Source organism: Variovorax sp. RO1 (assembly GCF_002849325.1).
Lineage (GTDB): Bacteria > Pseudomonadota > Gammaproteobacteria > Burkholderiales > Burkholderiaceae_C > Variovorax.
Genome location: NZ_PKMT01000005.1, coordinates 1 through 57,671, shown reverse-complemented (window position 1 = coordinate 57,671; position 57,671 = coordinate 1). Strand labels below are relative to the sequence as shown.

Annotated in this window: 48 protein-coding genes and 3 pseudogenes (1 of these 51 running past the window's edge); 26 read left to right on the top strand and 25 right to left on the bottom strand. The window is 65.3% G+C overall.

What is annotated here, in order from left to right; all coding sequences use genetic code 11:
• Window positions 1-1,778: the 3' portion of a SulP family inorganic anion transporter gene (locus tag CY658_RS23325; protein WP_101492464.1), read on the top strand. The gene continues 13 nt to the left of window position 1, outside the view; only the last 1,778 of its 1,791 coding nucleotides appear in the window; the start codon falls outside the window, past its left edge; it ends in the stop codon at window positions 1,776-1,778.
• Window positions 1,779-2,471: 693 nt separating this feature from the next.
• Here CY658_RS23325 and CY658_RS23320 read toward each other — a convergent pair.
• Together CY658_RS23320 and CY658_RS23315 are read right to left on the bottom strand one after the other, a co-directional pair.
• Window positions 2,472-3,338 carry a MurR/RpiR family transcriptional regulator gene (locus CY658_RS23320; protein WP_101492463.1) on the bottom strand — a complete coding sequence of 289 codons (867 nt, stop codon included), beginning with the start codon at window positions 3,336-3,338 and terminating at the stop codon, window positions 2,472-2,474.
• Complete coding sequence (locus tag CY658_RS23315) at window positions 3,335-4,414, bottom strand: DmpA family aminopeptidase (protein WP_257884975.1); 1,080 nt, start codon at window positions 4,412-4,414, stop codon at window positions 3,335-3,337. Before CY658_RS23315 ends, CY658_RS23320 begins: the two co-directional genes overlap by 4 nt.
• A 279-nt stretch (window positions 4,415-4,693) precedes the next feature.
• Here CY658_RS23315 and CY658_RS23310 point away from each other — a divergent pair, with 279 nt between their 5' ends.
• The 9 genes from CY658_RS23310 to CY658_RS23270 all read left to right on the top strand — a co-directional run bounded on the left by CY658_RS23310 (window position 4,694) and on the right by CY658_RS23270 (window position 14,385).
• Window positions 4,694-6,139 (top strand): ABC transporter substrate-binding protein, encoded by a 1,446-nt coding sequence (locus CY658_RS23310; protein ID WP_257884974.1) that lies wholly within the window; start codon window positions 4,694-4,696, stop codon window positions 6,137-6,139.
• A gap of 16 nt (window positions 6,140-6,155) precedes the next feature.
• Window positions 6,156-7,112, top strand: coding sequence for an ABC transporter permease (locus CY658_RS23305; protein ID WP_101492461.1), 957 nt, complete (start codon window positions 6,156-6,158; stop codon window positions 7,110-7,112).
• A gap of 20 nt (window positions 7,113-7,132) precedes the next feature.
• Window positions 7,133-7,969 (top strand): ABC transporter permease, encoded by an 837-nt coding sequence (locus tag CY658_RS23300; protein ID WP_225616980.1) that lies wholly within the window; start codon window positions 7,133-7,135, stop codon window positions 7,967-7,969.
• Window positions 7,969-8,946, top strand: a complete 978-nt coding sequence (locus tag CY658_RS23295) for an ABC transporter ATP-binding protein (protein WP_101492460.1) — start codon at window positions 7,969-7,971, stop codon at window positions 8,944-8,946. Before CY658_RS23300 ends, CY658_RS23295 begins: the two co-directional genes overlap by 1 nt.
• Window positions 8,943-9,716 (top strand): ATP-binding cassette domain-containing protein, encoded by a 774-nt coding sequence (locus CY658_RS23290; RefSeq protein ID WP_101492459.1) that lies wholly within the window; start codon window positions 8,943-8,945, stop codon window positions 9,714-9,716. Before CY658_RS23295 ends, CY658_RS23290 begins: the two co-directional genes overlap by 4 nt.
• A 19-nt stretch (window positions 9,717-9,735) precedes the next feature.
• Window positions 9,736-10,725, top strand: a complete 990-nt coding sequence (locus CY658_RS23285; RefSeq protein ID WP_101492458.1) for a P1 family peptidase — start codon at window positions 9,736-9,738, stop codon at window positions 10,723-10,725.
• Between the two features lie 66 nt (window positions 10,726-10,791).
• Window positions 10,792-12,288, top strand: a complete 1,497-nt coding sequence (locus CY658_RS23280; RefSeq protein WP_101492457.1) for a M81 family metallopeptidase — start codon at window positions 10,792-10,794, stop codon at window positions 12,286-12,288.
• A gap of 132 nt (window positions 12,289-12,420) precedes the next feature.
• The gene (locus CY658_RS23275; protein ID WP_101492456.1) at window positions 12,421-14,049 is read left to right on the top strand and encodes a tannase/feruloyl esterase family alpha/beta hydrolase; all 1,629 of its coding nucleotides are present in this window, start codon (window positions 12,421-12,423) and stop codon (window positions 14,047-14,049) included.
• A gap of 105 nt (window positions 14,050-14,154) precedes the next feature.
• Complete coding sequence (locus CY658_RS23270) at window positions 14,155-14,385, top strand: hypothetical protein (protein WP_101492455.1); 231 nt, start codon at window positions 14,155-14,157, stop codon at window positions 14,383-14,385.
• Between the two features lie 87 nt (window positions 14,386-14,472).
• Here the strand turns inward: CY658_RS23270 and CY658_RS23265 are convergent, their stop codons facing one another.
• From CY658_RS23265 to CY658_RS23255, 3 genes are all read right to left on the bottom strand, one after another.
• Window positions 14,473-15,813, bottom strand: coding sequence for a metal-dependent hydrolase family protein (locus CY658_RS23265; RefSeq protein WP_101492454.1), 1,341 nt, complete (start codon window positions 15,811-15,813; stop codon window positions 14,473-14,475).
• A 75-nt stretch (window positions 15,814-15,888) separates the two neighbouring features.
• On the bottom strand, window positions 15,889-16,677 hold the full coding sequence (locus tag CY658_RS23260) for an alpha/beta fold hydrolase (protein ID WP_101492453.1): 789 nt from the start codon (window positions 16,675-16,677) through the stop codon (window positions 15,889-15,891).
• Between the two features lie 10 nt (window positions 16,678-16,687).
• Entirely contained in the window at window positions 16,688-17,557 is an 870-nt protein-coding gene (locus CY658_RS23255) for a fumarylacetoacetate hydrolase family protein (protein WP_101492452.1), read from the bottom strand.
• Here CY658_RS23255 and CY658_RS23250 point away from each other — a divergent pair.
• Window positions 17,525-18,619, top strand: a complete 1,095-nt coding sequence (locus CY658_RS23250; protein WP_257884973.1) for a helix-turn-helix domain-containing protein — start codon at window positions 17,525-17,527, stop codon at window positions 18,617-18,619. The genes CY658_RS23255 and CY658_RS23250 overlap by 33 nt on opposite strands.
• A 221-nt stretch (window positions 18,620-18,840) precedes the next feature.
• Here CY658_RS23250 and CY658_RS33070 read toward each other — a convergent pair.
• A pseudogene (locus CY658_RS33070) lies at window positions 18,841-19,005 on the bottom strand (integrase); the annotation flags it as partial.
• A 309-nt stretch (window positions 19,006-19,314) separates the two neighbouring features.
• On the opposite strand from CY658_RS33070, the gene CY658_RS23240 reads away from it, so the two are divergent.
• The 3 genes from CY658_RS23240 to CY658_RS23230 all read left to right on the top strand — a co-directional run bounded on the left by CY658_RS23240 (window position 19,315) and on the right by CY658_RS23230 (window position 23,670).
• Window positions 19,315-21,009, top strand: coding sequence for a serine hydrolase domain-containing protein (locus tag CY658_RS23240; RefSeq protein ID WP_180839035.1), 1,695 nt, complete (start codon window positions 19,315-19,317; stop codon window positions 21,007-21,009).
• 797 nt (window positions 21,010-21,806) lie between these two features.
• The gene (locus CY658_RS23235) at window positions 21,807-22,160 is read left to right on the top strand and encodes a DUF4148 domain-containing protein (protein WP_257884972.1); all 354 of its coding nucleotides are present in this window, start codon (window positions 21,807-21,809) and stop codon (window positions 22,158-22,160) included.
• A gap of 157 nt (window positions 22,161-22,317) precedes the next feature.
• On the top strand, window positions 22,318-23,670 hold the full coding sequence (locus CY658_RS23230) for an MATE family efflux transporter (protein ID WP_180839034.1): 1,353 nt from the start codon (window positions 22,318-22,320) through the stop codon (window positions 23,668-23,670).
• Between the two features lie 120 nt (window positions 23,671-23,790).
• Here the strand turns inward: CY658_RS23230 and CY658_RS23225 are convergent, their stop codons facing one another.
• Window positions 23,791-25,254 carry an efflux transporter outer membrane subunit gene (locus CY658_RS23225; protein WP_101492448.1) on the bottom strand — a complete coding sequence of 488 codons (1,464 nt, stop codon included), beginning with the start codon at window positions 25,252-25,254 and terminating at the stop codon, window positions 23,791-23,793.
• Window positions 25,255-25,349: 95 nt separating this feature from the next.
• On the opposite strand from CY658_RS23225, the gene CY658_RS23220 reads away from it, so the two are divergent.
• From CY658_RS23220 to CY658_RS23200, 5 genes are all read left to right on the top strand, one after another.
• Window positions 25,350-25,967 (top strand): TetR/AcrR family transcriptional regulator, encoded by a 618-nt coding sequence (locus CY658_RS23220; protein WP_101492447.1) that lies wholly within the window; start codon window positions 25,350-25,352, stop codon window positions 25,965-25,967.
• Between the two features lie 84 nt (window positions 25,968-26,051).
• On the top strand, window positions 26,052-27,167 hold the full coding sequence (locus tag CY658_RS23215) for an efflux RND transporter periplasmic adaptor subunit (protein WP_101492446.1): 1,116 nt from the start codon (window positions 26,052-26,054) through the stop codon (window positions 27,165-27,167).
• A complete protein-coding gene (locus tag CY658_RS23210; RefSeq protein ID WP_101492445.1) occupies window positions 27,164-30,241 on the top strand; it encodes an efflux RND transporter permease subunit in 3,078 nt (1,025 codons plus the stop codon). Before CY658_RS23215 ends, CY658_RS23210 begins: the two co-directional genes overlap by 4 nt.
• A 39-nt stretch (window positions 30,242-30,280) precedes the next feature.
• Entirely contained in the window at window positions 30,281-31,087 is an 807-nt protein-coding gene (locus CY658_RS23205) for an oxidoreductase (RefSeq protein ID WP_101492444.1), read from the top strand.
• 59 nt (window positions 31,088-31,146) lie between these two features.
• Window positions 31,147-32,061, top strand: a complete 915-nt coding sequence (locus CY658_RS23200; RefSeq protein WP_101492443.1) for a LysR family transcriptional regulator — start codon at window positions 31,147-31,149, stop codon at window positions 32,059-32,061.
• A 559-nt stretch (window positions 32,062-32,620) separates the two neighbouring features.
• Here the strand turns inward: CY658_RS23200 and CY658_RS23195 are convergent.
• The 9 genes and pseudogenes from CY658_RS23195 to CY658_RS23155 all read right to left on the bottom strand — a co-directional run.
• A pseudogene (locus CY658_RS23195) lies at window positions 32,621-32,881 on the bottom strand (tripartite tricarboxylate transporter substrate-binding protein); the annotation flags it as partial.
• A gap of 238 nt (window positions 32,882-33,119) precedes the next feature.
• The gene (locus CY658_RS23190) at window positions 33,120-33,980 is read right to left on the bottom strand and encodes a DMT family transporter (protein ID WP_180839033.1); all 861 of its coding nucleotides are present in this window, start codon (window positions 33,978-33,980) and stop codon (window positions 33,120-33,122) included.
• 7 nt (window positions 33,981-33,987) lie between these two features.
• The gene (locus CY658_RS23185; protein ID WP_101492441.1) at window positions 33,988-34,287 is read right to left on the bottom strand and encodes a hypothetical protein; all 300 of its coding nucleotides are present in this window, start codon (window positions 34,285-34,287) and stop codon (window positions 33,988-33,990) included.
• A gap of 17 nt (window positions 34,288-34,304) precedes the next feature.
• Window positions 34,305-34,955, bottom strand: coding sequence for a GntR family transcriptional regulator (locus CY658_RS23180; protein ID WP_101492440.1), 651 nt, complete (start codon window positions 34,953-34,955; stop codon window positions 34,305-34,307).
• Between the two features lie 20 nt (window positions 34,956-34,975).
• Complete coding sequence (locus CY658_RS23175) at window positions 34,976-35,416, bottom strand: VOC family protein (RefSeq protein ID WP_101492439.1); 441 nt, start codon at window positions 35,414-35,416, stop codon at window positions 34,976-34,978.
• Window positions 35,413-36,231, bottom strand: coding sequence for an amino acid ABC transporter ATP-binding protein (locus tag CY658_RS23170; protein WP_101492438.1), 819 nt, complete (start codon window positions 36,229-36,231; stop codon window positions 35,413-35,415). The genes CY658_RS23175 and CY658_RS23170 overlap by 4 nt, the downstream gene beginning before the upstream one ends.
• Window positions 36,228-37,088 carry an amino acid ABC transporter permease gene (locus CY658_RS23165; protein ID WP_257884970.1) on the bottom strand — a complete coding sequence of 287 codons (861 nt, stop codon included), beginning with the start codon at window positions 37,086-37,088 and terminating at the stop codon, window positions 36,228-36,230. The genes CY658_RS23170 and CY658_RS23165 overlap by 4 nt, the downstream gene beginning before the upstream one ends.
• Window positions 37,085-37,960: an ABC transporter substrate-binding protein gene (locus tag CY658_RS23160; RefSeq protein ID WP_101492762.1), complete on the bottom strand. Its 876-nt coding sequence runs from the start codon at window positions 37,958-37,960 to the stop codon at window positions 37,085-37,087. The genes CY658_RS23165 and CY658_RS23160 overlap by 4 nt, the downstream gene beginning before the upstream one ends.
• A gap of 67 nt (window positions 37,961-38,027) precedes the next feature.
• A complete protein-coding gene (locus tag CY658_RS23155; RefSeq protein ID WP_101492437.1) occupies window positions 38,028-38,522 on the bottom strand; it encodes a gamma-glutamylcyclotransferase family protein in 495 nt (164 codons plus the stop codon).
• Between the two features lie 388 nt (window positions 38,523-38,910).
• Between CY658_RS23155 and proC the strand changes: the two genes are divergently transcribed.
• The 6 genes from proC (at window position 38,911) to CY658_RS23125 (ending at window position 44,902) form a co-directional block, all read left to right on the top strand.
• Window positions 38,911-39,747 carry a pyrroline-5-carboxylate reductase gene (gene proC, locus CY658_RS23150; protein ID WP_101492436.1) on the top strand — a complete coding sequence of 279 codons (837 nt, stop codon included), beginning with the start codon at window positions 38,911-38,913 and terminating at the stop codon, window positions 39,745-39,747.
• Window positions 39,748-39,804: 57 nt separating this feature from the next.
• Window positions 39,805-40,692: a transcriptional regulator GcvA gene (gcvA, locus tag CY658_RS23145; RefSeq protein WP_101492435.1), complete on the top strand. Its 888-nt coding sequence runs from the start codon at window positions 39,805-39,807 to the stop codon at window positions 40,690-40,692.
• Window positions 40,693-40,800: 108 nt separating this feature from the next.
• Complete coding sequence (locus CY658_RS23140) at window positions 40,801-41,499, top strand: RraA family protein (protein WP_101492434.1); 699 nt, start codon at window positions 40,801-40,803, stop codon at window positions 41,497-41,499.
• Between the two features lie 23 nt (window positions 41,500-41,522).
• Window positions 41,523-42,884, top strand: coding sequence for an MmgE/PrpD family protein (locus tag CY658_RS23135; RefSeq protein ID WP_101492433.1), 1,362 nt, complete (start codon window positions 41,523-41,525; stop codon window positions 42,882-42,884).
• Between the two features lie 69 nt (window positions 42,885-42,953).
• Entirely contained in the window at window positions 42,954-43,934 is a 981-nt protein-coding gene (locus CY658_RS23130) for a Bug family tripartite tricarboxylate transporter substrate binding protein (RefSeq protein WP_101492432.1), read from the top strand.
• A 128-nt stretch (window positions 43,935-44,062) separates the two neighbouring features.
• Complete coding sequence (locus CY658_RS23125; RefSeq protein ID WP_101492431.1) at window positions 44,063-44,902, top strand: IclR family transcriptional regulator; 840 nt, start codon at window positions 44,063-44,065, stop codon at window positions 44,900-44,902.
• 48 nt (window positions 44,903-44,950) lie between these two features.
• On the opposite strand, the gene CY658_RS23120 is transcribed toward CY658_RS23125, so the two are convergent.
• From CY658_RS23120 to CY658_RS23095, 6 genes are all read right to left on the bottom strand, one after another.
• Entirely contained in the window at window positions 44,951-46,117 is a 1,167-nt protein-coding gene (locus CY658_RS23120) for an alpha-hydroxy acid oxidase (protein WP_101492430.1), read from the bottom strand.
• A gap of 12 nt (window positions 46,118-46,129) precedes the next feature.
• Entirely contained in the window at window positions 46,130-47,032 is a 903-nt protein-coding gene (gene dapA / locus CY658_RS23115) for a 4-hydroxy-tetrahydrodipicolinate synthase (RefSeq protein ID WP_101492429.1), read from the bottom strand.
• Between the two features lie 42 nt (window positions 47,033-47,074).
• Window positions 47,075-48,853: an ABC transporter permease subunit gene (locus tag CY658_RS23110; protein ID WP_101492428.1), complete on the bottom strand. Its 1,779-nt coding sequence runs from the start codon at window positions 48,851-48,853 to the stop codon at window positions 47,075-47,077.
• A gap of 4 nt (window positions 48,854-48,857) precedes the next feature.
• Window positions 48,858-49,943, bottom strand: a complete 1,086-nt coding sequence (locus CY658_RS23105) for an ABC transporter ATP-binding protein (RefSeq protein WP_101492427.1) — start codon at window positions 49,941-49,943, stop codon at window positions 48,858-48,860.
• Between the two features lie 42 nt (window positions 49,944-49,985).
• Window positions 49,986-51,065 (bottom strand): ABC transporter substrate-binding protein, encoded by a 1,080-nt coding sequence (locus CY658_RS23100; RefSeq protein WP_101492426.1) that lies wholly within the window; start codon window positions 51,063-51,065, stop codon window positions 49,986-49,988.
• 73 nt (window positions 51,066-51,138) lie between these two features.
• Entirely contained in the window at window positions 51,139-52,560 is a 1,422-nt protein-coding gene (locus tag CY658_RS23095) for an FAD-binding oxidoreductase (protein ID WP_101492425.1), read from the bottom strand.
• 807 nt (window positions 52,561-53,367) lie between these two features.
• Between CY658_RS23095 and CY658_RS23090 the strand changes: the two genes are divergently transcribed.
• Window positions 53,368-55,287: a putative Ig domain-containing protein gene (locus CY658_RS23090; protein ID WP_180839032.1), complete on the top strand. Its 1,920-nt coding sequence runs from the start codon at window positions 53,368-53,370 to the stop codon at window positions 55,285-55,287.
• A gap of 97 nt (window positions 55,288-55,384) precedes the next feature.
• Here CY658_RS23090 and CY658_RS23085 read toward each other — a convergent pair whose 3' ends face one another.
• The 3 genes and pseudogenes from CY658_RS23085 to CY658_RS23070 form a co-directional block, all read right to left on the bottom strand.
• Complete coding sequence (locus tag CY658_RS23085; RefSeq protein ID WP_101492424.1) at window positions 55,385-55,702, bottom strand: toxin-antitoxin system YwqK family antitoxin; 318 nt, start codon at window positions 55,700-55,702, stop codon at window positions 55,385-55,387.
• Window positions 55,703-56,024: 322 nt separating this feature from the next.
• A complete protein-coding gene (locus CY658_RS23080) occupies window positions 56,025-56,906 on the bottom strand; it encodes a plasmid partitioning protein RepB C-terminal domain-containing protein (RefSeq protein ID WP_101492423.1) in 882 nt (293 codons plus the stop codon).
• A gap of 475 nt (window positions 56,907-57,381) precedes the next feature.
• Window positions 57,382-57,639: pseudogene (locus CY658_RS23070) on the bottom strand (helix-turn-helix domain-containing protein); the annotation flags it as partial.
• Window positions 57,640-57,671: the final 32 nt, after the last annotated feature.

Below are 57,671 nucleotides of genomic sequence, written 5' to 3'. Positions count from 1 at the left end.
ATCCTTCGTCCCCTCTCCCGGAACCGGGCCGTATTGCGCGGCGGGCGAATGCCGCCGATCAGGCCGGGTGGCGCCGCTGGCTGCCGGGACTGCGCACGCTGCGCAGGTACCAGTTGGCCTGGTTGCGACACGACATCGTTGCCGGACTGGTGCTGACCACAATGCTGGTGCCCGTCGGCATCGCCTACGCGCAGGCGTCGGGCGTGCCCGGCATCTATGGCCTCTACGCGACCATCGTTCCGTTGCTCGCGTACGCCGTGTTCGGACCCAGCCGGATTCTGGTGCTGGGCCCGGATTCCTCGTTGGCTGCACTCATCCTGGCCGTCGTCCTTCCGCTGTCTGGCGGCGACCCGCATCGCGCGGTCGCCCTGGCGGGCATGATGGCGATCGTGTCGGGAACAGTGTGCATCCTGGCCGGCGTCGTGCGCCTGGGCTTCGTCACCGAGCTGCTCTCCAAGCCGATTCGCTACGGCTACATGAACGGCATCGCGCTGACGGTATTGATCAGCCAACTGCCCAAGCTGTTCGGTTTTTCGATCGAGAGCGACGGACCGTTGGGAAACCTGAGGGCCATCGCGACTGCGGTGATGGATGGCAAGACCCACTGGACCACGTTCATGGTCGGCGCAGGCACCCTGGCGGTCATCCTGCTGCTCAAGGGTAGCAAGCGCTTGCCGGGCATCCTGATCGCCGTGGTGGGAGCGACCGTCGTCGTTGGCGTGCTGGACCTTGGGACACACGCCGGGGTGTCGGTCCTCGGCGCCCTCCCACAAGGCCTGCCCGCGTTCGCCATCCCGTGGATCACGACCGCCGACATCGTCCCCGTCCTGATCGGCGGGTGTGCCGTCGCGCTCGTCTCGTTCGCCGACACCAGCGTGCTCTCTCGTGTCTATGCGGCGCGGACTCGCACCCACGTCGACCCGAACCAGGAGATGGTGGCGCTCGGCGTCGCCAACCTGGCGGCCGGACTTTTTCAGGGCTTTGCTGTCAGCAGCAGTTCGTCGCGCACCCCCGTGGCCGAGGCCGCAGGCGCCAAGACCCAACTGACCGGCGTCGTCGGCGCGCTGGCGGTTGCCCTGCTGCTGGTCGCTGTGCCTGACCTGCTGAAGAACCTGCCCACCAGCGCACTGGCCGCGGTCGTGATTGCATCCGCCATCGGCTTGATCGAGGTTGCCGACCTGCGTCGGATCTATCGCATCCAGCGCTGGGAGTTCTGGTTGTCGATCGCCTGTACCGTCGGCGTAGTCGTGCTGGGCGCGATCGAGGGCATCGGCCTGGCCATCGTGATTGCGGTCATCGAATTCCTGTGGGATGCCTGGCGCCCCTATTCCGCCGTCCTGGGGCGCGCCGACGGCGTCAAGGGATACCACGACATCACGCGGTATCCCGACGCGCGGCTCATCCCTGGGCTGGTGCTGTTTCGCTGGGATGCCCCGCTGTTCTTCGCCAATGCCGAGCTGTTCCACGACCGGGTGGCCGACGCCATGGCTGCGTCGCCCACACCGGTGCGCTGGCTGGTCGTTGCGGCGGAACCCGTCACCAGCGTGGACGTGACCGCCGCCGATATGCTGGCCGAGTTGATCGAAGCCTTGCGGGCAGCCGGCATTCAGTTGTGCTTTGCCGAGATGAAGGACCCGGTCAAGGACAAGCTCAAGCGATTCGGGCTTTTCGAGCGGCTCGGGGACGCCGCGTTCTTTCCGACCATCGGTGCCGCCGTCAGCCGATATCTTCAGACCCATCCGGTGGATTGGGTTGACTGGGAGGACAAAGGGCGCTGAGTTCGTATGGCGAGCCATCGAACACGGCTTCCCGTGCCAGGTCGTGTCTTTCGTTGCGGAAGCAGCCGATTGGGCTCGGCTCCGCGTCTTAACAAGGGCACAATCCAATCCAGCTTCTGGACCAACTGGGGGGCAATGCGCCGATCGCTATGCCTTGCTGGCCAAAACCTTCAGGTCCGCGAAACCGGCTTCCAAGGCGAGATCAAACTCCGCGAAACCCTCGTCAGACTGGGCCACGCAGTCGTCGACGATGCAAGCCTCTTCACGAAAACTGTCCCTTGCTGGTCTCTTCGACGATCACACGCAACTGGCTCAGCGGAATCATGATTCCTCGCTCAGCCGAGAGTATTCGGTGTCTTTAGTGTGCCGACTGGATGTCTACCCGGTAGGACACATCCAAGAGCTTTCCTTTTCGCGCGTAGTAGCGGTTGAGGCGCCACTCATTCAAGATATCCATCGCAAGACCGAAGCTCTTGAGGTCCGTCTTCTGAACGGTTGAAGTTAAATGTCCGCTTCAGGACCGGTTGCTGCCGCTCGGCGTTGATCGACTAGCAACTTCGTCGGGTCTTTCAATCGACGCTCACACTACCGAAAGTGACTGTCCCTTGCGAATTTATTGGTCGCGGCGAAGAACCGAGGGCACGCACCCGCACGTGCTGCCAGGCAGGCCGGGGCGGTGCCCGATGACGAATGTCAATCGAGGAATGCGCCGAAACGGTCTTGCAGCTTCTCGAGACGGCTGACACGTTCACCCACCTTCTTCCCGAGTTGCTCGATCACGCCGTTCATCAGGAGGTTGATGAAGCTCACGATCGCAACGGTGGAGTCCCAGAAAAATCCGACATCCGTCTGCACATGAAAAACATGCGGGGTGTAGGTTCGAGCCCAGTGGCAGTAGGCATCGGTGATGACAAAGACCGGAATGCCGGCTTCCGTGGCCGCCGAAGCCAACGCTTCGGCTTGCTTCGCATAGCGACGGATGTCGACAAGAACAAGGCAGCGTGTCTGGCTCTTCAGGGCGCCTAGAAGTTCGGCGTAGGTGCCGTCTGCACCATCGAGAAACTTCACGCCCTCGCGCACATATTCGAGGCGCGCCGCAAAGTCGGAGGCAACACCGCGTACGGTTTGGTAGCCCGCGACGAAAACACGTTGAGATGTCGCAACCTGCCGCACCATGGCGTTCCAGTGCTCTCCGGTCGCCAGGTCGTGCGCGGCCACCAACGCGTCGATCTGCTGCGTGAGTTGCGCACTGCGCACGTCGGACACGGGTCCTTGGCTGCGACTGAATTGCTCGAAGCGGCCGGCGATGCGAAGCTCCGCAGGTGCGCTCAAGCGACTGGCTTCGCGGCGAACCTCGTCGAAGCTGTCATAACCGAGCGTGCGCAGAAAGCGTCCGACGGTCATCGGGCTCACGCCGGATTTTCGCGCCACGGACGCCGCGTTCTCCAGCGTCAGCTCGCGCGCGTTGGCGGTCAGGTAGGCCGCCAGAAGCCGCTCCGAGCGCGTCATCTCGGAGGATGCCGCTTCGATGCGTTCAAAAAGGGACAGGGAAGATTTCATCGGGTGTCGGCGATGCGGCCATGGCGGCGCATCAGGTCGATCAGCATACTGTGATCCAGCGCCTCCACGCGCGTGTTGTTCCGGCCCACCATGGTCTGGGCGGCAATCAGCGCGTTCAGGATGCTTTCCTCCACGGCTTGCACCACGCCGAGGAAGAGCGGGTCGAGGGTGTGCTGAGCCAGATACTCGGTCCGGCAGACGCCCAGCGCCCCGGGCGCCTGGTCGGCGTGGGTGGTGAATGCCAGCATGATGTCGCCGGAGCCGTCTCCTCCCGGCGTGCCGGTTCTGCCCACGCCAAGTGCGGCGCGCCTTGCAAGCCGCTTGAGCTGACTGGACAGAAGCGGGGCATCTGTTCCCACGATCACGATGATCGAGCCTTGCTCGCGCGCAGCCGGCTCGCCTTGGCGGCTGCTTGAACTGGGCATGAGTTCACCGACGGGCACGCCCAGCACGTTCAACCAGGGGCGGATGCCCATGTTCGCCTGGACCAGCACGCCGACGCGGTAGTCCTGGCCCGCGACGTTCACGACGCGCGACGCCGTGCCGGTTCCGCCCTTGAAGCCGTAGCAGACCATGCCGGTGCCTCCGCCGACGTTGCCTTCCGCGACGGCGCCGGGCGCGGCTGCGGCGATGGCTTCGAAAACATGAGACTCCTCGACGTGCAGCCCGTCCATGTCGTTGAGCACGGCATCGCAGGTTTCCGCGACCACCGGCATCAGCCATGGATAGGCACCGCGATCACCGTCGACGCGGGAGAGCCACCGCACCAGCGCGTGATGGACCACGCCGACGCTGTGCGTGTTCGTCACGCCGATCGGGCCGCGAAAGATCCCGGCCTCTTCGATCCAATGCGTGCCGGTCATCTCGCCATTGCCGTTGAGTGCGTGCACGCCGGCCTTGACCGGCTGCAGCACGCCCGATCTGCCTCGCGGCAGAACGATCGTCACCCCGGTGCGCACGGCAGGCGCACCAACATGTGGCGAGCCGTCCCCATGAATGAGCGTCGTCTGCCCGATTTCGACGCCGGGCACGTCGGTGATCGCGTTGGCAGGGCCTGTCTTTCCGGAAAAGCGCAATCCGAGATCTCTCGCTCTTGTCTGTGTAGTGGGGTGGGGCAAGGGATTACTCCTATGTGTTGGTATCAATATTGCATTGACCTGTGTAATGTTAGTCAAATAACATTTGTGTGTCATCAATCGGAAGGACGGATAGTTCAAATGACTGGAATCTCGTGTGCGTTCGGACGTGGCCGGGCCTGGCTGCCTGCAGTGGTAGCGGCGGCGTCTCTCCTGGTCCTGCCAGGCCTTGCCTTCGCGCAGGGCCAAAAGTCCCTCATCTGGGGCAAGCCGTCGGAGGTGCTTTCCACCGACCCGCATTCGTCGGGCGATGGCTCGTCGTGGACGGTCTTCTATCTGATCTACGACCAGCTGCTGAGCACGGATGACAAGCTCAACATCACGCCCAAGCTGGCTGAATCGTGGGAGCAGGTCTCGCCCACGTCCTATGTCTTCAAGCTGCGCAAGAACGCAGCGTTCTCCAACGGCCGGCCGCTGACCTCGGCCGATGTGGTGGGCAGCCTGAAGCGGCTGACAGATCCGCAAAAGGCGCGCGGCTGGGGCAAGCAGATCGGTGGTGTGAACGATGTGGTCGCGATCGACGCCCATACCGTGCGCATCGATCTGGCCAAGCCGAACACCTCGCTGCTGTCCATACTTTCCGTGGCGACCACCTCGATCCTGCCGATGAAGGAAATCGAGGCTGGCAACTTCGATCCTGCCAAGGGCATGCTCGGCTCAGGTCCCTACAAGGTCGCGCAACACCGCCAGGACGAGGCTTGGTTGCTCGAGCGAAATCCGCACTATTGGCAAAGCGGCAAGCCGCTCATGGACAAGATGACGATCCGCGTCATGCCCGATGACGCGGCGCGCCTGGCCGGCTTGCGTGACGGCAGCATCGACGTGGCGACATTCGAGAACCCGGACACGCCGCGCCTGCTGGCCGCCATCCCGAGCGTGCAGCCGGTGGTTCAGAAAACGCCCAACTACTTCCACTTGGACCTGAGTGGTCTGAGCGGCAACTCGGTCTTCAAGGACCGTCGTGTGCGCCAGGCGGCGGCGTTGGTCGTCGATCGACCTGCGATCGTCAACGCGGTTTTCGGCGGCGAGTCGGCCGTGGAGTACGCCGTTCCCAGTGCCTTCGGGAAGAAGCTTTGCGAAGGACTGCCGAGCTACACACTGCCACGCAAGGAGCGGGTGGCCAAGGCCAAGGCTTTGCTGAAGGAGGCGGGCAACCCCAATCCGCGCATCAATCTCATCGCCTCGTCGGTGCTGGTGACTTATCCGCTGATCGCCCAGGTGCTGCAGCCCCAACTGCAGGAAGCTGGGTTCAGCGTTCAGGTGCAGCAAGTGCCCGTGGCCGATTGGTACAAGCGCGTTCTGACGACGAACCCGAAGGACTCGAACTTCGATGCGTCGCTGACCTGGTTTGCGGGCTTCTCCGATCCCGGCATCGTCCTGAACTGGTGGACCTCCGGCTTTTCGCCGGTCTTCACCACATTCCTGGAGCCCGTGCCCGAGTACGGCGAACTGATGGCGCAGATCCGGCAGACGCCCAATGGGCCCGAGCGCGACAAGCTGATGACGCGCGCATGCGGGTTGATCGAGAGCTCGGCCAACATGATCCCGTTGGTCGGCAAGCCGGACTACATCGGCTTCCGACGCGACCAGCTCGACGCGCGCTTCGGCACGCTCGAAGGCAACTTCGACGTCTTCAAGTACGTCGCAGATTTCAAGCGCCGTTGAGTCACAGGGCCGAAAGATGCGAATCGTCTACTACCTCGCCCTGCGCCTGGGGATTGCCACGTTGACCCTTGTGGGCGTGTCGATCCTCGTTTTCGCCGGCTTGCGTTTGCTGCCCGGGGGCTTCGAGCAGATGGTGCTGGGTCCGGATGCCTCCGTGGAAGCGCGCGCCGAACTGGTCGCGAAGTTCGGGCTCGATCGGTCGGGGCCGGCGCAGTACGTGAAATGGCTGGGCACCGCAGCGACCGGCGATTTCGGGGTTTCGATGGCGACCAGCAAACCGGTGGCCGACGAAATGGTGCGCCGCGCGCCTGCGACGATCCAGGTCGCCTTGATCGCGACGGCCACGGCCCTGGCGGTCGGGTTGCCGCTGGGCTTGCTGGCTGGCCTGGGCATTGGCAGATGGCGCTCCGTCGGCCGCATGGTGGGCGCCCTGGGGGCCAGCGTGCCCGAGGTCGTCCTGGGCAGCGTGCTGGTGTACGTGTTTTCCAGGTGGAGCCTGGGTGCGACAGTGGGTGGCTATGTGCCGTTCACCGAAGACCCGGGTGTCAGCGTGCGCGCCACGCTCTTGCCGGGCATGAGCCTGGGCATCTTCGGCATCGCGCTGCTGGTTCGCACGACGCGCGATTCGGTTCAGCGCGTGCTGACCGATGGCCATGTGCTCACTGCGATCTCGCAAGGGCGAAGCCGTTGGCAGATCGTGCGCCACCACGTTCTGCGCAATGCGTCGATTCCGGTGCTGACCGTGACGGCCACCTACATCGGCTACCTGCTCGGTGGCGCACTGATCGCCGAGATCCTCTTCTCCGTGCCCGGGATCGGCCTGTACGTTTACAGCGCGCTGGGCAACCGGGACTACGCGGTCGTGCAGGCTGGCGTGTTGCTGGCGGCTGCTGTATTCATCGCCGTGAACACCCTGGCCGACCTGGGCTATGCCGTGCTCGATCCGCGCATCGATGCCAGGCGCCACGGGTGAAAGGGCGAATGATGCAAGTCATGCAAACCGCCGTGCGCTTCGCACGCCGCGACCATCTGGCCGCTGTCGGCGGACTGGTCCTTCTCACGCTGCTGTTGCTGGGCGCCCTCGGTCCCTGGCTGCCGTTGGGCGACCCGGATCAGATCGGCGCCGGTCCGCGCTTCGCTGCGCCGTCATGGGCGATGCCTTTCGGGACCGATGAGCTGGGCCGCGACCTGCTGCCACGCATCGTGCGTGGAATCCGTGCGACCTTCGTTCTGGCGCTGGCATCGGTCTGCGGGACCGCCATTCTCGGAACACTCATCGGGCTGTACGCCGCCTATGTGGGGCGCTGGGTCGACACCGTGATTGCGCGGGTCATGGACATCATGTTCGCGTTTCCGGCGCTGATGCTCGGCCTCCTGGTCGCAGCCGTGATCGGTCCGGGAAGCATTTCTGCACTCGCGGTGATCCTGTTCGCCACGCTGCCTCTGTTCGTGCGGGTGGTGCGCTCGGTCACGCTCAGCATGGTGGGGCGCGGCTTCGTGACGGCCGCCGAGGTGGCGGGGGCCTCGCGCCTGCGCGTGATGCTGGTGCACCTGCTGCCCAATGTGCTGGGCGCGGTGCTGGTGCAGTTCACCTACGCAGTGTCGATCGGCATCCTGATCGAAAGCGGGTTGAGTTTTCTGGGGCTCGGCTCCCAGCCGCCGGAGTCTTCGCTCGGCGCTTTGCTGCGTCTGGGCTCGGTGTATCTGACGATCGCGCCCTGGCTCGCACTGTCGGCAGGTGTGGTGCTGGCACTGTCGATCGTGGCCGTGAATCTTCTGGGCGACGGGCTGCGTGACGCTCTTGAACCTCTGCGTGGGAGGCGACTTTGATGAACAGAACGACAACACCGCCGTTGCTGGAAGTCACGGACCTTGTCATCGAGTTCGGCGACGCATCGGGGGCCGCACATCGCGCGCTGGACGGCGCGACGCTGTCGGTGCGTGCCGGCGAAGTACTGGGGCTGGTCGGGGAAAGCGGCTCAGGAAAAAGCACGCTGGGCCTGGCGGTGGGGCGGCTGCTGGCGGACAACGCCGGTCGACCCGGCGGCGATCTGAAAGTGAATGGCCGGTCGGTCTTCGAGCTGGACGATGCTGCCATGCGCGAACTGCGACGTCGCACGCTCGGCTTCGTTTTTCAGAACCCCATGGTCGCGCTGGACCCGACCATGCGCGTCGGCAAGCAAGTCGCGCTGGCGGCCGGCAGCAAGGCGCCGGTGCGCGATCTGCTGGCACGTGTCGGGCTGCGCGACATCGAGCGCGTCGAGCGCAGCTTCCCGCACCAGCTGTCGGGCGGCATGGCGCAGCGCGTCGTGATCGCAATGGCCATTGCGCGCGGGCCGATGTTGCTGGTGGCCGACGAGCCAACGGCCTCCCTGGACGCAACCCTGCGCGAGCAGATCTTTGCGTTGCTCGTGTCGTTGCGCGACTCAATGGAAACAGGCGTTGTGCTGCTGAGCCATGAACTGCGCGCCGTGGCCCGTCATTGCGACACGGTCGCGGTGATGTATGCCGGCCGTGTGGTCGAGTACGGACCGGCGTCCGTGGTCTTCGCGCGGCCTGCGCATCCCTACACGCAGGCGCTGCTTGCCGTGGCGCCTGGAAGGGAAAAACTGGGCGAGGTTCTGGCTTCGATTCCCGGCGCGCCGCCGGCGCTCAGCGGTCGCAGCGAACACTGCGCCTTTGCCGATCGGTGCGGGCATGCCGGCGCTGACTGTCGCGCACTGCGCCCCGAGCTGCGCGAGGTCGAGGGGCGCTCGGTCGCATGTCATCGCGCCGGCGAGTTGGTTCAATTCAAGGAGGCCGCATGACGGAGCCTGTGGTGTCGCTGGAGCGCGTGGGCGTGACGTTCGCGACCGGGCCGGTCTGGAACCGGCGCCGCGTCGACGCGGTGCGCGACGTGAGTTTGAGCATCCGCGCCGGTGAAACGCTCGGGGTCGTCGGAGAAAGCGGCTCCGGGAAAACAACAATGGGCCGGCTACTGCTGGGCTTGCAGGCGCCCACGCAAGGGGCGGTGCGCTTCCTTGGCGATGTCGTTCCCGCCTCGCGTCGAGCCCGGCAACTTCTGCTTGCGGGACGCATGTCGGTGGTGTTGCAGCAGCCGGAGTGGGCCCTCAACCCGCGGCTTCGTCTCGGAGTGTCGGTGGCAGAGCCGCTTGCGGTCACCGGTGCGGGAACGCCGCAGGAGCGCCGCGAGCGCGTCGCGCAAACGCTCGCGCTGGTGGGCCTCAACCCGGGGTTTGCCGAACGGTTCCCGCATGAGCTCTCTGGCGGGCAGCGTCAACGGGTGGCGATCGCCCGGGCGCTGATCACGCAGCCCCGGTTTCTGGTGTTCGATGAAGCGGTCAGTGCGCTCGACGTTTCCGTGCAGGTGCAGATCCTCAATCTGATCCGCGACCTGCAGCAGCGTCACGGCTTTGCGGCCCTCTTCATCTCCCACGATCTGGCCGCCACGCGCTACGTATGCAGCCGGATCGCGGTGATGCGCGCGGGCGAAGTGGTCGAGATCGGCGACGCCGCGCGTTTCTACGAGAAACCGCACCACGAGTACAGCCAGGCCCTTTGGCAGGCTGCAGCGTAAATACGAAAGAGTCAAACAAATGAAAAACGATGTGAACGCCGCGCAAGACCTGGTTCCGCGGCTGTGGCAGGGGCCGTCGGACGGCCGGGCGCTGTCCTTCGACTTTCCTCAGCTGAAGATCGGCATTGCGGAGTACGAAGAGGGGCCGACCGGTTGCACGGTCCTTCATGTCGAAGGCGGTGCCGACTGCGAGGTCGATGTGCGCGGTGGCGCACCGGGCCTTCTTGGCGGCTATCCGCGCGTGGATGCGATCAGCCTTGCGGGCGGTTCCCTGTACGGGCTGGAAGCGGCCACGGGGGTGGCATCGCACATGTTGGCCGAGCGCGATGGCGCCGTGGGGTGGGGAAAGATCGCGCTGGTGTCCGGCGCCATCATCTACGACTTCGGCGGACGCACCAATTCGATTTATCCGGACAAGGCGCTCGGCGCAGCCGCCTACAGGTCGGCGCAGGCAGGAACATTTCCGCTGGGCGCGCGTGGCGCGGGACGCTCGGCTGCGGTGGGCAAGTTCGCAGCCTATCCGGACTACGAGCGAGAAGCCGGCGGCCAGGGCGCCGCGTTCGCGATGGTCGGCGGAACGCGCGTGTTCGTGGCCACCGTAGTCAACGCGTTGGGCGTGATCGTCGACCGTCAAGGCCGGGTGGTGCGCGGCCTGCGTCACCGGCGTACGGGCGTGCGTCATCACCCGCGCGAGGTGCTGGTGCCCACCGCCTCGGCCACAGCCGAAGCGCCCGTCACACCGGGGAACACCGTCGCCACGACGGAGAACACCACGCTCACTGTCCTCGTGACCGACCAGCCCATGCCGCCGCTGTTCCTGCGGCAACTTGGCAGGCAAGTGCATTCGTCGATGGCCCGCGCCATCCAGCCGTTTCACACACCGCACGACGGCGACATCCTCTTCGCGCTCTCCACGGGAACAGGCACTGCGTCGGTCGATCCTTTCGTGCTGGCCGAAGCGGCGTCGGACTTGGCGTGGGATGCGGTCCTTCAAGCGGTGGACTTGTGATCGCTGCGAATCTCACCCGACTTCGACCTCTCCGAACCCCATTGCGCAACCGACTCCGAGGACACCATGAATCGTGAAGCTCCCCTCCGCTTGCTTCTGGCTTGCTTCAAGCACGAAACGAACACCTTCTCTCCCGCGCCAACGCCGCTGCGGCGATTCTTCCGCGACAGCGACACGCCGCTCGTTGGCGACGCCGCAGCGACAGCGCGACGAGGTACGGGGACAGGAATGGGCGGCTTCCTTGAAGTCACCGACCGCGAGGGCTGCGAGATCACCATCGCCGTGGTCGCCGAGGCGAGCCCGAGTGGGTTGGTCGAAACCGAGGCTTACGAGCGGATCGTGGGGCTGATCCTTGACGCTGCCCGCGGCAAGGTCTTCGACGGGATATTGCTCGATCTGCATGGGGCGATGGTCACGGACGAACATGAAGACGGCGAAGGGGAGCTCTTGCGCCGGCTGCGCGAACTGCAGCCGACAGTTCCGATCGGTGCGGCATTCGATATGCACGCCAATCTCTATCCCGAGATGGTCGCACGCCTGACTGTTCTCAGCGGGTATCACACCTATCCGCACATCGACATGGCTGCCGCAGGTCAACGGGCCGCAGAACTGCTGGTGCGCACAATCCGTGGAGAAATCCATCCCGTCCTCGCATGGGACAACCGGCCGATGCTGCCGCACGTCATGCGCCAGGGCACGCATGCGGAGCCCAATCGGTCGCTGCAAGCGCGTTGCATCGAACTCGAGCAGTCCGGGACCGTGCTCGCCGCCTCCGTGTTTACCGGGTTCCCCCATGCAGACATCCGCAACGCCGGCCTCTCGGCCGTGGTGTGCACGGATGCGAACGCAGAACAGGCCAGGCAAATGCGCGATGCGCTGCTGGACCAGGCATGGGAAAACCGTTCGGCCTTCCTGTACGAGGGGCAGCCGCTGGCGGAGTCGGTGGCGCGAGCGAAGTCTTCGACGGGGCGACCAGTCGTCCTTCTCGATCACTGCGACAACAGCGCATCGGGGGGCACCATGGACACCGCGGGTGTGCTTGCCGAGGTACTGCGCCAGGACCTTCAGGACGCGGTGTTCTATGCCATCCGCGATCCGCAGGCGGTGGAGCGGGCGATCGCCGCCGGCGTCGGAAACGAACTCACGCTTTCTCTCGGCGGCCTGAGCGAGCTGAAGGCCACCGGCGACGTCAATGCGCCGATCACTGTTTCAGCGCGCGTGCGCACCATCAGCGATGGCGCGTTCCGGCTGCGAGGTCCCATGATGGCTGGTGTGGCTGTCATTGCGGGAAAGACCGTCGTGCTTCAAGTCGGAGGCGTTCGAGTCGTTGTGACTTCCCTGGCGACTGAGCCACACGATCTCGCGTACTTGATGTCGCTCGGCATCGACCTTGATCGCGTCAGATACCTGATCTTGAAGAGCCGGGTGCATTGGCGGGCCGGCTTCGGCAGCCTGGCACAAGACGTCATCGAATGCGACAGCATCGGCGTGACGACGTCGGACTATTCGAAGCTGCGCTTCGAACGCGTGCGGCGTCCGATCTATCCGCTCGACGAACTCTAAGAGCCCATCGGCGCACTCCTGGCAGCCCGATGGGTCGGCCGCACCCGCAAGCTGAAACGGCCTCCGTCATCCCGATGCGCATCGCTCGATCTCGTCGCGGCGCGGGCTCGAAAACCGATCAAGGAATCAAACATGCACGTCCTCTTCTCGAAACATTCGTCAGCGCGCGCAAGGCTCCAGGTTGCAGCGGCCAGCGTGGCAATGCTGGCTGCTTGCGGCGGCGGCTCCGACAACCATGGTGTTTTGCCCGTGCTGTTTCCCGGCGCTCCGGCTGCACAGCCGGACAGTCCTCCCCCCACGCCGGTCGTAACGGTTCAGAAATCGTGCGGAAATCTGAACGGCCAAACCGTTGCAGGCGCGTCGCTCACCGCCGTCATGATCCCCGCGACAAAAACCATGGCGATGCATTGCAGGGTCAGCGGGACGATCCCTCCTGCCCTGAACATTCAGATCGCGCTGCCGGAGGTGTGGAACGGCAAGCTTTACTACCAAGGCGGAGGCGGCTACAACGGCACCATCTTGCCGTTGCAGCCCCAGGTCCTGAGCCAGGGCTACGCCATGGTCGCGAGTGATTCGGGACATCAAGCCAATGCATTGAGCGCCGACTTCGCCTTGACCGACACCTTTGCCGCCCAGTTGTTCGGCAGCCTCTCCGTGCCCACTGTGATGTCGACGACCACCGAAGCGCTAACACTGGCCTATGGAGCGCAACCGACGAAGTCGTACTTCGAAGGTTGCTCGAACGGCGGACGAGAAGCATTGATGGCGGTGCAACGATCACCGAACCTTTTCGATGGCGTCATCGCGCGCGCCCCCGCCTACAACTGGGTCGGGTTCATGGGCGCGTTCAATCGGAATGCCAGGGCACTGGCGGCACCTGGAGGCACATTCACCGCCGCGAAGACTGCGCTGCTGAGCAAACATGTGCGAGACGCCTGCGATGGACTCGATGGGATCGTCGACGGGGTCGTGTCGAACCAGGCCGCATGCACGCCGGCGCTCATCAACGTGGCCGCATTGCGCTGCGCTGGCGGCACCGACTCCGGGGACAGCTGCCTGTCGGACGCACAGCTTGACGTGGTGACGTCGTGGACCACCGAAGCGACATTCACGGGCAGTGCCACCTTCCGTAACGCGGGCTGGAACCTGACAGGGAACGAGGACAACCCCGGTGCATGGCGCGCGTGGGTCACGGGCGACGGCAATCTCGCCGGCGCGCAGCAGTTTCTTTTTCAGGATACGACGGTCAAGAACTATCTTGCCCGCGATAGATCCACCAATTCACTGACCTACGCGCCTTGGGATCAGAACCAGAATGCGCTCTATGCCATGGCAGCGCTCAATGACGCGACCAACGCTGACATACGTCCGTTTCTCAACAGCGGCGGCAAGCTGATCCTGTGGCACGGCGGAAGTGATTCCGCCCTCAGCGTGAAATCGACCGTCGAGTACTACGCAACCTTGCGGGCCTCGGTAGGCGCCGCAGCCACCGAAGCATCCACGCGCTTCTATGTCGCGCCAGGAGTGAACCACTGCAGCGGTGGCCCGGGGGCAGACTCGTCGGACCTGCTGGCAGCCCTCGACCAATGGGTGACACGAAGCGCAGCACCTTCGACATTGCTTGCTGAGAAACGCGACACAGAAGGAACGGTTGTCTTTGTTCGGCCTCTATGCCAGTACCCGAAATATCCGCGATACACGGGGCTCATCAACGATGCAGCAGGGCCAAAGTCGGCCGCTAGCTACATCTGCACCTCCTAGGCAACCCGCAGATTTGAACAGCACACTAAATTTCCCGGCGAGCCCAGCTGCGCTGGTTTATCGCGAGAACACGAGCCTTCGAGCGGCCGCGTTGCACCGTGGGGCATGAAGCTGAAAGTACCTTTCCGGGTGTCGAGCATCAGCCTCATCGCGGCATCGAAGGTTTCGATCTCAAAGTCGGAAATACGCTGCAAAACGGACATCCGCCAGGGCGCCAGTGAAAGTCGGAAGAGGGCCCGTTGCGTCGTTCAGGTCCTCGACGAGCAGCCGTTCAACATGCGCAAGTTGAAGGACCGGTTTTGGGAAGAGCGTCGGACGGCTATGGCCCAGTGCTGAATTACAAAGAGAGCCAGCGATCGACCGCTTACGCTGTGAAAGCGGCCGCCCGCCGCAACCATGAACGAGCAGCCGGGCCAGTCGAAGTCAGTGCATCTCTGCCAAGGCTTCCTTGACGCCTTGTTCCTGCAGCGGCGTGTCACCGCCCTCCAGATGCAGCGCGGCATGCGATGGCACGGGCGTCGCGCAGTCCTTGTGGATCACGCCATCCTTCATGACCAGTTGCACCTTTGCCGGGTCCGTCAGCAACGACAGGTCTTGCAGCGGATCGCCGTCGATGAGGACGATGTCGGCAAGAAAGCCCGCCTTCAATTGCCCCAGTTCGTCGGGCCGCAACATGATCTCGCCGCCCAGGCGCGTTGCCGCCATCAGCGCCTCCTTGGGCGTCATGCCGATGTAGTCGACGAAGTACTGAAGGTCGTTGGCATTGGTGCCGTGCGGCATCCATGCGAAGCCGTAGTCGCCGCCCGGCAGGATGCGAATGCCGCGCTTGTGCATCTCGCGCAGCGAGGCCGAGGCGATCTCCAGCTCGCGCTTGTAGCCCATCTGCGTCGCCACGGCCTCGGTGATGCCGTACTCGGCCGCGTTGTAGGTCGTGCGAATCAGCCAGCCGATGCCGGGCGCGACGAAGTGCTTGTCTTTCGCGGCCTCCAGCATGTCGAGCGCCTCCGCGTCTGCAAAGCTCGCGTGGTAAACCATCTCGATGCCGTGGCGCACGCATTGCTTGACCGATTCGCTCGACCGCGCGTGGGCCGCCATGCGCTTGCCGTAGCGCTTGGCCTCCTGCGCGAGCATCGCGACTTCGTCTTCGGCAAAGGGCGACATCTCGGCCGGCAAGCCCGCGATGTACTCGCCCGACAGGTTGATCTTCAGATGGTCAACGCCGTACTTGATGAAGGTGCGCGCCGACCTGCGGATTTCTTCGGGCCCGCTGCACACGCTGCCAAAGCTCAGCTCCTCAAACTTCATGTGCGGCAGCGTGTTGTCGCCCAGCGCGCCGATGGTGGTGATCTCCTGGCTGCCGGCAAGGTAGCGCGGGCCCGGGAACTCGCCCGCGTCGATGGCATTGCGCAGCACCACGTCCAGCCGCGGCTTGGCCGCGGCCGCGCCAATGGCCGATGTCCATCCCATGTCGAGGTAGCGCTTGGCCACGCGCACGCACCAGAGCATGTGCTCCTCAGGCGGCATGAACTGGATGGCCGCGAGCGAGGGCTGGTCGTTCCACGAGAAATGCGTGTGGGCCTCGGTCATGCCGGGCATGAGAAAGCGGCCCTTGCCATCGATCACGCGCGCGTCATCGGTGCTCACGCGGCGTGGAAAGCGCGCCACCTCGACGATGCGTTTTCCCTCGACCAGAAGGTCACCGGCGTAGGGCTCCTCGCCCGAGCCGTCGAAGATGCGGACGTTGGTGAATGCAATACGGGTCATCGTTGTCTCCTCCAGCGCGTGGTGTGCCGGAAATGGGTTATCGAAATCGGGCGGTTCAATCGAACGGGTTGTGTCTCAACGAGGCGCCGCGTAGAAGGCTTCGAGCGCCTGCATGCAGCGCTGCGGTTGTTCGAAGGTGGTCCAGTGGCCGCATCCCTCGAGCACGACGAGCCGGCTGCCGGCGATGCGTGCCTGCATCGCCTGGACGTTGGCCACCGGGGCCACGCCGTCCTGGTCCCCGGTGACCAGGAGCGTCGGCGCATCGAGGCGTTCGAGCGCGGCCGATTGCGCTTCGGCCAGCGCCGCGCAACTTTGCGCATAGCCCTCGGCCGGCTGGCGCATCACGCTCTCGCGCACCAGGGCGAGCACCACCGGCTGCTGTTCCTTCGTCTGCGTGCTCGTCGCGCCCTTCACGATCGCATCGGCGATCTCCTGCATGGCAGCCGTGCCGCCGCGCGCTGCGTTGGCACGCGCCGCGATGTTTGGGCGCGCCGCATCCGGTGGCGCCGCCAGCGGGCCGAACAGCGCCAGCGATTTCACGGCGCCGGGGCTGCGCACCGCGAGGTGCTGCGCGACGATGGTTCCGAGCGAATGCGCCATCACATGCACCGATGCGATGTCGAGCGCCGAGAGCAGCCGCAGCATCGCATCGACGTAGCCGTCGATCGACAAGCCCTTGCCATCGGCCGGCAGCGGCGACCTCGCGCTGCCCGGCAGGTCGGGCCTGATGCGCCGAAAACCGCCGAGCGCCGGCAACACGGGCGTCCAGTTGTTCGACGATCCGCCCAGCCCGTGGATGCACAGCAGCGCCTCGCCTTCCCCATCGATCTCGACGGCGAGCCCGTTCCATACTTGAGTCGTCATGTGCGGCCCCTCAAACGAACTTGTTCTCGATGGCGCCGAGCCGCTCGATCTCGACACGCACCACGTCGCCGGCACGCAGGTAGCGCGGCGGGTTCATGCCCATGCCCACGCCGGCGGGCGTGCCGGTCGCGATGACATCGCCCGGGTAGAGCGTGATGCCGCGCGAGATCGTCTCAATGAGCGTGGGAATGTCGAAGATCATGTTCTCGGTCGGCCCGTCCTGGCGCAGTTCACCGTTGACCCAGCAACGCACGCGCGTCTTGCTGCCGTCGAACTCGTCGGCCGTCACGATCCACGGGCCCATCGGGCAGAAGGTGTCGAACGACTTGCCCAGGTCCCACTGCCCATGGCGCATCTGCACGTCGCGCGCCGTCACGTCGTTGACGACCGTGTAGCCGAACACATGCGACATCGCCGCGTCGCGCGCGATGTTCTTGCCGCCCTTGCCGATGACCACGGCCAGCTCGGCCTCGTAATCGATCTGCGCCGACACCTCCGATGGAACCAGCACCTCGTCGTGCGGGCCCACGACGCACTCGGGCACCTTGGTGAAGACGATCGGCCATTCGTCCGTCTTGGAGGCGTTGTCCTTGAACACCGAGGTCGACAGCTCCTTGGCGTGCGCGTGGTAGTTGCGGCCGACGCACCAGAGGTTGCGCCGCGGCTTGGGCAGCGGTGCATCGAGCACCACGTCGCGCAAGTCGACTGCGGGGCTCGATGCCTCGGGAAGCGATCCACCCCTGGCGAGAATTTCGATCAGCGTTAGCACGCCGCTGTCTGCCTGCTTCGGCGTGAGCTGCAGTGGCGTGACGGTCTTGCCGTCGGCGGAAACGAGGCCGACCTTGCGGTGGCCCTCGCTCGTGAAAGTGGCGATTCGCATGAAGGTTTGCTCCTGTGTTTTAGCGATGCGCCAACTTTAGAAATCACGGGCCGGCGGCGCTTATCGGCTGGTCCGGCGGCGTATCGAATCGTCTGGTGTGCTTCTAAGGACTTACCCGATGCGCTGCCCGAGCCGGCGCTGCGCGGGAGAACAATCGGCCGACCCGAAACCAACCCGATGAAGCGCGCACAGATGCAGGAAGCCTATGCACTCCACGAAGGCGCGTTCGGCACCGCGATCGTCCTGGAGGCGAGCGCCAACCTGGTGGCGCACGCGCACTCCGAAACACAGCTCGCCCTCTGGCTGGGCGGCGCGCGGGCCTGCGCGCATGTCGGCACCGAAGTCGTCGGCTACAGCGAAAGCGTGGCGCTCGGCGTGAACGCCTTCGAGGCGCACGACATGGTTCGCCTGGAGGACAACGGATCGAGCCTGTTCATCGTCTTCATGATCAAGAAGGATTGGCTCGACGAACTCGGCCTGGCGAAGGACCGGAGCTTTAGATTTCCATCACCGCGCGTGCCCATCGGCGATGCGCTGCGGCGTTCGTGTTGGCGGGTGCTGGATTTGATGATCTCCACCGGCGCGGCACGCGAGCACATCGACAAGGAGGTCGAGCGGCTGCTCGAAGCGGCCATCGCCGCCTCTGCCACGGGCGGCGATGCGGCGCCGGTCGCCGGCGGCATTGGCGTCACGCTCGATCACCGATTGCGTGCCGCCATCGCGCACATGCGGGCGCATGTTTCCGAGAAGACGACGATCGACGAAATCGCGGCCAAGGTCGGCCTCTCGCGCGCGCATTTCTTCGCGCTGTTCCGCGACCAGTTGCACACGACGCCCCAGGTGTTCTGGAGCGGCGTGCGCGTCGAGGAGGCGATGCGCAGGGTGAGCGATGGCGGCAAGCTCACCGACGTTGCGCTCGACCTCGGGTTCTCGGCCCCGGGGAATTTCTCGCGCTTCTTCAAGGAGCACACCGGAATTTCGCCGTCGATCTTCAAACGGGCCACACGTTCACCTTCGCCCGTCACTGTCACGGGAATACCGCGGGAAGGTCAGTCGTCTTAGGCACTCAAAAGAGCAGTGGAATTGTTTGGAACGTGATAAACCCAAGCCCGCCCACGGCAGCGCATCGCCGAAAACTGAGCAGCATCGACATCGAGTCTGCGTTCAGGTGGCTGCTTTCGCGTCTGAACCGGACATTACCCGCGGCACGGAGAACGACAGCTTGTGGCCGCATTCTGCACTTGGCTGGCGCCCCTCAAACAGGGCGCCAGGAACCAGTCAGGCTTCGTCTGCTCAGCCATTTCAAGTGCGTCCTCGACTTCGATTCCGAGGTAGCGCACTGTGCTCTCGAGCTTGGTGTGGTCGAGCAGGAGCTGCACCGCGCGAAGCTTCTTCGTTCGGCGGTAGACCAAGGACGCCTTGGTCCGGCGCATTGAGTGGGTGCCGTACTTACCTGTCATTCAGACTACGTGCTGCGGCGCCCAAGGGTGCGAGGTCAGGCCGTGATTCAGCAGGAGCGATTCGCGCTTTTGCATACCGGAAACCGTCGGCTCACTCGTCTCAGCAAGGAAGACGGATCGAATGGGGTTGGAGCGTCCATGTGGACGTGCCAGCGAGAGCCGGTACGACGCATCGGGTGCGAAGCAGCGCGGCTGAGCGGCACCGGCGCAGGGTCGAGAACGCGGCCAGGGCTTCCCTTTTTTGCATGCCTCTTCGACTTCTCCACACTGCGCCCCCACCTCCCATCCGACCGCGACATGCCCTCTGCCATCCCACCCACTTCGGCCGACATTCCAACCGGCCTGGCAGCCGTCGACGCCTTGCTGCAACCCTTCAATCGCGGCGACGGGCCCGGCCTCGTCGTCGGCATCGCGCGCAACGGCAAGACCCTCTATCGTCGTGGGCTCGGGCTGGCGAGCATCGAGCACGGCATCGCCAACACGCCGCGCACTCGCATGCGCATCGGCTCGACGTCCAAGCACTTCGCCTGCCTGGCCGCGTTGCTGCTGGCAGAGGAAGGCAGGCTTTCCATCGACGATTCGATCCATGCGCATTTGCCGGAACTGCCGCGGCTGTCCAAGGTCGGGCCCACGCTGCGCCAGCTGATGAACCACACGAGCGGCTGGCGTTGCCACATCGCGCTGTCGTGCAGCAGTAGCGGCGACGCTGTCCAGCCTAAGGGCGCGGGCTTTGCGTTGTTGGCGCGGCAAGGCGAACTCAACTTCGATCCGGGCACCGGCATGCTCTATTGCAATGGTGGCTATCACCTGCTGACGCACGTGATCGAACGCGTCAGCGAGCAGCGCTTCGAAAGATTCCTCGCCGAGCGCATCTTCGAACCTCTAGGCATGCACGACACCGAGTCGGTGCCGAGCGATTTCGACATCAAGCCCGGCATGGCCACGCTGTACCAAGCCTTGCCCACGGGCGCCACCGCAAGCGACGACGCCGAATGGCGGCGTGGCATCTTCCCGGTAGAAGACATCGGCGGCGAGGGCGCGATCGTCTCGACGGTCGACGACATGCTGCGCTGGATCGCGCATCTGCGCGGCAGCGACAAGCGCGTGGGAAGTGCTGCGAGCTGGGCGCAGATGACGACACCGACGGTGCTCGCCGATGGCGCGGTCACACCCTACGGGCTCGGGTTGATGCAGCATTCGTACCGGGGCGTCGAGGTCATCCGCCATGGCGGGACGGTGATCGGCGGCACGAGCCAGATGCTCACGGTGCCGGCGCATGCGCTGGACATCTCGATCATGACCAACGGCGCCAAGGCGTCACCGCGCACGCTGGGGTGGAAGATTGTCGATGCCTTGTTGGCGGCGCACCTCGGCCAACCGCCTGCGCATGTGCCTTCGGCCGAGCGCCCGGCGCTGATGGACCAGCCCTACTATTCGCCCGCCACGGGTGTGCTGGTCCGCTTCGGCGATGCGGAAGGTCAGCTCGGGCTGTCATGGCTGGGATCGCCGCCCATGCCATTGCGATCGGAACCCGGCCAGCTGTCGCTGGCCAGCGAAGACAGCCTGATGGCGCCGATCGGCATCCAGACGGCGGGGCTCGACGGTGACGTCGCACCCGCCTTCATCACGCTCGCCGTGGGCGGTGCGGTGCATCAGTTCACGCACATGAATGCGCCCGCACCGAGCGCGGCCGATCTCGCGCCGCAGCTGGTGGGGCGCTATCGCGTGCCCGACATGGACGCCACGGCATGCCTCGCGCACACCGGCGACACGCTGCGGCTGCACATCCAGGCCCCGTACGGCAGACGCACCTTGCGGTTGCAGGCGCTCTCGACAGATCTGTTCACGATCGCGAGCGACGGCCTGCCATCGTCCACGCCCACCGCCGGGGTGATCCGCATCGATCGCGACGCCGACCGGGTCGTCGGCTTGCGTCTGGAGGAGGGACGCACCCGTGGACTGCGCTTCACGCGCGAGTACCCCGGCGCATGAGGATTTCGCGCGCGGCATGGCGCCGGCGCGAGCCAGCCGTGCTCCGGGGAAGGTCTGCCGCACCGATTCTGAAGCCCGTCTGACGTCCGCTATTGGCGCCACTGAGCGAGCGGCAGTTCTTGGCCGATAGTACCCATTCGCGCGAGACCGAGGGATGTCGGCAACCGCTGCGTACCTGCCGCTCGCAGGGGCGAGCTGCCGGCCTAGGTGCAGCATGTTCCTACCGTTTTCGGTGCGTTCTCAGCCGCCGATAAGGGGGCATTGACGTGCCTTTGGTTATCGTCGGTTAGGTCCGCGGCGTTCGGCTTCGGGCTCCGGTGCTGGCAGTCCACTGCTCTAGAGAGTCAATGTGCGAATGAGCATTAGCATGGCGCCGCGGCGTTGATATCTACGAGCGGATGGGTGCACCCGGGCGACTCGAAGCTCTCGTTCCGGCAGACAAACGTAAGGGGTTTGATCGCAATGTGATGTGCGAACTAGTTTTCCGATCCGCGCATCACATGCGCATGCCGATCCTACGAGTGCGGCCTTTCCGATTTTTCTCTGGCGATCAATCTCAGGACGAACGACTGGAACGCGCGCTCCAGACGTTCGGGCGTGTGACTTGTTTCTCAAAGCCCGCCGGGACGGGCATGCTGGAAGGCCCGTTGCTGCAATGCAGAAGGTTTCGGCTACGGAAACGTGGCGTGTCCTGATCGCATAACTGCCGAAGTCGAATTTGGCGCAAGACTTGATCTGCAGGTTCTCGAGATGAGACCTGCAAGCGTTTTGCTCCAACCTTTTTCTTTGGAACCTCCATGAAATTCGCGAAAGCCATGAAGATCGTATCGGTCCCTGTTCTGACCCTCCTGGTCGCAGCCGGCGCCCACGCAGAGGCGTACGACGGTGTGCACAAAGCCTTCTCCACCAAGACGCGCGATGAGGTGAATGCCGAAGCCGTGCGCACCGCCACGGCGCCGGACCAGAACGTGGTTCGCGGTTCTCGCGGTCCCGAGACCATGGCTGTTTCGACGGCGCGTTCTCTCGTTGAAGCCGAGGCTGTTCACTACAACCTGCGGCCCGACCAGAATGTCGGCTCCGGCTCTCGTGTGAACAGCAAAGTTATTTCGACGATGCCGCACCCGGCCGATCTGCGCGCCAAGGCCAATTGAGCAACGACTGCTTCACGCTCCGCGTGCGGTAAGAAAAAACGGTCGGCAGGAGCGCCCAGAGTTGCGGGTGACCATCGCACACATGCCCGCCAAGGGTGGACACCTGATGACAACTTCCCTTACTCCTGACGCCGCCAGAGCCTCGGAGCCAGCCCCTTTGCCCACCAAGGTCATCTCGGGCGTCCCCAACCCTTTGCTGCACGCGCCGCTGCTGCCGCTGTTGATTCGCCTCGCGGTGCCCACGGTGGCCGTGATGCTCATGCAGACGGTACTGAGCGTGGCAGAAACCTACTTCGTGAGCGGGCTGGGTGTCGACGCTATCGCAGCGGCCTCGCTGGTCGTGCCTGTCATGCTGCTGATGACCATGGTCTCCAACGGCGGCGTCGGAGGCGGGGTTTCTTCGGCGGTTGCGCGCGCTCTCGGCGGAGGGCGGCAAGACGAAGCCGAAAGTCTAGTGTGGCACAGCGTCGTGATCGCGATCATCGCAGGCGGACTGTTCGCCTTGGCTGCGATCGCCGCGGGTCCGATGCTCTACCGCGAACTGGGTGGAACAGGCGCGTCCTTGCAGCAGGCGATTCGATACTCGAACATTCTCTTTGGCGGCGCGGTCCTGTTCTGGATTCCGACGTTGCTGCAGTCAGCCTTGCGAGGTGCGGGCAACGTCAGAACTCCAGCACTGATCATGCTCGGCGGCGTTGGCGTCGGGCTCGTTATTTCTCCTGTCCTGATCCTGGGTTGGCTGGGGTTTCCGCGGATGGGCGTCGCCGGTGCGGGCGTGGCGCAGGTGCTATGCAGTGCAGGCTCGCTCGTGGCGATCGTTGCCTCCATGCGATCCGCGGGCTCGAGGCTTCGACTTCGTCGGCACCCGCTACGGCGTGATCACTTCGGTGCCATCCTTGGCGTTGGCTTGCTGTCGACCCTCAACGCGGCGATGACGACGCTTTCAATTGCCGCGATCACTGCGGCTGCAGGCGCCTTCAACGTGTCGACGATCGCGGGCTACGGTATCGCGTCTCGACTGGAAATGTTGTTGGTTCCGGTGATGTTCGGCTTCGGCACCGCCGCCATTACCGTAGTCGGAACCTGCATCGGCGCCGGCGATGTGGTGCGTGCGCGGCGCGCTGCGCTTGTGAACGCATTGTTCGTCGCTGGCATGCTCGAAGTACTGGGCCTCGGCGTGGCATTCTTTCCTGGACTGTGGATGTCTCACTTCGCGAGCGACTCCGACGTATTGGCCGTCGGGGGCCAGTACCTGAGAGTGATGGGCCCGGTGTTCGGCTTCATTGCCGTCGCGTTGTCACTGTATTTCGCGGGGCAGGGCGCGCGGCGCGTCGCCTGGCCGCTCGCGGCCGGTGTCTTGCGCTTCGTGTGCGCGCTGTCCGCAGCGGCGCTGGTGTTCGCGGGGAGGCTCAGCCTCGAGTCTGCCTTCCTGCTGGTGGCTGGGGGCGCCATCGTCGGCGCCGCAGTGACGGTGTGGGGCTTCGCCCGGGTAGATTGGGGAAGACGCTAGAGTCACACGCGCCGTGCTGCGGCCCTCAGTCCTTCGACCTGGAGACCGGCTGACCGCCGTTTCCGAGCGCAAGAGGCAGGTCTGTTGGACCGCCCGGGTTGCCGGGGCGTATCCAGTGTCTCAATGCGAGCGGATTGCCACCGCTTCGAGGGGCTCAGCCTGCCAGCCGCCGCCCAGCGCCTTGAATGCACTGACCGCCGCGCGCGCCGACTCCGTTTGCGCCTGCGCTCTCGCATCGGCCACGCGCAGCAGGCTCTCGTCCGCCTGCAACACTTCGATCAGGCTGACGACACCTCGCTGATAAGCCGCGAACGATGCCCCTCGCGCGCGACCGAGCGATGCCTCGCCCTGCGCGAGCAAGGCGGCTTGTTCTTCACGCTTGACCAGGGCGGAGAAGGCGTTCTCCACGTCTTCGGTCGCACGCAGTGCAGCGAGCCGGTAGGCTGCGAGCAACTCCGCGTCCTGCCCCTTGGCGAGTGCAATCTGCGCGTCGATGCGCCCGAAGTCGAACAGCCGCCAGCGCAGGCCGAGCAGGGCCGCAGCCTGGCTGGCGCCGCCGGTGAACAGATTGCCGCTGGCCACGGACGTGGCGCTGCCGATCGTTCCCCCCAGCGAGAGTTTCGGGTAGTACTCGGCCATGGCCACGCCAATGCGTGCGTTCGATGCCGCAAGGCGCCGCTCGGCAGCGATCAGGTCGGGCCGCCGCCGCAGCAAATCGCCGGGTGATCCGGTGGCGCCGATGCGCGGTGCGATAGGAATGACACCCGCCGCCGTCAATTCGGAGCGGTGCGCGCCCGGCGCCGCGCCCAGCATCACGTCGAGCGCGTTCATGGCCGCGGCCTCACCCGCCTCCAACACTGGCACAGATGCGCGGACCTGCGCCAGGGCACCTTCGGCTTGCCTCAGTTGGAGTTCGGCGGCCAGCCCCTTGCCGTAGAGGAGGTTGATCTTCGACAGCAGGTCCTGCTGCGTGGCGACTTGCCGCCGTGCCACGTCGAGGCGGGCCTGCAGACCGCGCAGCGTGATGTAGATGTCTGCGGTCTGTGCGGCCACGGTCAGGCGCGTGGCGGCCGCGCCGGCCTCCGATGCCTGGTAGTCGGCCAGCGCAGCCTCGCGTCCCCGGCGCAGGCCGCCAAAAATGTCCAGCTCCCAGCTTGCGCCGAGATTCGCCTCGTAGGCGTTGCCGTAGCGATCGAAACCTGGCTGCGCGTTCAGGACCTGGCCCAGCGGTGTCTCGACCGACTGGTAGGCCCTGGCGGCTTGTCCGCCGAGATTGCCCGAAGGCAGCAGCGCCGCATTCGCCGCACCGAGCCCGGCCCGGGCCTGCGCCACGCGGGCGGATGCCTGCGCAAGGTCAAGATTCTGTTTCAGCGCGAGTTCGACATAGCGGGCCAGTCGTGCATCGCCGAAGCCGGTCCACCACGCCACCCGCTCGGCGTTGGCGGTGGCCGATCGCTGGTCGAGGGCGGCCTCGCCGATGAATCGGTCCGGCAAGGTCGGGGCAGGTCGGACATAGTCAGGCCCGACAGCACAGCCTGCGAGGAGGCTGAGCAGCAGGGGCAGGGCAAGCGTACGTTGGGACATGGGTTGCTCCGGGACGGCGGACGGGGAAAAGATGTGACTATAATTCAATATGGTCACTTGTTGTCGTTTGTTTGTCCGGGCGGTAAGCTCTGGTCATGAGCAATGCAACTTCTTCTCCGCCTGCCGCGCGAGGACCGGCCGATCACGACGTGCGCGCGCAGATCGTCATCGCGGCCACCGAACACTTCAGCCAGTACGGGTACGAGAAGACCACGGTTTCCGACCTCGCCAAGGCCATCGGCTTCTCCAAGGCGTACATCTACAAGTTCTTCGAGTCCAAGCAGGCGATCGGCGAAATGATCTGCTCGAACTGCCTGCGCGAGATCCAGGAGGGCATCCGCGTGGCGGTCGACGGGGTCGAAAGCCCGCCCGAGAAGCTGCGTCGTATGTTCAAGGCCATTGTCGATTCGGGCCTGCGCCTGTTCTTCCAGGACCGCAAGCTCTACGAGATCGCCATCTCGGCGGCCAGCGAGCGCTGGCCGTCGGCCATTGCCCATGAAGAGTGCATCCGGCAGATGCTCATCGAGCTGCTGAAGCAGGGCCGCGAGTCGGGCGACTTCGAGCGCAAGACGCCGATCGACGAGGCGGCGGCGGCCATTTATCTGGTCATGCACCCCTATATCAACCCCGTGATCCTGCAGCTCAGCGCTCATTACACGGACCAGGCGCCGGCCCAGCTGTCGGGTCTGGTGCTGCGCAGTCTGTCTCCTTGAAGATATAAATCGAATGTGACCATTGACTAAAATGGTCACTGTTATCAGAATCGGGGCCCTGATCGATTCGTCTATGGGCCCCTCATGCACTCGCGCCGCTTCCTCACATCCGCTTTCGTCTGCGTCTTGCCGTTCGCGCTGGCCGCCTGCGACGACAAGGCTCCGCCCGATCCGCGCACCCAGGCGCCGCTGGTGCGCGCAGCCACGGTCCAGACAGCCACGGCGGCATCGCGCTCGTTCACCGGCACCGTGGCCGCGCGGGTTCAAAGCGACCTGGGTTTTCGCGTCTCCGGAAAGGTGCTGGAGCGTTTTGTCGATGCGGGTCAGACGGTCAAGCGCGGGCAGTTGCTCATGCGCATCGACCCGGTCGACCTGAGGTTGGCGGCGCGTGCCCAGCAGGAAGCGGTCAGCGCTGCACGGGCGCGTGCAAAGCAGGCGAGCGACGAAGAAGCGCGCTACCGTGACCTGCGCGGCACCGGCGCCATTTCCGCCTCGGCGTACGACCAGGTCAAGGCTGCGGCGGATGCTGCCCAGGCCCAGCTCGGTGCGGCCGAGGCGCAGTCCGAGGTTGCGCGCAATTCCAATCGTTATTCGGAACTCACGGCCGATGCGGACGGCACCGTGCTCGAGACGCTGGCCGAGCCTGGCCAGGTCGTCAACGCCGGGCAGCCGGTGGTCCGCGTGGCGCAGGCCGGCCGCCGGGAGGCCGTGGTCCAGTTGCCCGAAACGCTGCGCCCGGTCATCGGCTCCGTCGGCCAGGCCACGCTGTTCGGCAGGGCAGGTGTTGTGGTGGCCGTCAAGCTCAGGCAGCTCTCCGATGCGGCCGACAAGCTCACGCGCACCTTCGAGGCGCGGTACGTGCTCGATGGCGAACTCGCCAACGCGCCCCTGGGCGCCACGGTCACGGTTGACATCGCAGACGGCAAGTCCGCCAAGGCAGGGGGCGTCCAGGTGCCCATCAGCGCCCTGTTCGATACGGGCAAGGCGACGGGCGTTTGGGTCATCGGTGGCGATCCATCGACGGTGCGCTGGCAGCCGGTGGTCGTCGAGCATCTGGACGACGACCGCGCCCGGATCACCGGCCCGCTCGAGCAGGGAGACCAGGTGGTTGCGCTCGGCGCGCACCTGCTGCGCGAAGGCGAGAAGGTGCGTGTGGCGAGATCGGCCGCAACGCCAGCGGTGGGCGGAGCCCACCCATGAGCGAAGGCCGCTTCAACCTGTCGGCACTGGCCGTACGCGAGCGATCCATCACGTTGTTCCTGATCTGCCTGATCTCGCTGGCGGGGCTGGTCGCATTCTTCAAGCTGGGCCGCGCGGAAGATCCCGCCTTCACCGTCAAGGTGATGACCATCATCACGGCCTGGCCCGGCGCCACGGCGCAGGAGATGCAGGACCAGGTCGCCGAAAAGCTCGAGAAGCGCCTGCAGGAGCTGCGCTACTACGACCGCGCAGAGACCTACACGCGACCCGGCCTGGCATTCACGACCCTGACGCTGCTCGACAGCACGCCGCCGGCACAGGTGCAGGAACAGTTCTATCAGGCGCGCAAGAAGCTCGGCGATGAGACGGGCAATCTGCCCGCTGGCGTGATCGGGCCGATGATCAATGACGAGTACGCGGACGTCACCTTCGCCCTGTTCGCGCTCAAAGCCAAGGGAGAACCGCAGCGCGTGCTGGTGCGCGACGCCGAGACGCTGCGCCAGCGGCTGCTGCATGTGCCGGGCGTGAAGAAGGTCAACATCGCCGGAGAGCAGTCCGAGCGCATCTACGTCGAGTTCGCGCACGACCGGCTGGCGACCTTGGGCATCGGCCCGCAAGACGTGTTCGCCGCACTCAACAGCCAGAACGCGCTGAGCCCGGCCGGGTCCGTGGAAACCAAGGGCCCGCAGGTCTTCATTCGGCTGGACGGCGCGTTCGACACGCTGCAGAAGATCCGCGACACGCCCGTGGTCGCGCAGGGCCGCACCTTGAAGCTGTCGGATGTGGCCACCATCAAGCGCGGCTACGAGGACCCGGCCACCTTCATGATCCGCAACGGTGGCGAGCCGGCCTTGCTGATCGGCGTGGTCATGCGGGAGGGATGGAACGGGCTCGACCTGGGCAAGGCCCTGGACGTGGAAGCCCGCGCGATCAACGCCGGGCTGCCCCTGGGCCTCAGCCTCACCAAGGTCACGGACCAGTCGGTGAACATCAGCGCGTCGGTCGACGAGTTCATGGTCAAGTTCTTCGCGGCCTTGCTGGTCGTCATGCTGGTGAGCTTCCTGAGCATGGGTTGGCGTGCGGGCCTTGTGGTGGCCGCCGCAGTGCCGCTGACGCTGGCCGTGGTCTTCGTGGTGATGGCCGCGACCGGCAAGAACTTCGACCGCATCACGCTCGGCTCGCTCATCCTCGCGCTTGGCTTGCTGGTGGACGACGCCATCATCGCCATCGAGATGATGGTCGTGAAGATCGAGGAGGGTTATAGCCATGTGGCCGCGTCCGCCTATGCCTGGAGCCACACGGCAGCGCCGATGCTCTCGGGCACGCTGGTCACCGCCGTCGGTTTCATGCCCAACGGCTTTGCGCCGTCGACAGCGGGCGAGTACACCAGCAACATGTTCTGGATCGTCGGCATCGCGCTGATCGCATCGTGGGTGGTCGCCGTGGTGTTCACGCCTTACCTGGGCGTGAAGCTGCTGCCGAACTTCAAGAAGATCGAAGGCGGCCATGCCGCGATCTACGGCACGCCGCGCTACAACCGGCTGCGTCATGTGCTGGGGCGTGTCATCGCGCGCAAGTGGTGGGTGGCGGGCGCCGTCGTCGCACTCTTTGTGGTGTCGATCCTCGGCATGGGTGTGGTCAAGAAGCAGTTTTTCCCGATCTCCGACCGCCCTGAGGTCCTGGTCGAGGTGCAGATGCCCTACGGCACGTCGATCACGCAGACCAGCGACGCGACAGCCAAGGTCGAGGCCTGGCTCTCCACGCAGTCGGAGGCCCAGATCGTCACGTCCTACATCGGACAGGGCGCGCCCCGTTTCTACTTCGCGATGGGGCCCGAACTGCCCGATCCGTCGTTCGCCAAGATCGTGGTGCGCACGGCCAGCCAGGAGGAGCGCGAAGCCTTGAAGCACCGGTTGCGTCAGGCCATTGCCGATGGCCTTGCGTCCGAGGCGCGGGTGCGCGTGACCCAGCTGGTGTTCGGGCCGTACTCGCCGTTCCCCGTGGCCTACCGTGTCTCCGGGCCCGATGCGAACGAGCTGCGCAGGATTGGGGCCGAGGTGCGGCAGGTGATGGACGCCAGCCCGATGATGCGCACCGTCAGCACCGACTGGGGCACCCGCACGCCCACGCTGCACTTCACCCTGAAACAGGACCGCCTGCAGGCCGTGGGGCTGAGCTCCAGCGCCGTGGCGCAGCAACTGCAATTCCTCCTGAGCGGCGTACCCGTGACGACCGTGCGCGAGGACATCCGCACCGTGCAGGTGGTGGCCCGTTCGGCCGGCAGCACCCGGCTCGATCCCGCGAAGCTTGTGGACTTCACGCTCGCCGGTGCCGGCGGCCAGCGCATTCCGCTGTCGCAGGTCGGCGAGGTCGAGGTGCGCATGGAAGAACCTGTCATGCGGCGGCGCGACCGCATGCCTACGATCACGGTGCAGGGCGACATCGCCGAGGGGCTGCAGCCTCCCGACGTATCGACCGCGATCACCAAGCAGCTTCAACCGATCATCGACAAGCTGCCGGCCGGCTACCGCATCGTCCAGGCTGGCTCCATCGAGGAGTCTGAGAAGGCGACCGCAGCGATGCTGCCGCTGTTCCCGATCATGCTGGCGATCACGCTCCTCATCATTATTTTCCAGGTGCGCTCCATGTCCGCGATGGTCATGGTGTTCCTCACGAGCCCGCTCGGGCTGATTGGCGTCGTGCCGACCCTGCTGCTGTTCCAGCAGCCCTTCGGCATCAATGCGCTCGTGGGGCTCATCGCGCTGTCGGGCATCCTGATGCGCAACACGCTGATCCTGCTCGGGCAGATCCACCACAACCAGCAGGAGGGGCTCGATCCGTTCCATGCGGTCGTCGAGGCGACCGTGCAGCGCGCCCGCCCTGTGATCCTGACGGCGCTCGCGGCGATCCTCGCGTTCATTCCGCTGACGCATTCCGTGTTCTGGGGTGCATTGGCGTACACGCTGATCGGCGGCACTTTCGCGGGGACGATCCTGACGCTGGTGTTCCTGCCGGCGATGTATGCGATCTGGTTCCGGATCAAGTCAGGCAACGCGACCCTGCCCGCGCACTGACGCGCCTCATCATCATTCATCAAGTTCGAGGGAATTGCCATGTCGAGTTCATCAGTCGTCGTAGTGACGGGCGCGTCCTCGGGCATCGGACGCGCTGCCGCAGAAATGTTCGTGGCGCGAGGATGCCGGGTGTTCGGCACCGTGCGCGATCTGCGCAAGGCACCCGCGCTGCCTGGTGTGGAGTTCGTCGAAATGGACGTTCGCGACGAAGGCTCTGTCCAGAGGGGCATCGGATCCGTCATCGACCGTGCCACGCGCATCGACGTGCTGGTCAACAACGCGGGAATGATGATGATCGGCGCGGTCGAGGAAACCTCGACGGCCGAGGCCGCGGAGCTGTTCGACACCAACGTCTTCGGCATGCTGCGCGTGACGCGCGAGGTGCTCCCGTACATGCGTCAGCAAAAACGCGGGCGAATCGTCAACGTGAGCTCCGTGCTCGGTGTGCTTCCCGCCCCGTACATGGGACTCTATGCGGCCACCAAGCACGCAGTGGAAGGGCTGTCGGAGTCACTGGACCACGAAGTGCGCCAGTTCGGCATTCGCGCCACGCTGGTGCAGCCGGCCTTCACCCGGACCCACCTCGATGCCAATGCGCCCCGTGTCAAGGCGCGGATCGCGGGCTATGACCGCGAACGCGAACTGGTGACGCTCTCCGTGGCCGAGAGCGTGAGCAGTGCGCCCGAGCCGCACGGCGTGGCGAGCACCATCGTCGAGGCGGCGCTGGGCCCGTGGCGAATGCGTTGCACGCCGCCGGGGGAGGCGTCTCTGCTGACGAAATTGCGCCGCTTCATGCCGGCGGGACCGGTGGATGCGAGCCTGAGGAAAAAACTCGGGCTCGCCTGAGCACCTGTTCGAGATGCTCGTATCGAGCGTCGCCCTGACCAACAAGAAGGAGAACATTTGTGGACAGCCTGGATCTCCTGCGCACATTCAGCGAAGTCGCCACTTCGGGGAGCTTCTCCCGCACGGCCAAGCATCTTTCGCTGTCGAAGGGCACCGTCAGCAAGTACATCGCGACCCTCGAGAGCCGGTTCGGTGTGAGATTGCTGAACCGGACCAGCCATGCCGTCAGCCTGACCGACGCCGGCGCCTTGCTGCTCGAAAGAAGCAGGCCCATGCTCGAACTGGCCGACGTCACGCAAGCCGAACTCCAGGATCGCGCGCGGATTCCCAGCGGCCGTGTGCGCATCTCGGCGCCTTACGGCATGGAGCTGACGGAATTGCCGGCGCTGATCAACGCCTTTCTTGGCCACTATCCGGAGGTCAGCATCAGTCTGGTGCTCACGAACCGCATGGTCGATCTCGCGGAGGAGGGCATCGACATCGCGCTTCGCTTCGGCGTATTGGCCAACGAGAACCTGATCGTTCGAAAGCTGGTGTCGATGCAGCTCACCGTCTGCGCGGCTCCTATCTACTGGCGCAAGCATGGTGTGCCTTCCCATCCGAGCGAGCTTGCGCATCACATCGCGCTGTTCAGCAGCCATTTGAATCCGCTGCCCAAGTGGCGCTTCGAAGTCGACGGTCAGCCACTCGAGGTCGCGGTCCGCGGACCGTTGGATGCAACGGAAGCCAGTCCGCTGATCCAGGCGGCGCTGCTTGGCGCAGGCGTCGTCTACCTGCCCTCGGTGATGCTCGAGCCCTACGTCGAGAGCGGGCGTCTGGTGCCCGTGCTGTCGCAGTTCGTTCGCAGTGACATGTGGCTGTCCGCCGTGTACCTGGAGCGCCGGCACAGTACGGCGGTGCACCGCGCACTGCTGGATTTTCTCGCGAGCCGGTTGAAGCCTACAGGCTCGCGGACGAGCATCGACGCGCAGTGAGCTGGCAACGTGCGAAGGATGCGCGCTTCTCTGCGGGTTGTCACTGAAGCGAGCGGGATCGCGCAACCAGCTTGCTGCGGCGTGACTAGGCGCCCTGACGTCGCCCGCCGGGACGGCCACGTCGTGGTCCAAATCCTTCGGGATCTCGAAGGTTTCGAACTCCGCGTTTCCGCGGAAAGCCTGTGATGCGGATTTCCACGCGCATTGGCCCCACTTTTCCATCGAACGCTGACCCGCTTCTGCGCACCGATGCGCAGAACCACAGGCGTGCGCGTTGGAATACAGGCGGTTCAAGCGTCAGCGAAAATGTAGGTCCACGCGTCGATGGATGAACCGCTGTGCCGGCAGCTTCTCCTCGGCCTATCGCAAGGGCAAGGCGGCTGGTCGCAGGGCGGCAACCCCTGAACGGGGTTCGCGATTTTTCGAATCAGGAAGGAATGGAGCGCGCGCTGCTCCACTTGGATGCCTCGATGGGGCCGTGGGTTCGGCGGGGCCGACCGACCTGCCATACCGTCAAACGGAAAAGCTCGGGCGCTATCAGCCCGATGTCCTCGTCGCATCAATCGGCGTATTCGCCAGCGTCCTTGATCACCTTCGACCACCGCGCCTTTTCGGCTTCAAGGTACTTCTTGTGGCCGGCAGGATCGAGCCGGTCGTCATTGACGACGGTGAGGCCGAGAGCTTCCTCCCGCTTGATCAGGTCAGGATCTTTCAACGCGGTGCGCAGTGCGGCGTTGAGCTTGGCGAGCACTGCGGCAGGCGTGCCGCGCGGTGCGTACAAGCCGTGCCAGACCTGGACGTTGAAGTCTTTCAGTCCGGCTTGCCGAGCACATGCAATGGCACAAGTACCAGGAGCGCGATCCTGCGATCGCTTGGCTCCGCAGCTTGCTACTCGAAGTCGCGCAGGGCTTGCAGCCGAGCCGGGTGACAGCGACGCGTGGCAGAGGGGCGAGCGGGAAGTGACGCGGCCTTTCGAATCGCGGCGCGAAGAATGTCGCTCGGATGGCCGCGATGCGGATGAGCTCGTGCGTTCATAGTGCGACCGCCGCGGGCGACAACTAGCGCCCGATGGATCGAGCCCGAAGCGCCGCGTAGCCGCCGCCGAGTGCGATCAGGCCCATGCCCATCCAACTGGTGGCATCGGGCCAATGGCCGAAGACCGTCCAGCCGAGCAGCGCAGCCCACAGCATCTGTGAATAGGAAAACGGCGCGATCGCCGAGGGCGGGGCGATGCGGTAGGCCAGGAGCACCAGCCACTGTGCGGCGCACCAGCTGAGCGACATGAGCGCGAGGCGCCACCAGGCGGTGCCGATGGGCGACCAGTCCATGGCCGGGAGCAACAGACTCAGGCCCAGTACACCGATCGCGGATGAATAGAGCACCGTGGTCGCGGTGTGCTCTGCGGCGGACAGGCGGCGCGTGAGGATGACCGCGCATGCCCAGGACATCGATGACAACATCGGAAAGATCTCGGCACCGCCGAAGGCCAGCGTGCCGGGCCGCACCACGACCAGTACTCCCGCGAAGCCGCACAGCACCGGCAGCCAGCGCTGCAACGCTGCGCGCTCACCCAGCACCACCCGTGCCAGCAGCATGACGAACAGAGGCGACGCGAACACCATCGCCGTCGCTTCGGCCTGTGGCATCGATCGCAGCGCGTAGAGAAAGAAGAGGGCGGAGCCCACCAGAGCCACTGCGCGCAGCACCTGCAGGCGTGGCTGTGCGGTGCGCAGCAGCGCGGGCCTTGCGAATATCAGCGGCAGCACCATCGCGAAGAGCCCCAGATAGCGGAACCAGGCCAGCAGGAATGGTGAAAAAGTGGTGGCCAATCCCTTGGCCCACATGTCCGAGAGCGCGAAGCCGGCCATGGCTGCGACCAGCAGCGCGCCGCCCGCGGCGGGGCGATGGGAGGACGTCACGGCGAGTTCAGGCCAGCTGCGCCTTGACGCGCATGCCCGCTGCGGCAGCGTCTGCGCCCGCCCACTCGATGGTCCAGCGCTTGGCCGCGATGGAGGTGCCCGCCATCGTGGCATGGGGTCCGGCGCGCAGGTGCCAGCCTTGATCCGAGCACGCAAGGACTTCGCCTTGCATGACCCCCTGGTCCGAGAACTCGACGGTGACCGTGTCGCCCGCGCGCATGGCGTGGCGCAGCGCCGGGTCGAGGCCTTGCAGCCTTGCGCCGGGGTACAGGTGCGTGTTCCGGGCCGCGATGCGCCAGGCGTGCATGGAAAATCGCCTCGGCTTCAGTCGTCGCGCAGCGCATCCGCGACGATGCTCATCGTCGTCTGGATGTGCTCGCGGGTGGCGCGCTCTGCGCGCTCACCGTCACGGTCCTTCAAGGCGGAAAGGATCGCGTGATGCTGCTCGGACGAACGGCCCAACTGGTCCTTCATGAAGATCACCGGCAGCCGCAGGTTCCAGTACTGGAATTGGGTGCGTTCGTGGAGCTCGGCGAAGAAGGGATTCTCCGAAAGCGCGACGATCTGCCGGTGAAATGTCTGGTTGAGCCGGTTGATTTCGCTGCGCGGCAGTTCCTCGCCGCGGTCCATCTCGGTGACCAGCTGTTCGAGCGCATCGAGCGCCGCAGGCGTGGCGCGCTCGGCAGCCAGTCGCGTGGCATAGCCCTCGATGGCCATGCGGCTCTCGAAGATGGTCCGAAACGACGCGGGATCGCTGGCCTCGACGACCCAGCCGCGATCGCGGCTGACCAGTCCTTCGCCCTGCAGTCGAAGCAGCGCCTCGCGCACGGGCGTGCGGCCGGCCTCCAGCAGGGCCGACACCTCGTCCTCAACCAGCCGCGAGCCCGGCTTGATGTCCAGGGTCAGGATCTTCGTTCGCAGTTTCTGAAAAACGTCTCCGGCGATCAGGTCGTTGCCGGTCTTCTTGAGTGCCATTCGGCCTCCTGCAATATTGTTCAAGCGGTCTTGCGCACTTCAAGGACCACACCAGCCTGCGCACGCGTGTCGAAGTAGGCAAAGCCCGATCCGTCCGCGCGCGCACCCCGGGCGGTCACGCCAATTCCCAGGTCGCGCGCAGCGGCCTCGGCCGCATCGCGATCGGGAACTTCGAAACCGAGGTGATACACGCCCTCGCCATGCTGGTCCAGGAAGCGCCGCTGCGGCGAATCGAGTTCCGAAGGCTGGCAGATCTGGATCTGCACATTGTCGAGGTCGACGCATTTGTAGCGCATGGCATCGGAGGCCGCTCGGTTCGGAACATCGAATTCGACGTAGGGACCCCCCTTGGGGTAGTCGAACCAGGGACCAACGCCGAGCTGTTCGTAGTAGCCCACCGTCTTTTCCAGGTCGTGCACGACGATGCACACGTGGTGGAGGGTCTTGAAGAATTGTTTCATGAAGCCGTTGTTTCCTCAGAGGTGGGTTCGTCCGCGTGGTGCGCGAGGAACTGCTTGCTGCGCTCGTGCCGCGGGGCATGGAAGAAGTCGCGCGCGGGCCGGTCTTCGACCAGTTCACCGTTGACCATGAACAGCACCCGGTGCGCGAAGTCGCGCGCCAGCGCCATCTCGTGCGTGGCGATCATGAGCGTGATGCCGTCCAGGGCGAGCTGCCGGATGGCGGCAATCACTTCATGCGAAAGCTCCGGGTCGAGCGCACTGGTGGGCTCGTCCAGCAGCATCAGCCGCGGCTTGAGCGCCAGCGCCCGCGCGATGGCCACGCGCTGCTGCTGACCACCGGAGAGCTGGTTCGGGTAGGCGCCGGCCTTTTCGGCCAGGCCCACGCGCGACAGCAACTCCATCGCCAGTGCCTTGGCCTGTGCGTGGGTCTGTCCCAGCACATGGACCGGGCCCGCCATCACGTTGTCGATGACGGTGATGTGGCGAAACAGGTTGAAGCTTTGAAACACCATGCCGATGCGTCGGCGTTGCTGGCTGATCTCGCTGTCTGGCAGTTCGATCAGCGCGTCGCCTCGTTCGCGATAGCCGATGAGTTCGCCGTTCACGAAGATCTTGCCGCCGTCGATGGTCTCAAGGTGGTTGATGCATCGCAGAAGCGTCGACTTGCCTGCGCCGGACGGGCCGAGCACCGCCACGACCTGGCCCTCGGGCACATCGAAGCTCACATCGCGCAGGACGGCTTGCGTCCCGCGGTACTTGGTCACGCCGACCATGCGGACGGCTTGCGTGGCGGGGCGGGAGGTGGGTGTGGTCATCGGTGCGGGAATCGCTTCTCGAGCGATGTTTGCAAGGCAGTGGCGAAGGCGGTCATGACCAAGTACCAGAAGCCGGCCACGGCCAGCAGCTCGACCACCCGGAAGTTGGCGGCGTAGATGTCGGTGGAGATGCGCAGCAGTTCGAGATAGCCGATGGCCGAGGCGAGCGAGGTCGACTTCAGCAGCATGATGTACTGATTGCCCGTGGCTGGAACGATGATGCGCGCAGCCTGAGGAATCACGACCTTGCGCATGATCATGCCGTGCGTCATGCCGATGGAGCGCGCCGCATCGCGCTGGCCGTTGTCCACTGCGATGAAGCCGCCGCGGATGATCTCGGCCATGTAGGCGCCTTCGGCCAGGCTCAGCCCGGCCAGCGCCGCTGCATAGGGCGTGATGACCTGCGTCATCGGCATGTCCAGCAGCACGAGGCCGGTGAACGGGATCACCAGATGCAGTTGCGGGAACATGATCGGAAAGGCGTTGAACCAGAAGATCAACTGGATCAGCATCGGCGTGCCGCGAAACAGGTACACGTAGCTGGCGGCAAAGCCCACGAGGATCGGGTTGCCGCTCACGCGCATCATGGCCACGACCAGTCCGACCGCTACCGCCAGCAGCAAGGCGATGGTGCCGAGCATCACGGAGTGGCCCGCACCGATGAGCACGTTGCGGCTGAACACGTAGCTGGCGAAGACGCCGACGTCGATCACCTTGGAGCCGACCGCGGCCGTGACCAGCCAGGCCAGCGCCAGCATCACGACCGCGCCGAAGCACCAGGCGCCCCATTGGCGTCGGTGCACCACGCGGCGCACCGGCAGCGCAGCCGACGCGGAAGAAGTAGGGATAGAGCTCACTTGCGCTTGCTGGAGGGCAGGTTGATGCTGATCGCCGGCAGCGCGGCGCCGCCGACGTTCCACTTGTCCAAGATCTTCTTGTAGGTGCCGTCGTCGAGCATGCTCTGCGTGGCCTTCTGAACGGCATCGCGCAGGCCGGTCTTGCTCTTGGCGAAGCCCCACGAGGTGATGTACGGCGTGAGCATGTAGTTGCCGCCCACGACCTTGTACTTGCCCGGGAACTGAGAGCCCATGTAGACGAGCGCCGGGTAGTCCCCGATGTAGCCGTCGACGCGCTTGAGGTCCAGCTGCATGCGCGAATCGGGTGCGGTGGGCAACTGCTCGGCACGGATCGGTGCCTTGCCGTTCTTCGTGCAGCGCTCCGAGGCCGCCTCCACGGCGGTCATGATGGTGCGGCCGCCGAGCATCGTGGCGATGCCCTTGCCGCAGAAGTCGTCGATGGTCGAGAGCTTGTCTGTGTTGGCGGACAGCACGAGGATGCTGCCGCCCGATTGCATGTAGTTGACGAAATCGAGCTTCTGTTCGCGCTCTTCCGTGTCGCTGATGCCACCGGAGGCGACGTCGAAGCGGTCGGCTTCCACGCCGGAGATCAGGGAGGCGTACTCGGACTGGATGTATTCGAGCTTGAGGCCTAGGCGTCGCGCAACGTCCTCGAGCAGGTCACGGCTAACGCCCGAGACGCCGCTGCCGCCGGGCTCGCGAAACTCGACGGGAGGAAAGGTCTGCTGAGAGCCGACGCGCAAGACGCCGCGCGCCTTGACGTCGGCGGGCACGGCACGCGCAGCCTCGGAGATGGGCGATGCCGCGGGCTGGGCAAGGCCGCACAACGGCGACAACGCCGTCAGCAGCAAAGTTGCCCGGAGAGATGACATGAACGAACGCATGATTTTCTTTCTCGGTGATTTTCTTGAGTTGCTGACGGCGCGGGCGCTGTCGTGATTAACGCGAGTCGGCGGACTTGCCCGGGATGGCGGATGGATTCGGGCGGTCGGCGCGGGGGCAGGGGGCCGCCGCATCGTAGGTGGCTTGAACCTTGGCGATGTATTCGGCAGAGAAGCCTTCGGACTTCAGGCCGTCGGGGATGTGTTGCCAGTAGAAGTTCGGCGGGCGCATCGCCATGCCGGGCGAGGTCATGCGATAGGTCCAGCAGTCGTAGGTCTTGCCGTCCTCGCCGATGACGGTGATGGCAAAGCGCTCGAAATCGTCGTAGTCGTCGGTCAGGCCGTCGTCTTCGAACACGAGGCCCTCGCATTGCTCGCCCCAGGCGTCGGGCAGGCCGTTCAGGTGGCACCAGCCGCGGTCGGAGCGACCGGCAGCGGCATGGAACTCCAGGCGGTAGTTCGGCAGCACGGCCTTGGCCACCTTCTTGCATTCGGGCATGTAGCGTTTGATTTCCGGATCGTTGATCCAGGTGCAGTAAGCGAAGTAGTACATCCAATTTCTCTGGCAAATGAGGAACAACGGCCCCGGGAAGAGGGCCCCCTTGGCAGAAGGAAACCGCGTCCAGCTCCTTCATATACGTGAAGATATACGAAGAAATATACGAAAGCAAGAAAGGGTTTACGCGCGGAACGCGGGACTCCCATCAAGAAGCGCCAGCAGCCTGTGCATGCGTCGACAACGTGCGGTCGAACCGTGCTTTATCTGGTGGGGACGCGCATCTTCGAAACAATGCTCAGCACTGGATGCGTAGATTGGGCGATGCCGGCCAGAGATCACCGACCCAGGGATCCCCTGTCATGTCTTGCCGGCGCTTCCACCATCTCCAGAGACCTCGCTGCCGGGATCTGTCTCGAGCCAGCAGCGTCAACTCAGACTCTTCATGAACTCAGAATTCTCCAAAGCACAACCCGGCTCGTTCGCCTTCATCGGAGGCGGGCAGATGGCCACGGCCCTGATCAGCGGTCTCATCAGGGCCGGGCTTCCGTCCAAGGCCATCGTGGTGTTCGACCCCGACACAGCGCAGCAGGAGCGGCTGCGCACCTCGCTCGGCGTCGATGTGGGCGGAAGCGTCGACACCCGCCTCGCCAATGCCCACGTGGTGGTCTGGGCCGTCAAGCCGCAGGTTCTGCGCGAGGCGGTGCAGCAGGCAAACGTGCACCTGCGCGCGCCCTTGCACATCAGCATTGCGGCAGGGATCCGCTGCGTCGATTTGTCGTGCTGGCTGGGGAGCACGCGCGTGATTCGCGCCATGCCGAATACGTCGGCCTTGATTGGCGCCAGCGTGACGGGCCTGACCGCCGCACCGGAAGCCGCCGCGGCCGATCAACGCATGGCAGAGGAAGTGCTCGCCACGACGGGCCATTGTTTCTGGGTCGAGGACGACGAACGGCTGAACGCGGTGACGGCCGTCAGTGGCAGCGGCCCCGCGTACGTCTTTCACTTTCTGGAGGCGTTCCAGGTTGCCGCACAGGCCGTGGGCTTCGACGAGGTGACGGCGCGTGAGCTGGTCCTGAAAACCGTCGCCGGCGCCGTTCAGCAGGCGCAGTCGGGCGATGCGTTCGGCACGCTGCGCGAACGCGTGACCTCCAAGCGTGGAACCACGGAGGCTGCGCTGGCGCAACTGGACGCGGCCGGGACGGCCCACGCACTGAAGGAGGCCGTCGCCGCGGCCTGCACGCGGGCCGAGGCTCTCTCCAGAGAGATCGCGCAGGCCTGAACGCGCACGCCTCGAAGCGGTATGGCGGGCGCGCCGCAGCGGCAGACAATGCATCCCATGAAGCGTGCGCGACTCCCTTCCATCACCGCCCTGACGGCATTCGAATCGGCTGCGCGACATCTGAACTTCCGGCGTGCGGCCGACGAATTGCACCTGACGCAGGGGGCGGTGAGCCAGCAGGTGCGACAGCTCGAGGAGAGCCTGGGCGTGGCCTTGTTTGCACGCGTGCGCCAGCGCGTGCTGCTGACGGGCGCGGGTGCACGCTACCTGGAAGAGGTCAGGCGCATTTTGAAGGACCTGGGGGAGGTCACCAACCAGGCCATGGCCACAGGTGACAAGGAAATCCTGAACCTGGCCTCGGTGCCGACCTTTGCCGTCAAGTGGCTGATCCCGCGGTTGCCCACCTTCCTGGCGAAGCATCCCGAGGTCAATGTGAACCTGGTGTCGCGCAGCGCGCCCTTCGATTTCGCGAAAGAGCCTTTCGACGCCGCCATTCACTATGGTGAGCCCGCCTGGCCCGGCGCGGTCGCCACGCTGCTCATGGACGAGGACATGATCCCGGTCTGCAGCCGGACCTACCGGCAGGCGCTGAAACTGCGCACGCCGGCCGATCTGGGTCGGGCCACGCTGCTGCAGCAGTTCACGCGGCCTTCCGCCTGGCAGGACTGGTTCCGGCATGTGGATGTGGAGCCGCCGAACGCCTTTCGCGGACCGCGCTTCGACAGCTTCAACATGATCCTGGAAGCGGTGCTGGCCGACATGGGGGCTGCACTGTTGCCGCGCTTTCTCGTTGCGAGCGACATCGCACAGGGCCGGATCGTGCAGCTGTCCCGCTTCGGATTGCCGAGCTCGCGTGGTTATCACTTCGTGTGTCCCGAGGCGCGCCGCGATGTGCCGGCGGTGGTCGCCTGCCGCGAATGGCTGCTGACAGCGATCGCAAGTTGATGAGATGGCCTCATCAATTCATCAGTAATCGTCGCTTTCGAGATAGAAGAGAGCTTCGGACAATGGCAAAGATCCGCAGCAAATCTGCACTTTGATCCTGAAGCCACCATGTCCGCTACGCCCCCCGATCGCCGCTGGAAGCGGCCCGTTCCGCCGTTCCTGATTCAGCCGCACACCGCGCCGCCCGATGCCGCCCGCGTGGCACAACTGCGCGCGGCCGACGTCACCCGCCTCAGCGACCTGGTGGGACGCATGTACACCTGTGCGCCCGAGGTGCGGCCCCTGGTGCTGCCCGCGATCCCGATGGTGGGCCCGGCGTTCACCGTCAAGTGCCCCCCGGGCGACAACCTCGGCGTCATGGCCGCGATCCGCCGCATTCAGCCGGGCGACGTGCTCGTCGTGGATGGCCAGGCCTTCACGCGCTGGTGCATGGGGGGCTTCGAACTGCTCAAGGTGGCGCGCGACGACTACGGCATGGCCGGCCTTCTGGTCAACGGCGCCTGGCGCGACATGGCCGAAGCCCAAGATGCCGGCATCCCGATCTATGGACTCGGTGTCTCTCCCCATTCGGGACCGAAGCTCGGCCCCGCCGAACTCAATGTGCCGGTCGCGTGCGGCGGCGTGATCATCAGCCCGGGCGACATCGTCTGCGCGAGTGTCGAAGGTGTCGTGGTCGTCCCGCGCCACAGCATCGACGCGGTGTGCGCTGCGCTGAGTGCGCCATCCGGTGGTCATGGCATCCACGGCTTCCTCGACGAGATGGAGGCCCACGTGGCCGACTGGCAACCGCGGGTTGATGCAGCGTGAGCGCCGAATCTTCCGCATGTGACGTGGGGGAACCGCAAGGCCTCACGCGCGCCTTCGCGGCCTTTGTGCGGGCTGCAACGTTCGAGCGCATGCCCGCCGCGGTGCACACCGAAGCGCAACGTGCGATCGCCGACTGCCTCGGCGGCGCGCTCGCCGGTGCCCGCGAGCCTGTCGCCATTCAGGCGGCCAGGCTGGCCGATGCAGACGCCGGACCCTGCACCCTCTGGGCGCAGCCGCGGCGTGCGTCGGCGCGCGACGCCGCTCTCATCAACGGCTGCGCGGCGCATGCGCATGCGATCGACGACACCAACGAATCCATGCGCGGACACCCCTCGGCGCCGATCGTGCCGGCCGTGCTTGCGTTGGGCGAGGAAATCGGGGCCACGGGTGACGCGCTCATCGAGGCCTACGTGGTGGGCGTGGAAGTCGCGGCCAAACTCGGTCTCGCCGTCAACGACCGCCATTCGCAATTGGGGTGGCACACCACCTGCACGCTGGGCGCCGTGGGAGCCGCTGCATCCTGCGCGAAGTTGCTGGGGCTCGACGAGTTGCGCACGGTGCACGCGCTGGGCATTGCGGCGTCGATGGCGGGAGGCCTGCGGGTGAACTTCGGCTCTATGACCAAACCGCTGCACGCGGGGCTGGCTGCCCACAACGGCGTGCTGGCCGCGCGCCTGGCCGAGGCCGGTGTCACCGCCAGTGCCCAGGCGCTGGAGGGCCATGAAGGATTTCTTGCACTCTTTTGTGGCGGCGACGCGCGACCGGATCGCGCCGTGGCAGCGCTGGGCCAGCCGTTCGAGCTGACGTCCCCCGGCATCGTCTACAAGCAATACCCGACCTGCTCCTTGATGCACGCGCTGGTCGACATGGCGATCGAGGCGCGTGCCCATCGCCTGCCCGAACTGCTCGGTGTCAGCCGCATCCGTTGTGGCATCAGCACGCGGCTGGTCGCTGCGCGCAAGACGGCCTGGCCGACGTCGGGGATGGACGCCAAGTTCCATGTCGAATACTGCGTGGCCGTGGCGTTGCTCTGCGGGACGCAGGGGCTGCCCGATTTCGAAGATGCAGCGCTGGAGCGCCCCGACGTGCGTGCCTTGGCGCAGCGCATCGAAGTCGCACCCGGCATCGACTTCCCCGCGGGCAACGGCGACTTCGCCGAGTTTCACATCGAAGTGGATGGCCAGACGGTGTTCCATGAGCGCCGCGCCAAGCCGCGAGGCCATCCATCGCTGCCTCTGAGCGGTGCCGAGCACCGCGACAAATTCATGGCCTGCGCGAACTTGGCGATGGACAGCGCAGCGGCTGCCGACCTGCACAGCGCACTGCGCGGCACACCGTTTCCCGATGCGCGAACACTGGGCCGTCTGCTGGCTGCCGCGCACTGACCGCCGCGTTCGTTCATTCATTCATTCATTCATTCATTCATCACATCGATTTTTCCGGAGTTACCCGTCATGCCCACCATTTCACGCCGCCGCCTGCTCGCCTGTGCCGCGTTGCCCTTGCTGGCCTCGAGCCAGCTCGCCCACAGCCAAGGGTCCAGGGACATGACGATCGTGGTGGGCTATCCCGCGGGGGGCTCGCTCGATGCCATGGCACGCGCGCTGGCCCAGAAGCTCTCCGCGCTGCGTGGCCATGGCGTCATCATCGACAACCGGCCCGGATTTTCCGGGAACATCGGCGCCCAGTACGTGGCGCGCTCGCCGGCTGATGGCCGCACGGTGCTGATGTCCGCGCTGACCACCTATGCCATCAATGCCAACCTCATGGGCAGCAGCGCCGGCTACGACCTGATGAAGGATTTCGAGCACGTGGCCATCGTGGGCAACCTGCCGAACGTGATCGTCGTGCCGTCTTTGCTGCCCGTGAAGACGCTGCAGGAGTTCATTCAAGCGGCGAAGAAGAACCCTGGCGGCTATTCGTATGCGACCACGGGCAACGGTTCGCTGGAGCACGTCGCAGGCGAGATGCTCAAGCGCGCCGCGGGCATCGATCTGCTCGCGGTGCCTTACAAGGGATCGACGCCGGCCCTGACCGACCTGATCGGCGGCCAGATCCAAGCTATGTTCGTCAACACGTCGACGGCCATCAACAACCTCAAGGGCGGCCGCATCAAGGTGCTGGCCATCGCAGGGCCGGTGCGAAGCCCTGCGATGCCCGATGTGCCGACCCTGCGCGAGAGCGGCGTCAAATTGACCAACGATGTCGTTTCCATCTTCGGCATCTCTGCGCCGCGCGGCACCTCGAAGGCGGTGGTGGATCAGCTCAATGCAGACCTCAACACCGCGCTGAGAGATGCGCAGGTGCATCAGCGGTTCGAGGCCCTGGGCATCGAGGTGGTCACGCAAAGCCCTGCCGAGGCACGCAAGAAGATCGGCAGCGAGATGGCGACGTGGGCGAAAGTGCTCGGCGAGACCGGCATCACACTGCAATGAGATGAGTCGACGCGGGCGGCTGAGGTGCGTTCGCGCGTCGCGCACGCGGTAAACTGGGCAGGCTCGCCGTTGCAACAACGGCGCAGGGCCCCACGGGGCGCTTCTTCCACTTCAGCTCTTCCGCGCAGATGCCCAGTCCGTCGGATCCATCTCCCGAAACTCCCTCGGAACCCCAGCAAACCAGGCGTCACGGCCATTCGTCGCTGTTCATCGGCTCGACGGAAAAGGCCTTTCATGTCCTGGATGCATTCAATGGAACGCGTGGCCATCTGACCATCGCAGACATTGCGCGCGCGTCGAACCTCGACCGCAGCGCGACGCAGCGCCTGGTCTACACGCTGGAGAAGATCGGCTACCTGCGCCGCATTCCCGACACGCGCCAATATGGACTGACGTCCAAGGTGCTGCAGCTGTCCTACAACTACCTGCGTGCCAACGCCCTGGTCGACAAGGCCTCGCCGTATCTGTTGGACATCAGCCGCACGCTCGGAGAGACCACCAACCTGCAGGAACTCGACGACACCGAGATCGTGTTCGTGGCGCGCTTTCCCGGCAAGCACCTGGTCAATGTCGACATCGCGGTGGGCAGCCGGCTGCCTGCCTTCTGCACCGCCTCGGGCACCTCTATCCTGGCGCGCATGGAGCCGTCGCAGCGCGTCGAAGTCTTGCAGCGCTCGCGGCTGACGGCGATCACGCCCTACACCGAGACGCGCATGGACGAGCTCCTTGCGCGCATCGAACGTGCGGCCGAGCGCGGCTATGCCGTGATCACCAACGAGACGGTGATGGGGGACATCTCCATCGCCGCGGCCATCACCGACCATCGCGGCGTGGCCGTGGCTGCGGTCAACATCGCCGTGCCGACGACACGCTGGACCACCGAGCAGGTGGAAGCGCAGCTTGCACAGCACGTGCAGGTGGCCGCCACCTCCATCTCCAAGGCCAAGTTCGCGGGCTACGGCGAGTAGCCGTCAGCGACGCGCTGCGGGCATGCCGGCGATTGCGGCATGCAGGCCTCAGAGCGTTCTCAGGCGTTCTTCCCATCCGGGCTGAAAGACCGAAGGTGTCAGTTCCGCCGCACGGGGGCACCCGAGCAGGCGAAGGGTCGTCTCGCATTCGTTGCGCAGGATCTGCAGCACTTCGGTCACGCCGCGCGGACCTCGCGCGGCCAGACCGTACAGCGGCGCGCGTCCGAGCAGGACGGCCTGTGCGCCCAGCGCGCGTGCCTTGACGATGTCGCTGCCGCGCCGGATGCCGCCATCCATCATGACCGTCAATGCCGAACCCACGGCTTCCGTTACGGCCGGCAGCAGCTCGAGGGGACTGGGCGCGCTTTCCAGCTGACGACCGCCGTGGTTGGAAAGCACGATGCCGTCCACGCCCACGGCGCGTGCCTGCAGTGCATCGTCCACCGAGAGAATGCCCTTCACCAGCAGGCGACCCGGCCAGTGCGCACGCAACCAGTCGATGTCCTGCCAGCCCAGCGACATGTCCATCTGGCGGCTCATCGCGGCGGCTTGCGCGGCCAGGTTGGCCGTCATGCCCGTGCTTCGCGCCAGGTTCACCAGCTGCGGTGAGCCACCCTGGCGCAGCATGCGCACGCACCAGCGCGGATGGGTCATGACATCGGCCATCAGCCGCGGTGTGATGCGCAGCGGCATCTTGAAGCCGTTGCGGATGTCGTGGTCGCGCACGCCGTGCACGGGCGTGTCGACGGTGAGCATCAGCACGGTGTAGCCGGCGCCACGCGCGCGCGCCATCATGCGTTGGGCGATGCTGCGGTCACGCTGCACATACAGCTGCAGCCAGAGCTCGCCGTCGCTGGCGCGGCGCACGTCTTCCAGCAGCGAAGTGGAGGCCGTGGACAGCACGAACGGCAAGCCGGCGCGGTGTGCCGCGACGGCCAGCGCCTCCTCGGCGCGCGGGTAGTACAAGCCGTTCAGGCCCGTGGGGCCCACCACCGCGGGCATCGCCAGATGCTGATCGAGCACGTCGACGCCCGCGTCCACGGTGCTGACCTCGGTGAGCACGCGCGGCTTGAACAGCAGCGCGTCGTACGCAAGGCGGTTGCGCGTCAGGGTGCGCAGATCTTCCGCGCCACCTTCCAGGTAGTCACTGGCGATGCGCGTGAGGCGCTTGCGCGCCAGCACGCGGTAGTCCTGTACCGCAGCGAGTGCCGCCATGGCCGCTGCGGATCAGCGCGCCATCGCCAGTTGCCGTGACAACTCTGCGCGCATGGCCTGCTGCAGCTCGGGTGCGGGCGGCACCAGGGGCGCAAGCATCTCGGGGGCGTTCACGCCGATCAGGTCCATGACGGACTTCATCGGCCCCGGGTTGGTCTCGGCGAAGGCCAGGTTCATCAGCGGCATCAGGTCGCGGTGCAGGGACAACGCCTCATCGGTACGGCCCTCGCGCGCGGCATCGTAGATGGCGCGCCACGCGCGCGGCAGCAGACTGGCGGTCACGACGATGCCGCCGCGGGCGCCTGCGGCCACGTGCAGGGGGAACAGCGTGTCTTCGCCGCTGAGCACCGCAAAGGAGTCGTCGACGCCCGCGATGGTGCGCAGGAAGTGGTACATGTCGGTGTTGCACGCCTTCATGCCGATGATGCGTTCGTGGCGCGAGAGCTCGTGCAGGATTTCCGGTGCAATCGCAATGCGGGTGCGGTAGGGAATCTCGTAGATCATGATCGGCACGGGCGAGCTGTCGGCATAGCGCAGGAAGTAATCGCGGATGCCGGCCTGCGTGGGGTTGGTGTAGTAGGGCGTCAGCACCAGCAGCGCATCCGCGCCGACATCGGCAAAGGCCTTGCCGGCATCCATCGCGTCGTGGAAGCCGGGGTCGAGCACGCCGGGGATCACCGGCACCTTGCCGGCCACGGCCTCGACCGTCAGGCGTGCCATCTTGACGCGCTCGGCGCGCGCCAGTGCGCCGTACTCCCCGGTGCCGCCCAGCGGCAGCACGCCGTCGATGCCCTGCTCGAGCAGATAGGCCAGCAGCGCCTTGGTGGCGTGCTCGTTGATCGTGTCGTCCGCGTTGACGGGGGTGGGGATGGCGGGAATGATGCCCCGCAGCTTGGATGCGTCGATGAAGCTCATGGGAAATTTCTTTGAAGTGAAATGAAAGGAAGAGGGGACCGATCAGCGCGCCAGGCTGGCGCGGCGCAGCCGGTCGGCGACCCAGATCAGCGCTGCGATGAAGACAAACAGGCAGGTCGAGACCGCCGCGATGACGGGTGACAACTGCAGCGTGACTTCGTCCCAGAATTGCTTGGGCAATGTCGAGTTCAGGCCCCCGGAGGCGAACAGCGAGATCGTCAGTTCGTCGAAGGACGTGGCGAACGCGAACAGGAATGACGACAGCAGACCGGCCGCCAGGATCGGAAAGGTCACATGCCGCAGCGTGGCCAGCGGGCCTGCGCCCAGGCTTTGCGCTGCCAGGTCGAGCCGCGTGTCGTAGTTGCGCAGCACGGCCATCATGGTCATCACGACATAGGGAACCGCCACCACCGTGTGACCCAGCACGAGACCGATCCAGGTGCCGACCAGGCCGACGCGCGCGAAGAAATAGAACATGCCGACGGCGATGATCATGCGCGGCACGATGATCGGCGACAGCACGAACGCCAGCATGGCCGACTTGCCGCGCATCTGCCCGCGCACCAGCAGCAGGGCGGCCGGCGTGCCGATGAGCATCGACAGGAAGCCCGCGCCCAGCGCCACGGTGAGCGAGCGCACCACGGACTGCATCCACAGCGGCGAATCGAACATCTGCTGATACCACTGCAGTGAGAAGCCCTTGGGTGGCCATGCCAGGCCGGAGCCCCCGCTGAAGGACAGCGGAATCATCAGGAAGGCCGGCACGCTCAGGAACACCAGAAGGGCCCAGACCAGCAGGTTCCAGCCGCGCGAAGGCCCATCCGCACGCGCCTGCCGGCGCGGCAGCCAGCTGATGAGAAGGTCGCAGGCGCGGCCCAGCGCGATGAGCAGCTCGCTGCCCTGGCGCTTGATCCAGCGGGTGCTGGCCGAGTCGGCCGCGGGGCGCGTGCGGCTTGGCGCGCTGCCCGTCATGCTGGACAGGCCGAGCAGCTTGTCGTAGAGCGCGAACACCGCCAGCACTACCACCAGCAGCAGCACCGAGATGGCACCGGCAAAGCCCCAGTTCATCGTCTGCTGCACCTGGTCGATGATGATCTGCGTGATCATGGTCTCCTGGCGTCCCCCGAGCAGCGCGGGCACGATGAAGAATCCGATCGCGGTCACGAACACCATGATCGCCGCGGCCGCCACCCCGGGCAGCGACTGCGGAAAGTACACGGTCCAGAACGCCGTGCCCGGGGGCGCGCCCAGCGTTGCGGCGGCGCGCGGCAGGTTGCGGTCGATGTTCTCCATGACCGACAGCATGGTGAGCACCGCCAGCGGCATGAGGGCGTGGACCATGCCGACCAGCACACTGCCCACGCTGTAGAGCAGGTTCGCCGGCGCATCGATCACGCCGATGGAAACCAGCAACTGGTTGATCACGCCGTTGCGGCCCAGAAGCACCACCCAGGCGAAGGCGCGCACCAGGAAGCTGGTCCAGAACGACAGCAGCACCCAGAACAGCAGTGTTCCCTTGCGCTTCGGGGACGATGCCGAGATGAGGTACGCCACCGGATAGGCGGCCACCACGGACAGCAGCGTCGTCCACAGCGAGATCTTGAGCGTGATCAACAGCACGTTGATGTAGACCGACGAGGCGAACAGCTGCCGGTACGACGCAAGGCTGAAGCCTTCGTCGTTCTGGACGCTCAGCAGCAGCAATTGCCCGACCGGATAGACCAGCAGGGCCAGCAACAGCAGCACCAACGGCGCGGCCATGAGGGCCTGCCGCCACGATGCACTCAGGCGGAACCTGGGTGCCTTCACACGGTTGTTCATGGCGTCACTCCGCGATCACGACGGCGTCGTTCACATGCCAGTGCAGCGACAACGTCTGGCCGGTTTCGTAGCGCTCGGCGGACTGGCAGGTCGGGAAGGCCGCCACGATCGGCTCCGCCTGCTGCGGGGCCTGCAGATAGAGCTTGGTCAGGCTGCCGGTGATCATGATGTCCAGCAGCTGGCCGGACAACTGGCCGGGTGCAGGCGCCGCCGAGGAGACGTTCAGGTTCTGCGGACGCACCATCACGCGCACCGCATGGCCCTGCGCCAGCGCCGCGCCATTGGAGACACCGCGCGCCGTCATTTCGCTGCCGTTCAGGGCCACCTGCACGCCGTCGGCGCCGACCTGCGCGATGGTGCCGGGCAGCAGGTTCGATTCGCCGAGGAAGTCCGCCACGAACAGCGTGCGCGGGCGGAAGTACAGGTCGGCGGGCGTGCCCAGCTGCTCGATGCGTCCGCCGTTCATCAGGCAGATGCGGTCTGACATCGTCATCGCTTCTTCCTGGTCGTGCGTGACGTAGACGATGGTCGTGCCCAGCTCGCGGTGGATGCGCTTGATCTCCAGCTGCATCTGGTCGCGCAGCTTCTTGTCGAGCGCACCCAGCGGCTCGTCCATCAGGATGATCGAGGGCCGGTAGACCATGCAGCGTGCCAGGGCGATGCGCTGCTGCTGGCCGCCGGAGAGCTCGCGCGGATAGCGCTTGGCGACATGCGGCAGGCGGATCATCTCCAGCGCCTCGGCCACGCGCCGGCCGATCGAGGCCTGCTCCTGCTTGCGCATGCGCAGCGGAAAGGCGATGTTGTCCTCCACCGTCATGTGCGGAAACAGCGCGTAGTTCTGGAACACCATGCCGATGTCGCGCTCGTAGGGCGCGCTGCGCGTGGCATCGACGCCGTCGATGAACATCCGGCCCTCATCGGGCTGGGCCAGGCCGGCGATGAGGCTCAGCAGGGTGGTCTTGCCGGAGCCCGACGGGCCCAGCAGGGTCAGGAACTCGCCCTGGGCGACATCGATGTTCGTCGGCGCGAGCGCAACGAAATCGCCGTAGCGCTTGGAAAGCCCGGAAATTTTCAGACTGGTCTTGGACATGTTCAGGAGCAGGCGGGTAAAGAGAGGCAGGCGCGGCGGCGCTTACTTGAGGATCCAGGCGTTGAACTTCTCCAGCACCTGCGCCTGGTTCTCCTGCCAGTAGCGGGCGTCGATCTGCAGGCCGTTCTTGATGTTGTCCGGGTGCGTGGGGCAGCCCTTCGCCAGTTCCGGCTTGACGAAACCGAAGGCGGCGGGCTGCGTCATGCCGGCCGGAAAGTACTCGGTGAGCGCGGCCATGCGCTTGGGGTCGGAAGCGAACTTGATGAACTCGCGGCAGGCGTCGGCGTTGGGCGAACCCGCCAGGATCGACCAGCTGTCGCAGCCCCAAAGGTTCTGGTTCCAGACGATCGAGACAGGTGCGCCGCTGGCAATGGCCGACTGCGCGCGCGAGACCCAGGTGGCCACCATGTCGACCTCGCCGTTGCCCAGCATCTGCTCGACCTGCGCGCCGGAGGTCCACCACACGTCGACGGCCGACTTGACCTTGTCGAGGCTGGCAAGGGCACGGTCCAGGTTGCACGGGTAGACCTGAGTGTTGGGCACGCCATCGGCCATCAGCGCTTCTTCGACGGTGTCGAACGGGTGCTTGCGCAGGCCGCGGCGGCCCGGGAAGTCCTTCACATTCCAGAAGTCGGCCCACGAGGAGGGCGCCTTGCGGCCCTTGAACTTGTCGGTGCGGTAGGCCAGCACGGTGGAGTAGACGTTGTTGCCCACGCCGTAGGGCGACATGTACTGCGCCGGAATGGTGGCGACCATCGGGTCGGCTTCCAGGCCGTGCTTTTCCAGATAGATCTTGCTGCCGCTGGTCAGGGTACGGATGGCGGGCTGGCTGATCTTTGCCATGTCCCAGGTGTAGTTCTTCGTCTCCACCATGCTGCGGATCTGGGCCGTGGGCTCGGCGTTGGCCTGCACGGCCACCACCTCGATGCCGGTCTTCTCGGTGAACGGGCGATAGAACACCGCCCCATAGGCTTTGGTGTAGATGCCGCCGTCATCGCGCACCACGATGCGCTTGCTGGCCGCGCGCGCGGGCGTCCAGATGGCGGGGGCTGCCAGGGCCACGAGGCCGGCGGCAGCAGATTTCAGGACCACGCGGCGCGAGGAGGGGTGATTGGTTTTCATGACAACTCCAGGATGAGAGTGATGGAAAGAAGGAAGAAGAGCAGGGGAGACGGAAACAGACGTGGACAGAGATTCACTCGGGCGGCAACAGCCGGCCGGGGTTGAACAGGTGCGCGGGGTCGATGGCGCGTTTGATCGCATGCATCAGCCGCAACTCGACGGCCGGCTTGTAGCTGCGCATCTCCGCCAGCTGGGTGCGGCCGACGCCGTGCTCGGCGCTGAAGGTGCCGCCCAGGGCGTGGGCGATGTCGTTGACGGCGTGGCGCATCGCCTGCGCCGCGGCTTCCTGGTCGGGCAAGGCATTCCATTGCGCGAACGAATAGAAGGGAATGAAATGCGCGTTGCCGTCCCCTAGGTGAGCGACCACCGCGACCGGCATGTCAGGCACGATGGCGCGCACCGCCTCCGTGGCCTGCGCAATGAAGGCCGGCACCGCCGACACCGGCACGGCGCAGTCGGTGGTCAGGCCCATGCCGGCTTTTTTGTTGGCTTCCGACACGCTGTGCCGCACTTCCCACAGGGCCGCGCGCTGTGCTTCGGTCGTGGCCAGCACGGCATCGCCAAGCAGTCCCTTCTCGCTGGCGTCTTCGAGGACGTCCTGGAGCATCTGGTCGAGCGCCGCCGAATCTCCGGTGTCGGCCAGCTCGACCAGCACATGCCAGGGGTGCGGTGACGTGAGCGGATTGCGACGCCCCGGCACATGGGCGAGCACCAGGTCCAGCTGGTGCGCATCGATCATCTCGAACGCCGACAGCTGCGAGCCGCAGCGCGCCTGGAACAGACCCAGCACGTCGACTGTGGCTTGCGGATCGGTCGGCGCGAACCATGCCATCGCATGGCTTGTCGGCAGCGGGTGCAGCTTCAGAGCGGCGGCGGTGATGATGCCCATCGTGCCTTCCGCGCCGATGAACAGGTGCTTGAGGTCGATCCCCGTGTTGTTCTTGCGCAGTGCGTACAGACCGTCCCAGACGGTGCCGTCGGGAAGCACGACTTCCAGCCCGAGCACGTTGTCGCGCGTGCCGCCCCAGCGCAGCACACCCGTGCCTCCGGCGTTGGTGGCGATGGTGCCGCCGATCTGGCAGGAGCCCTCGGCGCCCAGGCTGATTGGGTAGAGGCGCTGGACCCCCACGGCCGCTTGCTGGACCGCGGCGAGCACGCAGCCGGCTTCCACGACCATGGAGTTGTTGGCCGCGTCGATCGCGCGCACCTTGCGCATCCGGTTGAGCGACACGATCACCGGGAGGGCTTGTGCCTCGTCCGGTACGGCGCCGCCGCACAGGCTGGTGTTGCCGCCTTGCGGCAGCACGGCGGTGCGGTGCTGTGCACACAAGCGCACCACGTCGGCGACCTGCGCGGTCGAGGACGGCAGCACGACGCAAGAGGCGGCCCCGCGATAGCGTCCGCGCCAGTCTTGCGTGAAGCCTGCCGTGTCTGCTTCATCCTGGAGCACGGCGTCCCGGCCTAGCAGTTCTATCAGCGCGTCAACGAGCTTCATTTCGGGTCCTTTGCACTGTTTGAGGGATTGAAGGACGTCCCAAAGACGCCTCGACCTTGCCTAAGCAACTAGCAGGCCAATAATCGCAATGCACTCTTGTTAATCGATATACGATTATTATTTTGGCTTTCGGAAAATGGAATCGGGGTTAGCACTCATGCTGCGGGGTCTGAGGGGGCGAGCCGTTCGTGCCCGGGCGTTCTGTGGGCGGCGCGCCGACGCGGCGGTTCAATGCCAGGCAAGGTGCTTTTTCGCGCGGCCGACGTGGCGGTAGATGGCATGGCTGCCCTGGCGTTTTTTGGCAGCTGGATGGGGCGGCAGCTGCTTTGAATGGTGGAACTCAGCTTGGAGGTCGTGCGCCGGGCCGCTGAGTACTGACGGGTCTCGTCCAGTGCTGAAGATGGGCAGTCCACGCCGCCATGCCAGATCGGCCCCGGGAGAGCCGGTGGCGTGAAACACGAGACACTGCACTCCGAACAGCCAGCGGCGATAGGGGGTTCAGCGTTCGAGTTCTCGCTGGCTCAGTGCGTGCAAACGATGTCGTACGCCATCGTTGTCGATGCCTGCTTCAGACTGCGCGCTGTCCTTCAGTCACGACGTCTGACCGTCGCCTTCGGGCCCTGAGCCGACGTAGCGTCTTCTCGAAAGCAGACCTCAAGATGCCGGCCATCTACCTGTTTTCGGGTATTGCTCATCGGTAGCGTGTTGCATAGGATCGCCGCCTTACAAAATGTAACTAGGGTGATCATGGGGAGCATTACTGCAAGGGCGCGATTGCTCCGCGCTCAATCCGTTTGGCTTTGGCTAATGGCCCTGTGGCTGGGCTGCCTCGTGGCCTTGTCCGGCTGCGGCGGCGGCTCGGGCGGCGCGAGCTTCGCCGGCTTCGGGCTCAATCTCACGCAGCCGCCCGCAGGCTTGAGCTATGCCATGACCTCCGCGGTCTACGAGGTCGGGCAGGCCATCGTGCCGAACCGGCCCACCGCCAGCGGCGGCGCCGTCGAGCGCTATGCCGTGGCGCCGCCGTTACCGGCGGGCCTGGCGCTCGACGCGGGCACGGGCGTCATCAGCGGAGCGCCCACCGCCGTTGCCGCATCCGCCGTGCATGTGGTGACCGCCGAGAACGCCGGCGGTAGCGCGACGGCCCGCGTGGAGATCGAGGTGCGCAGCACGCCGGCCGCGCCGTCCGGGCTGACCTACCGTGAAAGCGCCGCGATCTACACCGTGGGCCAGGCCATCGCGGCCAACGCGCCCGCCAGCAGCGGCGGTCCGATCACCGGCTACAGCATCGCGCCGGCCTTGCCCGCGGGGCTGCTGCTCGACCCGCAGACCGGCGTGATCAGCGGAACACCCACCGCCGCCGCGGCGGACGCGGCCTACACCGTCACCGGCACCAACGCGGCCGGATCGGCCGAGGTCACGCTGCAGCTGGCAGTCCAGGCGGCGCTGGCGGCGCCTGCCAGCGTGGCGTATGCCACGCCGCGCGCGCTCTACGCCACGGCGCAAGCCATCGTTCCCAACACAGCGCTGGTGATCGGCGGCACGCCCTCGGCGTTCTCGGTGATGCCGGCGCTGCCCGGCGGCCTGAGCCTCAACGCGCTGACCGGTGCGATCACCGGCACGCCGGCGGCCATCCAACCGCTGACGACATACACGGTCACGGCCAGCAACAGCGCGGGCTCGGCGCAGGCGCAGGTGCAGATCGCGGTCACCGGAAGTGGCAGCTGGGTTTCGCAGGCGGTTCTGCCGACCGGACGTCACTACGCGCCGGTCGTGCGCCTGCAAAGCGGCAAGGCGCTGGTCATCGGCGGGTTCACGGCCTCCGGCGTGACCGCGTCGGTCCTTGTCTACGACCCGGCGGGCAACAGCTGGACCGCGGCCGCGCCCATGTTGACGCCTCGCTCCGACGGATCGGCGACCGTGCTGCCCGACGGACGCGTGCTGGTCGCCGGCGGCGACGGCGCGGGCATCTCCCCCATTGCGGCCGCCGAAATCTACGACCCGGTCGCCGATACCTGGCAGCTCGCCGCGAGCATGGCCGAGGCGCGCACGCGGGCCACAAGCACACTGCTGCCCAATGGCAAGGTCCTCGTCATCGGTGGCTACCGCCGGATTCCCAGTTTGACCTTTTCGCAGACGGCCGAGCTGTATGACCCGGCTTTCAACACCTGGACCTCCATGGCCACGCCGTTGTCGTCCCCACGCGCTCAGCATGCCGCGCAGCTGCTGCCGGGCGGCAATGAAGTGCTGGTGATCGGCGGCATCAACCGAAACGGGTTCGTGACCTCCGCCGAACGGTTCCCTGTCAACGACAGCGGTGCCACCACGCCTGTTGCGGGCACCGTGCCCGCCGCCAACGTATACACCTCCGTGCTGCTGGCGGACGGCGACGTGCTTGCGATGGGCGATGGCAGCAGCACCGCGATGCGCTTCGACGTCGCCACGCCGGGCTGGACGGCGAGCGTTTTTTCCAGCACGCGCTCCCTTCCGACGATGACGACGCTGGCCGATGGCCGCGTGTTGCTCGCGGGCGGTACTGGCAGTGGCGGCGTTCGTCTGGCCACCGCAGAAATCTACAACCCCGACTTCGACGTCTGGACGCCGGCGAGTTCGATGTCCACCGGGCGCAGTGCCGCCTCCGCGGTCTTGCTCAGCGATGGCTCCGTCCTGGTTGTTGGCGGATTCTCCAGCTCGGGCGAAATCGACGCGGTGGAGCGCTTCCTGCCCTAGGCCTTGCCGTGTCACAAGCGAACGGCCGCTTTCCTGGCCTGCGAACGTCGGTTATCTGGCGATTTTTGGGCAGAGGTCGACCGTCCGGTCTTGGCCGTCAGTCGCCGTAGTCTGTGCTCGGCTCTTCGGTTCCGTCAGGCTTCCAGAATCGCCAGACTCCGACTTCCTGGCCCGCGCGGTAGCGGCCCTCGGCCGCAGGCTGCCCGTTCGGATGCAAGTCGCGCCAAAGCCCGTCCTCCTTGCCATCGACATACTGCCCTTCGGACGCCAGCGTGCCATGCTCGTGGTAAGCAACGAAGAGGCCGTGCCGAATCCATCGGGTCTTGTCGGGAGCCATCACCCTCGCATAGCGGAACTTGATGGCTCCTGACTCGTAGGGAATCTCGGCGATGTTGAGGTCAGCTTCGATGGTCATGCTAAGGCATTGACGGGAATTGGCGGGCGGTCGGGAAGGTCCGGTGTTGGCCGATAGTATCCATTCGCGCAAGGCCGAGGGATGTCGGCACCCGCTGCCTAGGTGCCTTCCGTTAGGCTCGCTTCAGACTGATTACTGCCGTTCGATGGAGCGGTGCGGACGGGCGCTATCGGCCGGATTCGGCTCTTCGCAACCACCTGCCGCTCGGCCGAAGTGCTGGTTACTCGGCGCCATGCGGGCGTTACGGGCAGCCTTGCCTGAGTGTTCGTCTCAGAAAACGAATTGGGAGAAGCGAACCAAGCATCTAGGCCATGGCGCTGCCTCAAGTCTCAATTGAAGTCACCTCAACTATTTTTGAAAACTCCTCCAGTATTTCCGGAAAGCTCCTCTGGACGTAGCGCATAACCCGAGGGTTGTCCATCAGCTTCACGATGTATCCGCGGGCGAGCATTAGATTGAGCATGTCCTCTCCATGGGACTGCTCGGCAATCTTGTACTGAGTCAGAAGATTCGACATCTCATTTTCCATGCGCGCGAGTTGCTCTTGCGATAGAGCGACTTGACGCAACGGTTTCTTTCCCGCTACTAGCATTTCAGATGGCGTGGCCGCGAGTAACGCCCGCGCGTAGCTGGCCGTTATGCTGTTCGCCGCAACCATCAACTCCGCGCATTCCACCTGACGCGTCAGCTTCATGCGCCGAAGGGCGGGGGCAACCTCGGTCGAGAAATCATGGTCCTTCAAGATATCGACAACTTCCTCGCAGATGCCATCTAGCAAGCCGCTCTTCTTTTTCAGGAGACTCACATCGATGCACAGCCCCTTCGCTAGCTTAGCCGCCGAAATCCCTCGGTCCATGGCTCGCCGAATCATCAGATGCTCTTGTATTGTCGACACCCGATTCAGCCGATTGTTATAGGTGAAGGTTTCGTCGTCCGTCGCAACCAGGCAGGGGATTTCTGTGATGCCGAGTTCTCTCATCGCATGCAGTCGAAGGTGTCCGTCGAGCACTAGATGATGACCGGTCTTGCGGTCCACCGCAGATACGGAGAGAGGCTCGATGAGTCCGATTTCTAGTATCGAGTTGCGTATCTGTCGGTACTTGTAGGATGAGGTGATTCGGGGATCGAGCTTGGTCGATGGAAGGAGCCCATCGGACGAAATCATGAGCGGCTTTGGCAAGAAGCCAAGCGCAATGGTCGTCACAGCGCCCCTCCCATACGCGCGACTCGCTCCGCTAGGTACGACGGCAGGGTGTCCAGCCCTTCAAGTCGGAGGACGTTCAGAAAATTCTCGTCCATGAACATTTTTCGTAGCGCACCAAGGATAAAAAAAAGTCTTTGCTGAACGAGTGAAGACTTGCGAACCATCATGCGCTGCCGCTCGACCTCCTTCTGGTACGCACGAACGAGGCTCAAACTACTTATGTCAGGCCGACTTCTCGGCGATGCTCGCGCGATTGTGCGACCCAGGAACTGCCGTCGCTCCACGAGCTTCTTGGCATACATCAATTGCGGGCCACGCAGCTCGCCGGACTCGTAGGACTCCTGCATGGCCATCTGTTGGATTCCATCGATCTCTGACCCGAGATTTCCATTGAATACTGACCCACCCGCTTTGTGAGCCTGAAGGCTTCACGGTGTGGATAAGTGCTTGGTGTTCTCCTTTTTAGGTTGGGTGTGTGGATCTGCCGCAGATTGCGCCGCTGTTTGCGCGATTTGGTTGCCTCGATCGCGAGCCAGGTCGCGAGCTTCTCGGCATAGGGATCGAGCTTGCTTGAGCTCGTCCGCTTGGCGTAGCGCGGCTCTTCATCGCCGGCTCGCAGGTACTTCTTTACGGTGTTGCGAGACAGGCCTGTACGCCTGGCTATCTCGCGAATGGACATCTGCTCGCGCAGGGCCCAGCGTCTGATGACACTCAATGTCGCCACGTCTATCACTCCTAGGACTAGGATCCCCTGCTTTAAAAATG

Coding starts and splice junctions, on each gene's coding strand:
- CY658_RS23215 (WP_101492446.1), top strand. CDS start 26,052: ATGCACTCGCGCCGCTTCCTCACATCCGCTTTCGTCTGCGTCTTGCCG.
- gcvA (WP_101492435.1), top strand. CDS start 39,805: ATGAAGCGTGCGCGACTCCCTTCCATCACCGCCCTGACGGCATTCGAA.
- CY658_RS23220 (WP_101492447.1), top strand. CDS start 25,350: ATGAGCAATGCAACTTCTTCTCCGCCTGCCGCGCGAGGACCGGCCGAT.
- CY658_RS23295 (WP_101492460.1), top strand. CDS start 7,969: ATGAACAGAACGACAACACCGCCGTTGCTGGAAGTCACGGACCTTGTC.
- CY658_RS23255 (WP_101492452.1), bottom strand. CDS start 17,557: ATGCGAATCGCCACTTTCACGAGCGAGGGCCACCGCAAGGTCGGCCTC.
- CY658_RS23265 (WP_101492454.1), bottom strand. CDS start 15,813: ATGACCCGTATTGCATTCACCAACGTCCGCATCTTCGACGGCTCGGGC.
- CY658_RS23240 (WP_180839035.1), top strand. CDS start 19,315: ATGCCCTCTGCCATCCCACCCACTTCGGCCGACATTCCAACCGGCCTG.
- CY658_RS23160 (WP_101492762.1), bottom strand. CDS start 37,960: ATGTCATCTCTCCGGGCAACTTTGCTGCTGACGGCGTTGTCGCCGTTG.
- dapA (WP_101492429.1), bottom strand. CDS start 47,032: ATGAGCTTCATCGACGCATCCAAGCTGCGGGGCATCATTCCCGCCATC.
- CY658_RS23180 (WP_101492440.1), bottom strand. CDS start 34,955: ATGGCACTCAAGAAGACCGGCAACGACCTGATCGCCGGAGACGTTTTT.
- CY658_RS23260 (WP_101492453.1), bottom strand. CDS start 16,677: ATGACGACTCAAGTATGGAACGGGCTCGCCGTCGAGATCGATGGGGAA.
- proC (WP_101492436.1), top strand. CDS start 38,911: ATGAACTCAGAATTCTCCAAAGCACAACCCGGCTCGTTCGCCTTCATC.
- CY658_RS23170 (WP_101492438.1), bottom strand. CDS start 36,231: ATGACCACACCCACCTCCCGCCCCGCCACGCAAGCCGTCCGCATGGTC.
- CY658_RS23130 (WP_101492432.1), top strand. CDS start 42,954: ATGCCCACCATTTCACGCCGCCGCCTGCTCGCCTGTGCCGCGTTGCCC.
- CY658_RS23105 (WP_101492427.1), bottom strand. CDS start 49,943: ATGTCCAAGACCAGTCTGAAAATTTCCGGGCTTTCCAAGCGCTACGGC.
- CY658_RS23300 (WP_225616980.1), top strand. CDS start 7,133: ATGCAAACCGCCGTGCGCTTCGCACGCCGCGACCATCTGGCCGCTGTC.
- CY658_RS23290 (WP_101492459.1), top strand. CDS start 8,943: ATGACGGAGCCTGTGGTGTCGCTGGAGCGCGTGGGCGTGACGTTCGCG.
- CY658_RS23205 (WP_101492444.1), top strand. CDS start 30,281: ATGTCGAGTTCATCAGTCGTCGTAGTGACGGGCGCGTCCTCGGGCATC.
- CY658_RS23185 (WP_101492441.1), bottom strand. CDS start 34,287: ATGCACGCCTGGCGCATCGCGGCCCGGAACACGCACCTGTACCCCGGC.
- CY658_RS23110 (WP_101492428.1), bottom strand. CDS start 48,853: ATGAACAACCGTGTGAAGGCACCCAGGTTCCGCCTGAGTGCATCGTGG.
- CY658_RS23120 (WP_101492430.1), bottom strand. CDS start 46,117: ATGGCGGCACTCGCTGCGGTACAGGACTACCGCGTGCTGGCGCGCAAG.
- CY658_RS23285 (WP_101492458.1), top strand. CDS start 9,736: ATGAAAAACGATGTGAACGCCGCGCAAGACCTGGTTCCGCGGCTGTGG.
- CY658_RS23280 (WP_101492457.1), top strand. CDS start 10,792: ATGAATCGTGAAGCTCCCCTCCGCTTGCTTCTGGCTTGCTTCAAGCAC.
- CY658_RS23275 (WP_101492456.1), top strand. CDS start 12,421: ATGCACGTCCTCTTCTCGAAACATTCGTCAGCGCGCGCAAGGCTCCAG.
- CY658_RS23210 (WP_101492445.1), top strand. CDS start 27,164: ATGAGCGAAGGCCGCTTCAACCTGTCGGCACTGGCCGTACGCGAGCGA.
- CY658_RS23090 (WP_180839032.1), top strand. CDS start 53,368: ATGGCCCTGTGGCTGGGCTGCCTCGTGGCCTTGTCCGGCTGCGGCGGC.
- CY658_RS23235 (WP_257884972.1), top strand. CDS start 21,807: ATGAAATTCGCGAAAGCCATGAAGATCGTATCGGTCCCTGTTCTGACC.
- CY658_RS23125 (WP_101492431.1), top strand. CDS start 44,063: ATGCCCAGTCCGTCGGATCCATCTCCCGAAACTCCCTCGGAACCCCAG.
- CY658_RS23270 (WP_101492455.1), top strand. CDS start 14,155: ATGAAGCTGAAAGTACCTTTCCGGGTGTCGAGCATCAGCCTCATCGCG.
- CY658_RS23085 (WP_101492424.1), bottom strand. CDS start 55,702: ATGACCATCGAAGCTGACCTCAACATCGCCGAGATTCCCTACGAGTCA.
- CY658_RS23100 (WP_101492426.1), bottom strand. CDS start 51,065: ATGAAAACCAATCACCCCTCCTCGCGCCGCGTGGTCCTGAAATCTGCT.
- CY658_RS23225 (WP_101492448.1), bottom strand. CDS start 25,254: ATGTCCCAACGTACGCTTGCCCTGCCCCTGCTGCTCAGCCTCCTCGCA.
- CY658_RS23095 (WP_101492425.1), bottom strand. CDS start 52,560: ATGAAGCTCGTTGACGCGCTGATAGAACTGCTAGGCCGGGACGCCGTG.
- CY658_RS23155 (WP_101492437.1), bottom strand. CDS start 38,522: ATGTACTACTTCGCTTACTGCACCTGGATCAACGATCCGGAAATCAAA.
- CY658_RS23320 (WP_101492463.1), bottom strand. CDS start 3,338: ATGAAATCTTCCCTGTCCCTTTTTGAACGCATCGAAGCGGCATCCTCC.
- CY658_RS23175 (WP_101492439.1), bottom strand. CDS start 35,416: ATGAAACAATTCTTCAAGACCCTCCACCACGTGTGCATCGTCGTGCAC.
- CY658_RS23140 (WP_101492434.1), top strand. CDS start 40,801: ATGTCCGCTACGCCCCCCGATCGCCGCTGGAAGCGGCCCGTTCCGCCG.
- CY658_RS23305 (WP_101492461.1), top strand. CDS start 6,156: ATGCGAATCGTCTACTACCTCGCCCTGCGCCTGGGGATTGCCACGTTG.